Below are 57,671 nucleotides of genomic sequence, written 5' to 3' on the forward strand. Positions count from 1 at the left end.
TTTTAGAGCGATCAGCTGCAGAAATACCAGTAGTGACTCCGTTTCCTTTTAAGTCAACAGAAACGGTAAATGCAGTTTCCATGTGATCGGTGTTATTGGTAACCATTGCGCGTAGATCTAATTCTTTACATCTGCTTTCTGTAAGTGGTGTACAGATTAAACCGCGTCCGTGCGTTGCCATGAAATTGATCATTTCTGGTGTCACTTTTTCAGCGGCAGCTAAAAAATCACCTTCGTTTTCACGATCTTCATCATCGACTACAATGATTACTTTACCTTGACGAATATCTTCTATAGCTTCTTCAATGGTATTCAGTTGTATTTTTGTTGTTGACATAATTATTCTTGCTTTTGAGCTGGAAAAAACCGCTCGGAAATTTTCTGAAATAGTTGTGAAATCGGAGTTGTAATCGCATCGAAATTAATCAATCCGTTATCATTTGTAGCACGGTAAGTTAAAAGAATGGCCAGTGGCGATAGGATAAATGATGACATCCATGATCCTAAAAATGGAGACATACCGCCTTCCTGTGATAATCTTTTTCCGAAAGTATTGATAAAATGAAAAGTAATAAAGATTAAAACGGCAAATACAATTGGAAGCCCAAGTCCTCCTTTTCTGATAATAGCACCAAGTGGCGCTCCAATAAAGAACATTAAGAAACAAGCAAAAGCAATAACGAATTTCTCGTATAATGCACTCAAATGTTTATTGATTTCTCTTTGTTTGTCTTTTAAGTCTTTTTGGGTCGTTTCTATGGTGTAAATGTTGCTTGTAATATTACTTCCTGCCATTTTTAAAATATCTACCTGATCTTTGTTGGAATACAATGACATAAGATTATTGGGCAGTTGTTTTTTCTTTATATCTTTTCTTACAGGCTGTGGTACTGCTTTTCTAATTCCGACTCTTTGATTAATGTTTTCAGAAAAAGAGACGATTTCATTATCCAAATTTTTGTTTAATGAATCTAAAGTATAACGTAATTCGTTAACATTCAACATTGCATTTGTACCAGCAATGCTTTCCTTGCTGTCGTCAACTTTGTTTAATTCTGATAAGTCGATATTGATGATCTGTTTTTTAAATTTTCCTTTTATAAAAGGCAATTTAGCGCGATCTTCATATTTTTTGGGTGTAACATCTTGATAATAATAACCGTCATTTAAAACTAGTTGAAGAATGCTCGATTTTTCACTACTAATTAATTCACCGGTTTTGGATTTAATAACAGTCTTATTTTCACCCATGGTGCTTGGCTTTTCATGAATGGTTACGCCTGTAAGATGATTTCCGTTTTCTCCTGTTTTTTTGTTGACTTTGATATTGTAAAATCCAACATCATTAAATTGGCCTTCGGCAATTGCCATTGCTGGTTTAGCTTGTGCTATATTTTTTCTAAAGTTTACAAATTTATATTCTGCGTAAGGAATAACATTATTTGCAAACCAAAAAGCGACAATACTTAAAACAAAAATGAAGATAATCAGAACTCTCATAGCCCTTTGCAGAGAAATTCCAGAAGATTTCATTGCAGCAAATTCATAATTTTCGGCAAGATTTCCGAAAGTCATAATAGAAGCCAGTAAAACCGATAAAGGTAAAACCAATGGTATAATACGAGGCATAGAAAAAAGCAGGAATTTCACGACCAATATTAAGTCGAGATCTTTACCTGCTAGTTCTGAAATAAATAGCCATACTGTTTGGAGTATGAATATGAAAAATAAGATTACAAATACCGTAGCAAATGTAAATAAGAATGTTTTTAATAAGTATTTGTCTAGAATTTTCAACCTTCTGATTAATCTAATTTATTAATGTAGTATTTCGGGTATTTACTCGCTACAAATGTAAATTGATTTTTTGACAATGGCTGATTGGTTTTAAAAGAATTAACGGTTAAAGTTGTTTTTGTTCCGTTTTTTCCAGTTTCAATCAGGTTGTAAATATGTTTAGTCTGAACGTCGATACCTAAAAGGATTTCTTTTCTTTGGTCTTTTCCGCTTGTCGGAACTAATTTGATGTATTGAATTTTTCTGCCTTTAACATTCTGTACAATGTCCATATTGTATTTGTAACCAGAATTAAAGAATGTTAACATTTTTGAAGGTGTTATTGCATTATCGTCTTTTTCATTTACTTTAGAAACAGTAACTTCTTCATCTTCTGGAACAATTGTGTATGTTTTTTGTCCATCAAAAATTTTAGTTACGCCCATGAAATTCAAAACGTATTGATTTCCTTTCATAGTAACATTTCCTTTACTGTCCTGGTTGATGTTCTCTTTTGTGTTGTTTAGAGAATATTTAAAATCAATTACAATATTGTTGTAGCTTTTTATTTTAGAAGTTACTTCGTTCAATAGATCTTTCGCTTTTTTATCCTGAGCTTGAATAGAAGTGAAGCTCAATAGCAAAATAACTGCCATTTGAAAACACTTTTTAGTCATGTTTGTGATAGAATTGTTGTTGATTTCTTGAATTTTTGCTTTCATGATTGAGTTAATTTTGTTCATTATTAAAAAATTGATCAAGAGCACTTAAGTCTAAAATATTTACGCTTCTGGCCTTACTGCCTTCAAATGGACCAACGATTCCTGCTGCTTCCAATTGATCAATTAGACGACCAGCTCTGTTGTATCCTAATTTTAATTTTCGTTGCAATAAAGAAGCAGAACCCTGTTGTGCATTGACAATTATCTCCGCAGCTTCTCTAAATAAAGTGTCTCTTTCGGAAATATCTATATCAAGATTAATGCCATTTTCTTCTCCAACAAACTCTGGAAGCAAATAAGCTGTAGCATATGCTTTTTGGGCACCAATAAAATCTGTAATTTTTTCAACTTCCGGAGTATCAATGAAAGCACACTGAACACGAATAACATCATTGCCGTTGGTATATAATAAATCTCCTCGACCAATTAGCTGATCAGCTCCTTGTGTGTCCAGAATAGTTCTAGAATCAATTTTAGAAGTTACTCTAAATGCAATTCTGGCAGGGAAATTGGCTTTAATTAAACCTGTAATAACGTTTACAGATGGTCTTTGTGTTGCAATAATCAAGTGAATACCAATTGCACGTGCCAATTGAGCCAAACGCGCAATAGGAACTTCAACTTCTTTTCCGGCAGTCATAATCAAATCGGCAAACTCATCGACAACCAAAACGATGTAAGGTAAAAATCGGTGTCCCGCTTCTGGATTTAATTTTCTCGACTTGAATTTCTCGTTGTATTCTTTAATGTTACGAACCATCGCATCTTTTAATAGAGAATAACGATTATCCATTTCTACGCAAAGCGAATTTAGAGTATTGACAACTTTGGCGTTATCTGTAATAATTGCATCTTCTGTGTCAGGAAGTTTGGCTAGATAATGTCTTTCAATTTTATTGAAAAGTGTAAGCTCTACTTTTTTCGGGTCAACCAAAACAAACTTTACTTCTGCAGGATGTTTTTTGTATAAAAGTGAAGTTAAAACCGCATTTAAACCAACAGATTTACCTTGTCCAGTTGCACCCGCCATCAATAAGTGAGGCATTTTAGCCAAATCGACAACAAAGGTTTCATTAGAGATGGTTTTTCCTAAAGCAATTGGTAGTTCCATTTCAGCTTCTTGAAACTTAGCTGCTCCAATAACGCTTTTCATAGAAACCATAGTTGGGTTTTTGTTCGGAACCTCAATACCGATAGTACCTTTTCCTGGAATTGGCGCAATAATACGAATTCCTAGTGCTGATAATGATAAAGCGATATCATCTTCTAAACTCTTAATTTTAGAAATTCTGATTCCCGCTTCCGGCACAATTTCGTATAAAGTAACAGATGGTCCAACGGTTGCTTTAATTTGTGCAATTTCAATTTTGTAGTTACGAAGCGTGTCTACAATTTTGTTTTTATTTTCTTCTAATTCTTCCTGATTAATTGTAATTCCACCAGTCGAATATTCTTTTAATAAATCGATGGTTGGAAATTTGTAATTGGATAAATCCAAGGTTGGATCAAATAATCCAAAATCGGCAACTAGGCGAGAAGCTAAATTTTCTTCTATAATATCTTCTTCTTCCGCTTTTTCAATTACGAAAGCTTCATCAGGAGTAGCCACGATTTGAGGTTTTGGCGGAGTGATTGGTTTTAAAATCGGATTCAGCTCAATTTCAGAAGCATGATTAATAGTTGGTTTTAATGCTTCTTTATTAATTTCGAATTGAGAATCTACTGTTTTGATATGGATATCATCTAATTCAGGATCACTTTCGGGTTCTTTAACTTCAAATTCTTCTAAGTTATAAGCACTTTCAGGCTGTTGAACAGCAGGTTTTAAGGTTTCTAATTCTGATTTGAATTCCTTTTTAGTTGAGTCAAAATAAGACTGAATTTTTTCGGGTGATAATTTGATTTTGAAAATCAGATACACAATCAATCCGAAAAGGAGTGTAAGTAAAGTACCTGTTTTTCCAATATAATCTTGCAGGAATAAATTTAATTCATACCCAATTGTACCTCCTAATTCAGGTGCAGAAGTAGCAAAGAAACCGAATAAAACGGAAACTACGATAATAGCGAAAATATCCCAGAACCAAGTGTTTTTAAGTTTTTGAGTAGAAAGTTCTAATGCTAAAAACATTCCAGTAAGGAAAAACAATCGTACAAATAAAAAAGATGCAAGTCCGAAACCTCTGTAGATTACCAAATCGGCAAGATAAGCCCCGAATTTTCCGAGCCAGTTTTCGGCAACTTCAGTACGATCTCCGAGTTGGTTTACAACACTTTGATCGTTTTGCCATTGTCCGTTAACATAAAAAGAAATAAATGCTACTAATAAAGCAACAGAAAAAAGAACTAAAAGACACCCTAAAACAAATTTTTGTTGTTTAGATATCTTAAAAGATCTTTTAGTTCCTTCTTGTTTATTGTTTTTTTTATCTACAGTTTCTTTTTTACTTTTTGCCATTCTTGCGTTTTCCTTTGCCTAAATAAATTTTGGAATATAAATAATCAAACCTATTGCTATTGCGGTCAATGCGGCAAAAAATACCGCTCCTGCAGCAATATCTTTGATAAATCCGATTCGTTTGCTGTAATCAGGATGGATGAAATCGGCAATTTTTTCAACTGCCGTATTCAATCCTTCAATGCTTAAAACCAAACCGATGGCAAATGTTTGACATAGCCATTCGGTTTGTGATATGTGAAAATAGAACCCTAAAATCGTCATGATGATTCCTAAAGAGAATTGAACCATAACACTGTGTTCTGTTTTAATCAATTTTACAGCTCCTTTAAAAGCATAAGTAACGCTTTTTAAACGACCTGTAACAAAAGTATTGTCTTTTTGAAACTCCATTAGAGCGTGTGTATTATAGCGCTGCTAAAGCAGCTTCGTAATTTGGTTCGTTTGCAATTTCTGCAACTTGTTCTGTATGTAACACTTTTCCGTCTGCATCAACAACAATGATTGCTCTTGAGTGTAAACCTGCTAAAGGTCCGTCAACGATTTCTAATCCGTTTGCTTTACCAAAAGCTCCAGTTTGGAAATCTGATAAGTTTACTACATTTTCTAAACCTTCAGCACCACAAAAACGTTTTTGAGCAAAAGGTAAATCTCTAGAAATACATAAAACAGTTGTGTTTTCTAATCCGCTTGCACTTGCATTGAAGGTTCTAACAGATGTAGCACAAGTTCCTGTATCTACACTTGGGAAGATGTTTAAGACTAATTTTTTACCAGCAAAAGTGCTCAATGAAGCAACTGATAAATCGTTTTGAACTAATTTGAAGTCAGCTAATTGTGATCCAACTGCTGGTAATTCGCCTGATGTATGAACTGGATTTCCTCCTAATGTGATAGATGCCATGTTTTTTGTTTAAAATTAATGAGGTTCAAAAGTAAGGATTAATATTTGAATCTAAAAGTATTTGTTATGGGTTTAAGGAGAGATTAAGGATGGTTTTTGGATGGCCTCAAATTCACGAATTTGTAAATTATTCTAGCAAATTATTCTTAGTGATAACTGAAATTTTGAGAGAATATTGTTAAGGTTGTTTTTCTCGCAGATTTTGATGATTATGCAGATTTAACTCATTTTCTGTCAGGCTGAGCGGAGTCGAAGCCCGCATAAGTTGCTCCATAATTGAGATACATAATCTTTGTCGATTTGCTTTGCGTGGGCTTCGACTCCGCTCAGCCTGACAAAGATTGCGTAAAGACTGAGACTGAAAACTGAGACTAAAAAAAAGCGCCCCTAAAATAGAAACGCTTTTTGAACCTTGTTTTTTTATTTATTCTTGGGAAGGAGGGCGATTTATTTATCGATAGAACCTAAAACACGTTTCATGAACGTATTTAAAGCTTCTTTTTTATCTGTTCCCTGAGCTACCAATTTTTGAACTTCAAGGGCACCGTACATATTTGAAATCAATTCGCCGATTAAGTCCAATTCTTCATCTTTAAGAGAAGGAATTTCGGTCATTGCTTCTAGAACTTCGATCGTTTCGATGATGTAATCTTGATCGTTTTCTTCGATGAATTGCGTTAAATGCTTAATTACTGGTAATTTCATGTTATGGAGTTTTAATTTATGAATTACGCAATTGCGTTTACTAAGTCAATTAAAACTTCTTGTTTGTTGGTTTGCGTTTCACCAACTAATTGTCCGTTTACGAAAGTAGCGAAAGTAGGCAAGTTGCTTACATTAGCTAATTTTCTTGATTCTGGAGAATTTTCTGCATCAACCAAAACAAAAGTGATAGCTTCATTTTCTGTTGCTAATTTTTTGAATTTTGGTTTCATAATACGGCAATTTCCACACCATGAAGCTGAATATTGTACTACTACTTTTTCGTTTTTAGCAACTAAATCTGCTAACGTATCTTCGTTTAAGTCGATTAACATAATTTTATTTTTAAGACACTAAGTTGCTAAGGTTCTAAGATGCTAAGTTTGCCCTCGAACCGAATAACTTTGTGTGGATTTTTTTGATAGATTTTTTAAGTCGTTGAGATTCTAAGATCTAAGTGTGATCTTAGAATCTCTTGACTTTTATTGTAGAATTGTATCTAAGATTTAAAAGTTAAGTTTAAAAAACTTAAAAACTTAGAACCTTAGTATCTTAGCAGCTTAGTTAGCGCTTAAGTATTCAGCAGTACTAACTCTGTCAGCAGACATTGCTTCTTTACCAGCTTCCCAGTTTGCAGGACAAACTTCACCTTTAGTTTGGATGTGCGTGTAAGCGTCAACCATTCTTAAGTATTCGTTTACGTTACGTCCTAATGGCATATCGTTTACACTTTCGTGGAAAATTTTTCCAGTTTCGTCGATTAGGTAAGTAGCTCTGTAAGTTACGTTTGAACCTTCGATGATAACAGAATCTGTATCTTCGCTGTAGCTTGTAGATTCGATATCAAGAATACCTAAAATGTTAGCTAAGTTACGGTTTGTATCAGCTAAGATTGGGTAAGTAACACCTTCGATTCCACCATTGTTTTTTGGAGTATTTAACCAAGCAAAGTGAACTTCGTTAGTATCGCAAGAAGCACCAATTACGATAGTATTTCTTTTTTCGAATTCTGGTAATGCAGCTTGAAAGGCGTGTAATTCAGTTGGACATACAAAAGTAAAATCTTTTGGATACCAGAATAAAAGTACTTTTTTATTGTTGTTTACTGCTTCTTCAAAAATGTTGATTTTTAAATTGTCACCCATTTCTGAGATAGCATCTACTGCAATACTTGGGAATTTTTTTCCTACTAAAGACATAATTTTCGTTTTACGTTAAATATTTATTTCTGGTGCAAAAGTAGTCTATAAGTAAGAGTGTTTACAATAAGATGTGATTATAAAAATTTATAAGTTGATAAATTTTGACTATTTAATGTTTTAACTTATTGAATGTCAATATTTACGGGTAAAACACCGTTGGAACTATTTTTTTCGAAAAATTGAATTCCTGCTGTTTTTTGAAATTCTTCAAAATCTTGATACGACTGAATTAATCCAGAAGCCTTTTTCAGATTCGGAATTAGCGGCAAAACGTACGGATTTCCAAAAACGTAAACAATGCATTTTTTAGTTTGTAATAAATCTGAAAGCAGTTTGAAAACTTCATCATTTACTTCGAAATTATTCAAAGGTTTTGCTTTTGGAACAAATAGCGAAATAATAATCGTTTCGAATTTTTCCAATTCATTTGTGATTGTCGAAATGTCCGACGTTTCTAAACTTTCAAAAGCAAATTCAGGTGAAGGTAATTTTGCATTTAAAGTTTTGAAGAATGTGTTTTCGGTATTTTTATATAAGCTCACTTTGGCTAATTTGTTGTTTTTTTGAGCTTCAAGCGCTAAATCTGAAATTCCGTTATCGATGATTTTTGTAATTGCATTTTGCGCAATTTCAAGATTTAATTTGGATGTTTTTTCGAAGTTTAGTTCGCCTGAAACAACGGTATTTCCAGAAAGAATTCCAGCTTTTTCTTTGGCTCTCCTAATTCTGTTATAGCTTTCAAAAATACGGTTTGGCGAAGCATTTTTATAAATAGCTTCAATTCCTTCCGGAACATTTTCGGCGAAACATAAAACATCATTTCCAGCATTGAAAGCTTCCCATTCTAATTGTCCTTTTGTTTCATACAATTTAGAAACGCTGTGCATGTTCAAAGCATCAGAAATTACTAAGCCGTCGTAACCCAATTTGTTACGCAAAAGATCCTGAATAACTGCTTTTGATAAAGTTGCCGAAGTGTCTTTTCCATCGTTTAAACTCGGAACTGCTAAATGTCCAATCATAATCGAATCGACATTATTTTCTATTCCTTTAATGAAAGGATATAATTCGTTTTCTAATAATTCTTCTAAAGTTTCTTTTAAAACAGGTAATCCTAAATGCGAATCTACATTGGTATTTCCGTGTCCGGGAAAGTGTTTCAAGCATCCTAAAACACCAACTTCCGACATTCCTTTTAAATATTCTACAGCAAAATCGGCTACTTTTTCTTTGTTTTCACCAAAAGAACGATAGCCAATAACAGGATTGTTCGGATTGTTATTAATATCTGCCAAAGGCGATAAATTATATTGAATTCCAGCTGCTTTTAAATCTAAACCAATTTGTTTTCCAACCTCATAAACTAAGTTGGATTTGTTCTCTGGTAAAGCGCCAAGTGTAATAGCATACGGATATTGAGGTGTTTTTTCGATGCGCATTGCCAAACCCCATTCTGCATCAATACTGATTAAAAGTGGAGTGGAAGCGGCTTTTTGATAACGAGCAATTAATGCTTTTATTTTTTCGTAGCTATCATCATTGAAAACAACTTTTTTCTTGCTTTCGTAATTCGTTGCAGCGCTCACACGACTATGAAAAAACGTTAATCCTCCAATATTGTACTCTCTTATTAAACGTTCGGTTTCCTGAATATTTTCTTCAGTATCGTTGATGAATACTGCTGGAAAGAAAAATTGTCCTATTTTTTGTCGTAATGCTTCGGCTGTAATTGTCATTATTATAAAGTCTTTTTCATGCAAACACTATTATCCATTTCCTCGTAAGGCGGATAATTCGGAATGATGGTATATTGTAATTTTTGATATAAGTTGATGGCTTCTGGCTGGTTTTTTCCGGTTTCAAGAATGGTATAAGTATACCCCACTTCTTTTGCCCAGATTTCTAATTCGGCTAAAACTTTAGAAGCAATACCTTTTTTTCGATGATCAGGATGAACATACATTCTTTTGATTTCTGTCGTACCTGGTTCTTTTTCGCGAAAAGCGCCACAGCCAACAGGAATTCCGTTTTCGTAAAAAACAATCGTGTGTTTTATTTTATCGGTTTTATTAAACTGATTGTAAAACGCATGGTCTTCTCCATCTCTAATCGCTAAATCCTGATCTAATAAAACAACTAGATTAATAAAATCAATATCGTCTGAATTAGTGCGCTTTAAAGTAACCATGTCATTAAAAATTTAGTTATCTTTTTTTACCATTAAGGTATTAAGTAATTTAAGCCAAGCTTTATGAACTTAATGGCTTAATGGTAAAAAGAAAATTAAGCTTAATTTAATTTTAGTTATTTCAGCTTTGCTTTCTTTTGTTTGGCCAATTGTTTTTTTGTTTCGATTGCTTTTTCTAATCGGTTTTTGAAACGAAAAAGTTTTGGTAGTCCTTCCAATCGGTCTTCAATTGTAATTTCTTCGTAAACTACAATTGCTTTTTCTAAAACGCGAATTTCATTATCCAGATCATTTTCGTTTTTATAGATCGTTGCTAATCGATCATAAGGATGATTTCCTTTAAAGCCTTCCGTTACATTTTCCTCATACAATTCAATAGCTTTTTCAAGATTTCCGGTTTTTTCGAACTCAGCTCCTTTTAAGTTGCGTTCGGCCTGCAAATTTTCATTGATTTCCATAGGTAAAGTTTGATTTGGGGTTTAAACTTCTTCTGATTTTTTCCCAAAATCTTTTGGGAAAACTAAAAAACGTGATAAAATTAGACCTGGAATTGTGGCTATAAAAACCCAAATAAAGAAGTTTCCGTAACCTAAATATTTTTGTATAAATCCGCTTAACATTCCTGGAAGCATCATTCCTAATGCCATAAAACCAGTTGCAAGTGCATAATGCGCTGTTTTTGATTCTCCTTCTGCAACATGAATTAAATACATCATAAAAGCAGTAAACCCAAAACCATATCCAAATTGTTCTAAAATTACAACGATATAAATGTAATAAATTGATGCTGGGTGAAAAAATGCTAATAAAATAAAACCAATAATTGGTAAATGCATAGCCAAAAACATTGGGAACATCCATTTCGTAAGGCCATGTTTAGAAATCGCAATTCCTCCCAATATTCCTCCTAATGTTAAAGCAGCAACACCGAAAGTTCCATATATAATTCCAACAGCTTCGGTATCCAATCCCATTCCGCCTATTTCTTTTCCATCCAATAAAAATGGACTTAACATTTTAAGTAATTGTGATTCTCCTAATCTGAAAAGTAGAACAAAAGCCAGAATTAATCCGATTTGTTTTTTCTTGAAGAAGCTGATAAAGATAGTTCCAAAGCTTTGATGAGAAGTTTCTTTTTTGTTTTCTACAACATTGATTTCGTTCTTTGGAGTAAAAATGAAATTGTAAGCTGTAATAAATGTCATTAATAAACCAACACAAATCATCGTATATGACCAAGCTTTTGTATTATCACCATATTTATGTTCTAAATATCCTGCAAATAGTACCACTAATCCGTTTCCTGCAAGCATAGAAAGTCTGTAAAAAGTACTTCTGATTCCGATAAAAAAGGATTGTTTGTCTTCTGGTAAAACCAATAAATAAAATCCGTCAGTAGCTATGTCATTTGAAGCCGAAGCAAACGCGGCTACCCAAAATATAGCCAATGACATCATAAAAAATCCGTTTGTTGGAATTGTTAATCCAACCAATAAAAAAGCAATTGATATTATTAATTGCATCCATAAAAACCACTTTCTTTTAGTTCCTATTAATTCAATTAGCGGACTCCAAAGTGGTTTTACAACCCAAGGAAGATATAATAAACTGGTATAAAGACCGATGTCTTCATTGCTTATTCCGAGATTTTTGTACATTAAAACCGAAACTGAAATAATTATGGCATACGGAAGGCCAGAGGCAAAATTAAGAAGCGGAATCCAGAACCAAGGTTTATTATCTATTTTCATTAGGTTGATTTGGTATATAGTTTTTTAATGGCTTTTTTAAATCTATTGCTATTGGTGTACTTTCGTTGGCATAATAATCGATAAAAGTTACAGCTGCAGCTTTATAAAGATTCAGTTTTCCAGCAGCGATTGCGAACGTAATCTTTCCGTCAACTTCTTTTATTGTCACTTTTTCAACGATTTTTGTGGCATCGTTGATATCGATTTTCGAAACATGTTCGCCTCCATAAACTACCATATAGCGAACCTTTGTATTCAGCGGACTTTTGAATGTAAAGTTATATTTAATACTGTCTTTATTGTATTCCAATATTTTTGGCGTATCGATAATGACATGTCTCAAATTAGGAACTGCAGCAGGAAGTGCAGGGTATTTATATTGATTTTCTTCTAAGTGACGAACCACATCAAAGTTTTTTCCCATGAACCATTTTGAACTGAAATAGGCACTTCCAGAAACATTTTTGAAAGTTCTTAAGAAATCAACTTGGGTCGGTATTTCAGTCATGTAATTCCAGTTTTTGTCACCATCTCCTCTAATTTTGTAAGAGGCATGACCAATATAAATAGCGGTATTGTTTGAGTTTTCAGACCACCATTTTACCAATTTAGAATAAGAAGCCCTCGGATTATTCATGCTCCAATACAATTGAGGCAAAATGTAATCAATCCATTTTTGGTCCATCCATAACATCGGGTCGGCGTATAAATCATCATAATTTGAGGTCGATTGTGTTTCAGAACCTCTTGGATCCTGAGATTTATTTCTCCAAACGCCAAACGGACTAATTCCGAATTGAACCCACGGTTTACTGTCTTTGATTGTTGTTGAAATCGTGTGTACAAAATTGCTCACATTTGCACGACGCCAATCGGCACGACTTAAACCTGCGCCATATTTTAGGTAAGAAGCATTATCATTAAATGTTTTTCCAGGAACAGCATAAGGATAAAAATAATCATCAAAATGAATCGCATCGATATCATATTTATCAACGACTTCTTTAACCACTTTGGTTAAATGAGCCTGAACTTCTGGCAAAGCAGGATCGTAATAATATTTTCCACCATATTCGATCATCCATTCCGGATGTTTAAAAAGATCGTGATTTGGACTTAAAAGGTTTTTATTCAAATCGAAAGTAGCGCGATACGGATTCAACCACGCATGAAATTCAAAACCTCTATTATGTGCCTGTTCAATCATCCACTCCAGTGCATCGTAATACGGATTTGGAGCCAAGCCTTCTTTTCCTGTCAAAAATCTTGACCAAGGTGCAAAATCTGAAGGATAAATCGCATCTCCAACACTTCGAACCTGAACAATGACAGCATTATAATTTAGTTTTTTGTAAGCTTCTAAAATTTCAAGATAATCAGCTTTTTCTTTTTCAACATTATCGATACTTGTTTTTGGCCAGTCAATGTTTACGACGGTTGCAATCCAGACACCTCTGAACTCGTTTTTAGGATGCATGTTTTTTTCCTGCGCAGAAATCGAAGTAAAGAAAAATGTAAATAAAAGAAATAATATTAAGTGCTGATTTTTATGCATTTCAAATGTTTATTTTAACAAGAATCAAAAATAGTTTTTTTCCGCCACGAATTCACGAATTATTTTTTTTAATGATCGCGCGTTTTTTCGCCACGAATTCACGAATTTTTATTTTCTCAAAGTATAGGAAAAAATTAATTCGTGAATTACTTCGTCTGTCCCTTCGGTCGAGTCGTGGCTATCTTTTTTAATCTGGAAACGAAATTTTTCCCATTGTTACTGATGGAATTCCTTTGCTGTTTCCGAAATTATAATCGCCTCCAGAAACGGTTTCATTTGCCAAAAGCGCAAATAAAACGGCTTCTTTCGCATCGCTTAAAATGCCCAAATCGTCGCTGGTATGAAACTGGCAAGGCAATAATTCCTTTAGCCATTTTACTAACAACGGATTATTTGTTCCGCCTCCAGACATATAAATATGAAACTCTTCTGCTGGAATTAGAGTGTTTTCTATTGTGAAATAAATCGCTTGTGCAATTGTTTCGGCGCTTAAACGAGTTAAAGTTGCCAGCAAATCTGATGCCGAAATGTTTTCTAATTTTAATTTTACTAAAGCCGACTGCACAAAATCGAAATTAAATAATTCTTGTCCAATTGATTTTGGGAAGCTTTTCTGGAAGAAATCATCTTTTTTAAGTTGGTTTAAAAGCTCTTGATTTACAATTCCTTGTTGCGCGATTTGGGCATCTTTATCGTAACTTTTTTCAGGGAAATAATGTTTGGTAAAAATGTCGATTAAGGTATTTGCCGTTCCAGTATCGGTTACAAAAACTTCCTCGGCGTTTAGCGAAGCTGGTAGATATGTATAATTCCCGATTCCGCCCATGTTGAGCATGATTCTGTTTTCGCCTTTTTTTCCAAACAACAAATAATCGCCATAAACCGCCAAAGGTGCACCTTCGCCACCAGCCGCAACGTGTTTTTGTCTAAAATCTGAAAGTGTAATAATTCCCGTTTTTACCGCAATATGATCGCCGTCTCCAATTTGTAAAGTCGCATTTGGAAATTTTTCCTGCTGATGCAAAAACTTCGGAGCGTGTAAAACCGTTTGTCCGTGCGAAGCAATTAAATCTACTTCGCTTGACGAAATATTCCATTTTTTCAAACAATCGTTAATCATGTCGCTGTGCAATATTCCAATCCACTCATTTAATAAAGCCAAATGCTGAAAATCGATTGTTCTTTGAGCAAATACTTTTCTGATTTCATTTTTAAGGTTTTCAGAATAAGAAATCGTTTCAAATTCTAGGATTTTTACATCGGTATTTTCGCCAGAACCAGAAACATCGCATAAAGCAATATCAAGTCCGTCGAGTGAAGTTCCAGACATTAAACCCAATATTTTTCGGGTTTCTTTTTGAGCTATATTATAAAGTGCGGTTATATTTTTATTCATTTAAAATGAGGTTTTATAGAAGTCAGTTTATTGATAACGCTAAAATGGGATTATTTTGGATATAAAGTTATAGATTTAAGACAATTTTTATTTTTGACCATCATTTAAGTAAATAAAGATTTGTGATATAAATCTTAAAAATTAAAATCCAAACTTACTGCCTTTTCTATATATTTGCTCATAACCAATTCAAAAAATTAAAACCATGTTTGTTATTATAGGACTTTTTGTTTTCCTTTTTATTATCGGAATCGTAATCTACAATTCACTTATCGGAAAAAGAAATCAGGTTACCAATGCTTTCTCTGCGATTGATGTGATGCTGAAAAAACGTTTCGATTTGATTCCGAATCTTGTGGAAGTTGTAAAACAATACACGAATTACGAACAAAGCACTTTAACTAAAATCGTTGAACTTCGCGCCAAAGCAACTTCAGGTAATTTAACCGACGAAGAGAAAGCGAGTTTAGATACTGAATTAAGTTCTGCTGTAAAAGGTTTGATGGTAACAGTTGAAAATTATCCTGATTTGAAAGCCAATACCAATTTCTTAAATTTACAGACGACTTGGACAGAAAGTGAAGAACAAATTGCCGCTGCGAGAAGAACTTACAATTCTGTAGTGACAGATTATAACAATGCCATTATGATGTTTCCTGGCAATATGTTTGCAGGAATGTTGGGTTACACTAAAATTGATGTGCTGTCAACTCCAGAAGAAGAGCGTAAAAATATTAGTGCAAAAGAACTATTCAATAATTAATGGATTCAGAAGTAAATTCGAAAGCCAATCTGCAGGAAATACTGAATACCTTAGAAGTTGATCGAAAAAAAATAGCCGAAACGTATCAAACCTGTTACATTTTAATTGGCCTTGCGGTATTGATTTTAGTTATTGGATTCATCATCCGATTTGTTCCGTTGGGAATTATTGGTTGCTTAGTTCCTATAATTATTGCGATTGTAATCTATTTGCGAATAGAAAAAGATGCTGTAAAATACAAAGATGCTTATAAGATAAATGTTGTTGGAGCAGCGTTAAAAGATATTAACGAAACGTTGACTATTACTCCATATAATGGACTTCCGCAATATGAGTTTATAAGTTCAGAACTTTTTACAACAAGACCTGATCGTTATAAAACTCAGGATTTAATAAGCGGAACAGCCGATAAAACATCATTTTGGTTTGCCGAAGTTCATGCCGAATACAAAACGGAAACTCGCGACAAAAATGGAACAAAAACAACTTGGCATACCATTTTTAAGGGAATTATTTTTGTAGCTGATTTCAATAAAAACTTTAATGTTTCGACTATTGTGCGTCCAAAAGGTATTGCAGATGCCATTGGTTCGTGGTTTTCGAAAAACGTTTTCAGTTTTGGCAACTCCGAGTTAGTACATTTAGAAAACACAGTTTTTGACGAAATATTTGTTACCTATTCCAAAAATCAAATTGAGGCGCGCTATATTCTAACACCAGCTATGATGGAAAGAATTTTAGATTTAAACAAAAAATCTGATGATACAATTTCGGTATCGTTTATAAATTCTAAAATGTATATTGCTTTCCCGTTGTCTCATAATTACTTCGAACCACCAATTCATTCTTCACTTTTAGCTCCAGATTTGCTTACCGATGATCTTTCGATAGTGAAATTTATGCATGATATTGTTCATGAACTGGATTTGAATACTAGGATTTGGGGGAAGGAGTAAAGAAGTTACAAGTTTTCAAATCTTTTAAATATGTTTCATTTTATAATGCAAAGGATATTTATTCTGTTATTATTGTTCGCTTTCTCAAAAGTAAAATCACAGGATTTTGCAGATAAAATTGTTATATCAAGGATTGTTTATGTAAATCAGTTTGGTGATGATGAAACTGAGAAAGTGTATAAAATAGAGAAGAAGGAAATAAATTCGCAAAAATCTATTTCAAAGTTGTTGTCAGAATTGAATAAATCTGATGATAGTACTCAACTATTGCAAAAATTTAAAATAGACATTAATTACATAAAGAATAGCCCTGAAAAATTATTGAGTTTATATAAAAACGAAAATAAAATTGCATGGAATTCACAACAAAAAGAATATGCTTATAAAGTCTTAAAAGATTTGAATCTATACAATTCATTATTAAATTCTTATTTAAATAACGGATGTTGCTATACAATGCATAATTTTTATAGAGCTCAATTTTTGATTGAAGTTTTTAAAGATGATGCATTGATAAAGACTTTTAAATCAAGAAAAGCGGTTTGGGGTTTTATTATGCCTTATCAAGATGTTTTAGGTAGCATGAATTACAATTTTGAGATTGATAAACAAATTGAAAAATTATTTAAAATCAAGTCAAAAACCAAAGCGCCTCTTGAAGGAGCGGAGTTGTTGCGATATTTGGTTAATAAAATAATTGATAATAATATGCAGGAGCTTTATAAATTATCTGCATATGATTATTTGACAGAAATTAATGAATTAAAAACAGATTTTGAAGTTTTGTCTTTTGAAGAAATGTATGGGAGGGGAAGATATATTTGGAATGAGGCAAAAACATTTAAGATAAGATTAAAAAACAAGGACATGTTTCCCAATGTGTATATTAATTTTTTGGCTTCAAAAACAGGCCAATCTATTTATTCAAGAGACTCTATAAAATCAGATTATAAAGAAATTGTAAAAAGAGTTCAGTCTGTAAAATTTATTAAAGATTATTTGAACTCAAATCCAACAACAATTCTTGATATTTACTATTTCAACAATAGCGGCATTAATGCTTATAATATTGATGGAGTGAATAAAAACCCTGTAGAATGGAAAAAGCAAGATGATTATATTAAAAGCTTAGAATGGGAGAAAGAACATGGTATCAACTTAACTTTTGATGTTAATAAAGCGGTAAAAACAGCGGAAAGAAATAATTGTGGTTGTAACTATAGGTTTAGTCAGGACTTTATAGAAAAAGCAATTTTCTTTGAATTAACTGATGAATCTAAAAATGAAAATTCGATCTGGTTTTTATTGCCAGATGATACTGTTTTGTTGTATATAATGTCAGGACAAAAAGTACTTTATCATAGCTATTCGGAATTTGGGGAATATACAGGAATACAATATCCTTGTGTGTTATTTGATACTGATGGAAAGAGTATTAATAAAAAATGATTTATTGCAATAAATCACTGCAAAATAATTATAAAACGTTATTTTGAGAAAAGATAAACGAAGGTAAATTTCCAGCTAGTTTGTCATTTCGAGGAACGAGAAATCACACTAGAAATTCGACAAAGATTGGTGATTCTCTTTACGGAATCCCGCGTGTGATTTCTCCTTACGTCGAAATGAGAAGATTGGGGAGATTTGTTGTGGGAATATTAGGTTTCATAAGACTTCGACTACGCTCAGGGTGACAATTGGGAAACCTCAGAACCTTAGTGCCTTAGTATCTTAGAACCTTTTATTTAAGCACAAATTCATTCTCTTTCAACTTCTTCAAAACCGCCGCAATAATCTTAGAACGACATTCTGAATTTTCGTTATAAGGCCCTGTTTTAACCCAATATCTGATATTTAAATGGACAATACCACCACCAGCGACATCAGTAATTACGGCAGCATTTTCATGATCTTTTTCTGTAACCTCTTCACTATTTCCTAAAACTTCTTTTACGAGTTCGATGGCTCGTGTATAATCAGAACCATATTCGAGTCCGACGGTGAAAGTTTGGAGTAGAAAACCTTCGCTGTTATAGTTAATAAGGGTGTTTTTTATAAGAAGCGCGTTTGGAATATAAATGATTTTAGAATCGCTTTTGACTTCGGTATCGCGAAGATTAAGGTTGATGACTTCGCCTTTTACGCCGTTGCTTTCAATAATATCACCAATAGAAAATGGTCTTTTAAAAGCTAGTAGAATTCCGGCAAGGAAATTTTCGCCAATATCTTTAAGTGCAAAACCAATTACAAAAGCTGAAATTCCCGCACCTGCAAGCATGCTTTGTGCCACGCCTTCGAGACCAATAATTCGGAACATAAACAAGATTCCGATAATGATCAAAACCGATTTAATTAAACGGGCAATAAAAGTTGCCAAAAGACGATCGTGCATTCTGGCTTTGAGTCGGTTTCCGGCAAAAATACCGATACGGCTTGCAATAAACCAAGAAACGAGAACGACCAAAATGGCCAGAATAAATTTTGGCGTAAGATCGACAATGCTATTGTAATAACCTTCGAGGTGGTTGATGACGTCCTGAAAGAAATTTTCCATAATTGTAAAAGGCATAAAATGTTTAAAATTGTTGAGTGATTCTTTTTTTTTAAACACATAGAAACATAGTTTTTCTTTGCGAGTAGAGGCATTTCATTTACTTAAATTCACATAGTTTAACGTAAAGTGCTATGTGTTAAAATCTAAATTTTTTCAACTGTTCTCAGAATTTAAAGAAATAAATCTATGTTTCTATGTGTTTAAAAATTTTTACCCAACTTGGCAAAACTTTAAAATTAGTTTTTTAGTGAGATTCAGCCTTTACAGGATTCTCTCAGAATTTTATAAAATATGACGAAGTTGTTATATAAATTCCCAAAATAGAATCGTTTTGCCTTGCGATATTTTTATCTTTGTGTTCTGAGTTTTTTCAGGAAATATTTTTATAAAAAGCACATTACATGTTGACCCAATCTCATTTAGAGCAATTAGCCGCTAGTCTCGAAGGCACACTTTTATTCGATGAGCTTCATAAAACGCTTTATTCTACAGATGCTTCGGTGTACCGAATTAAACCCAATGCGGTGGCGATTCCTAAAACGACTGAAGATATTGCCAAACTAATCAAGTTTGCGACAGAACATAATATGTCGGTTACGCCAAGAACTGCAGGAACTTCACTGGCTGGACAAGCGGTAGGAGACGGATTGGTGATTGATGTGTCGAAGCATTTTACAAAAATCATTTCATATAATGCCGAAAAGAAAACCGTTACGGTTCAGCCCGGTGTAATTCGCGATGAGCTGAATTTATTCTTAAAACCGCATGGCGTATTTTTTGCTCCCATTACATCAACATCGAACCGTGCCATGATTGGCGGAATGGTAGGAAATAACTCTTCTGGAACAACTTCTATTCGATATGGTGTTACTCGTGATAAAATTGCTGAGGTAAAAGCAATTTTAAGCGACGGTTCTGAAGTGGTTTTTAAAGACCTGACTTCGGCTGAATTTATCGAAAAAACAAAAGGTGATTCTTTAGAAAATAAAATATACAAAACGATTTACGAGGAGCTTTCGATAAAAGAAGCTCAGGAAGAAATCGTAAAAGAGTTTCCGAAACCAGAAATTCACAGAAGAAATACAGGTTATGCCGTTGATATTCTGCTTAAATCAGAATTATTTGGAGGAAATGAACCAACCATAAATCTTGGGAAACTGCTTTGTGGAAGCGAAGGAACTTTGGCTTTTACAACTGAAGTTACGCTGAAAGTTGACGATTTGCCTCCGCCTCATAGTATTATGGTGGTTGGACATTATCATACGATTCAGGAATCTTTAGAATCGGTTGTCGTGGCAATGAAACATCATTTGTACACTTGTGAAATGATCGACGATACGATTTTGGATTGTACGAAAACAAATCGCGAACACATTAAAAACCGTTTCTTTTTGGTTGGAGAACCCAAAGCGATTATGTTGTTTGAAGTCGCTTCGCATACTTTGGAAGATGCCGAAAAACAAGCCGACGCTTTGATCGCCGATTTGGATCAAAATAATTTTGCTTACGCTAAAGTAAAAATCTACGGAAATGATATTGACAAAGCCAACGAACTGAGAAAAGCAGGTCTTGGACTTTTAGGAAGTATTGTGGGCGACGATAAAGCAGCCGATTCTATTGAAGATACAGCAGTTGAATTGAGCGATTTACCAAATTATATTGCCGAGTTTTCGGCAATGATGTTGCGTCACGGACAAGAAGCGATTTATTACGCGCATGCGGGTGCGGGAGAATTGCACCTTCGTCCAGTTTTGAATTTGAAGAAAACATCCGATTTAAAATTATTCAGAACCATTGCGACGGAAGTAGCGCATTTGGTAAAAAAATACAGAGGTTCGCTAAGTGGAGAGCACGGCGACGGAATTGTGCGCGGAGAATTTATTCCGTTTATGATTGGCGACAAAAATTACGAATTGCTGAAAAGAATCAAACTAGCATTCGATCCAAATTCGGTTTTGAATATTGGGAAGATTGTAAATGCCTTGAAAATGGACGAGAATCATCGTGTAATTTCAGGTAGAGTAGAACCAGATATTAAAACCTTTCAGGATTTCTCAGACAGTTTAGGAATTTTACGTGCAGCCGAAAAATGTAACGGTTCTGGCGATTGCCGAAAATTGCCGTCAGGCGGAGGAGCGATGTGCCCGAGTTATCGCGCGACGAGAAATGAGAAAGAAACTACGCGTGCGAGAGCGAACGCTTTGAGAGAATATTTAACGTATTCTGAAAAAGAAAATAAATTCGACCAAAAAGAATTATACGAAGTTTTTGAGTTGTGCGTAAGCTGTAAAGCCTGTGCAAGCGAATGTCCGAGTAATGTGGACGTAGCAACTTTAAAAGCGGAGTTTTTATATCAATATCAAAAAGCAAACGGATTTACAACCCGAAATAAGATTTTTGCCAACAACGCCAAATTGAACAAAATGGGAAGTAAATTCCCAGCGATTACGAATTTTATTTCAAATCAGTCTTTGGTGAAAAAAACAATGGGAATTGCGCCGGAAAGGCAAGTTCCGTTATTGGCGAAAAAGACTTTTAGAAAATGGTATTCTAATAATAAACCGACAACTACTAATTTTCCAAACGGAAGATTGTATTTGTTTGTAGATGAATTCACGAATTATTATGATGTCAATATCGGAATCGATGCATTCGAATTATTGACTAAATTAGGCTATCAGGTTTTGGTTGTCGATCATGAAGAAAGCGGAAGAACGTATCTTTCGAAAGGATTCCTAGAAGAAGCGAAGAAAATCGCCAATCATAACGTAAATGTTTTTAAAGATCTAGTTTTAGGAAATGCTCCTTTAATCGGAATTGAACCTTCAGCGATTTTGACTTTTAGAGATGAATATCTCCGTCTAGCAGATGATAAAGAAGCTGCAGAAAAACTATCCAGAAATGCCTTTACAATAGAAGAATTCTTCAAAAAAGAAATCATAGACGGTAAAATCACAGCCGATTCTTTCTCGGAAGAAAGTAAAGAAATTAAAATTCACGGACATTGCCACCAGAAATCATTAAGTTCTGTTGAAGCGACTTTTGCGATGCTGAATCTTCCAAAAAATAATACGGTTACGATTTACAATTCGGGTTGTTGTGGAATGGCGGGTTCTTTTGGTTATGAAAAAGAACATTATCAAGTCAGCATGCAAATGGGCGAGGATACGTTATTTCCAAAAGTAAGAAACACTGCAGAAAACGTAAAAATCGCTGCTGCAGGAACAAGCTGTCGTCATCAAATTTATGATGGGACAAGTCGTGAGGCTCTGCATCCTGTTAGTATTTTACGAAGCTGTTTAAAAAGTTAGCCACAAATTACACGAATTACACAAATTATACTTTGCGCTGATTTCACAAATTAAAAAATTTGAGTAATTCGTCATTAAAAAATATTTTACGCAAAAAAAATAATTCGTGAATTGCTTCGCCTGTTCGCTATCGCTCGGGTCGTGGCGAAAAAACTATTTCAAACTAACTTTCTTTCCTGTTTCTGCGGCTTTATAAATAGCATTGATAATTCTAACATCTTTAATTCCTTCTTCTCCTGTAATATGATTTGGGAGTTTTTGGTTTGCTAAAATCACTTTACAAATCTCATCCATTTGAGTTTGCTGTTGGTTTATCACCGGAAAATTAAATAGTTTTCCATCAGATCTTTTGCCTACAAAAGGTCCGTAACTTACTGCAGGACTCATTTCGAAGAAACCTTCATCGGCAGCAGCGTGAAATCTATCGATTCCAAAACCATACGAACTGCTGCAATTCGCAACGGCACCACTTGGAAATTCCATTTGCCAGGTAATGTTTTCTTCTACTTGCGCGAATCTGTTTTTGTTATTTATGGTTCCAAATTGAGCAGTAACCGCAATTGGTTCTTCGCCTAAAACATAACGCGAAACCTGTATGCAATAAACTCCTAAATTGATTAGCGCTCCGCCGCCTGCGAACTTTTTAGTAAGTCTCCATTCGTTACGAGCGTTTAAATCGACAGGTTTATTTACGTCATGAATATCATAAGTGCTGTAACCAAGACCAGTTTCGATATAGCGAACCTGACCCAAAACTTTTTGCTGTCCCAATCGTTTTATTTCTAAATGATTTGGTTCATAATGCAAACGATAACCCATTGCTAGTTGTACATTATTATCATTACAAGTTTTTATCATTTCTTCGCAATCTTCAGCAGTAATGGCCATTGGTTTTTCGACAATAACATGTTTTCCTGCCTTTGCAGCACGAACAGTAAATTCTTTATGAAGCGAGTTTGGAGTTACAACATACACCAAATCAATATCTTTATTTTTTACGATTGAATCGAAATTTTCGTAGTTGTAAATGTTCTTCTCTTGAATATTATATTTGTTCTTCCACGTTTCAGCTTTAGAAGGCGTTCCTGTAACAATTCCCGCAAGTTGGCAATATTCAGAAACCTGAAGACCTTCAGCTAATAATGAAGCATAGTTTCCTAAACCGCATAAAGCGATATTTAATTTTTTTCCCTTGTAAGGTATAGACGATTTTTCTGTTTCGGTTATAAATGAAGGAAGTGTGGTCATTACAACGGAAGCGCTAACGCCAAGTCCAAATTTATTTACAAAAGAACGTCTCGTAATTTTTTCCATAAAATGATTCTTTAAAATTAAATACTACTTATCAGTATGCTCATTTTGAGAAATGTTACATTTGTGGTTTCTATTTAACCGCAAAGAGCGCGAAGATTTTTGTTTCACGCAGATTTTGCAGATCTGAGCAGATTTTTATTTGAAAAATTGGAATAAATTAAATCTGCGATATCTGCTTAAATCTTTTTAAATCTGCGTGAAACAAAAAAAATAATTAGAGTTATCAATTGGAAAAAAGAAAATTCGAGAAATTAGTGCAATTCGTGGCAAGAAAAAAAATCACAAAAAAACAAAATGGTTTTATATATTTGATTTCAAGATAATTTTTGCATTATTTGCAAAATAAAACCAGAAGGACTGAATTAAATCAATTAATAATAGCAAAAACACATATGGCATTTTCAAGTTTATTCCGAAAGAAAACAGTGCAGGATATTCTGAAACAGGTTGCAAAGAACGAGGCAGATGGACATGAGGCATTAGGAAAACACCTTACAACCAAAGATTTAACTGCTTTCGGAATTGCTGCAATTGTTGGAGCTGGAATTTTCAGCACCATCGGAAAAGCGAGTGCAGATGGAGGACCAGCTGTAATATTTTTGTTCCTTTTTACCGCTCTTGCCTGTAGTTTTGCAGCTTTTGCTTACGCCGAATTTGCATCAATGGTTCCCGTTTCAGGAAGTGCTTATACGTACTCATATGTAGCTTTTGGAGAAATTATCGCCTGGATTATAGGTTGGGCGTTAATCATGGAATATGCCGTTGGAAACATAACCGTCGCCATATCGTGGAGTGATTATTTTACGGGACTTCTCCAGAGCGGTGGCATTCATTTACCGCAGTGGATTCAAATGGATTACCTAACCGCTTCAAACGGTTTTAATGATGCCGAAGCTTTAATGCGAGGCGGAAAATCATTCGAAAATTTAAGTACAGCTTTACAACAAGCTCACACAGCTTGGACGACAGCCCCAACAATTGGTTCATTTCATTTTGTAACCGATATTCCGGCTTTATTCATTATTATCTTAATTACTGCCTTGGTTTACAGGGGAATGAAGGAATCTCGTAATGCAAGTAACTTAATGGTTGTTGTAAAACTTTGCGTGGTACTTTTAGTAATTGCGGTTGGAATTTTTTATGTAGATACAGCCAATTGGGATCCGTTTGCGCCAAATGGGGTTAGCGGTGTTTTAAAGGGAGTATCGGCCGTTTTCTTTGCTTATATTGGTTTTGATGCGATTTCGACAACAGCGGAAGAATGTAAAAACCCACAAAGAGATTTACCACGCGGAATGATGTGGGCCATTATCATTTGTACGATTTTATATATTGCCATTGCTTTGGTTTTGACTGGAATGGTAAAATATCACGAACTAAATGTTGGAGATCCTCTTGCATTCGTGTTCGATAAATTAGACTTAAAATGGATGTCGGGAATCATCGCTGTAAGTGCGGTGGTGGCAATGGCGAGCGTTTTATTGGTTTTCCAAATGGGACAGCCTCGTATCTGGATGAGTATGAGCCGTGATGGTTTGTTACCAAAGAAATTCTCAACGGTTCACCCAAGATTCAAAACGCCATCTTTTGCAACAATCGTTACAGGATTTGTGGTTGCAGTTCCAGCATTATTTTTAAACCTGACAATGGTAACCGATTTATGCAGTATCGGAACTTTATTTGCCTTTGTATTGGTTTGTGCAGGAGTTTTAGTTCTTCAAAATAAACCTGAAATTCCGAGAGGAAAATTCAAAACGCCTTACATCAACTCAAAATATATTTTACCAGTTTTAATTATTGCTGGTTTGTACTATGCTTTTGCTTTCAATAATAAAGCGACAATGGCTTTTATTAATAACGATGCCCAGACTTTTGATGCAACATCAATTGTAACATCATTAAATAAAGAAGAATCTACAAAAGTTTTCAATTATTTAGAAAGCATCGAAGTAAATAATAAAACCACCGAAACATCAGATTTAGAACATTTATTAGGACAATATCAAGATGACGAGGTTAAATATGCAGAAGTAGTAAATGGATTGCCGATTAGCGATTCTTTAAAATATGAATCAGGATTTAGTTTATTCAAACACAAAATTCCAATGTGGATTTTTCTTTTCGTTTTAGTTGGATTAACCGTTTGGGCAATCAGAAGAAATCTTTCTTTGATTCCGCTTTTAGGATTAATTTGTTGTTTGTATATGATGGCCGAATTAAGCGTTTGGAACTGGATTTATTTTACCGTTTGGTTAATAATCGGATTGCTGATTTACTTTGGCTACAGCCGAAAAAATAGTAAGTTGAACACTATTTAGGAGCTTTTTTTTAAGACTTAGACATTTTTTCTACACTTAATATTAAAATCATTTGAAAAATATCTCAAATAAAAAACTATTCTCAATATTTGCGGTTCTTTTAATATTAGATATAATTGGATTGATTTTCCAAACACAAAAAACTGGAGCTTATAATTTAAATGGTAGTTATAGTGAAGCTAATAGTGTTGGATTAATTGTAAGTGTTTTGTTCGGAATTGTAATTTCTTTTCCTTTACTTTTTGCTTTTATAGCTGCTGTAATTGCACTTTTTATCAATAAAGTGCTTCCATACAAAAAAAGATTTATTAGAATATTCTTGTTTATTTTAGTTATTTTCTATGCAATCTTTTTGGTTCGAATTTTGTTAAATTTTATTTGAGAAAAGTTGAAAATTATATATAAAAGCCGTTTTGAATATCTCAGAACGGCTTTTTTAATTTTCGTTATTTTTATAGCAATATTCTTATGTTTTAAAATGGCTTTTCCTTAAGTTTGTTTTCAGTAAAATTTCAAATTATAATTATAAATACATGGGTTTTCTTGATAAAATATTGGGCAAAAAAGAAGCTCCAATACAATCTAATGCTGATTTCTGGAATTGGTTTTTAAAACACGAAAGAGAGTTTTTCAAAGTCGTAAAAAACAGACAAAATATCCACCAAGATTTTCTTGATAAACTTGGACCAAAACTTGATGAAATCCATAATGGAATTTACTTTTTGACAGGAATGTTTGATGACAATACCGTCGAATTAATCCTGACGCCTGATGGTGCAATAAGAAATATTTATGCAATTGAAGATTTGGTAAATGCTGCGCCTTCAATAGATGGTTGGAAAATTACAGCTTTAAAACCTTCTTCAGATATTCAGAATATTGGTGTTAATTATGAAGGATTTAAATTCAATAAAGATAATATAAAGTTTTACCCAAACATTCATAATGGTTATCCTGACGAAATTGATTTGACTGTCGTTTATGATGATTTTGAAGAAGAAAAAAGGTCAATCCTGACAAATGGAATTTATATTTTCTTAGATAATTATTTAGGAGAATTACATTCGGTTACTTTAATTGATAATATGAAGATTGTTGGACCAAATGGTATTTCGGAAGAATTAATTCCGATCGAAAAATTAAAAGATTATTTAATTTGGAGAGAAAAAGAATTTGTAGAAAAATACGAAGGCACGAGACATAATACAGAAAACGATAATTATTCAAGTTTTGAAGCCACTACAAAAGATGGAGGAGCTGTCATTGCAATTATAAATAGCGATATTCTACAGTGGGATAAAAAAGCGTCTCATCCGTGGGTATTTATTGTTACGATTCCGTTTGATGGAAGTAATAATAACGGAATGCCAGATAAAGAAACGTATCAAGTATTAAACGAAATTGAAGATGAAATAGTGCCATTTCTAAAAGATGTAGACGGCTATTTAAATATCGGAAGAGAAACATCAACCAATAAAAGAGAAATCTTTTTTACTTGTAAAGATTTCCGAAAACCAAGTAAAGTGGCAGATGAATTAATTAAAAAGTACAATGGCGCTTTCGATATAAGTTACGAAATCTACAAAGACAAATATTGGCGAACGTTTAGAGCTTACGAGCCAAGATAATTTTTTATAGCCACGAATTCGCGAATTTATAAAACAATTAATTCGTGAATTCGTGGCAAATAAATTCAGCGTATCTCTGCGGAATAATCCTTATAAAACGCCAAGTTCCACCATACAAGCTTTCATCATTTCGTAAGTACGTTGAATATCATTATCCAAACCAATAGAAAAACGAATTAAACCATCCGTTAATCCCATTTCTTTTTGTTCGTCTAACGGAATCTCACTTGAAGTTGAAGTTCCAGGCGCACTGAATAATGTTTTGTAAAATCCTAAACTTACCGCTAGATAACCTAGATTTCTTTCCTGCATCAATTCCATCAATTCATTGGCTTTTGACAAAGAGCCAACATCAATGGTCAGCATTCCGCCAAAACCATATTCTGGATTAATCATAGTCTTATACAATTCATGACTCGGATGACTTTTTAATCCCGGATAAACCGTTTTTAAGCCATCTTTCTCAAATTGATCAGCCAAAAAATGTGCGTTGTGACTATGCTGTTTAATTCGAATATGAAGTGTTCTCAGGTTTTTCATCACGCTTGCAGAACGCAAACTATCCATTGTAGGACCTAAAAGCATACTTGCTCCAGAGTTTACATTTTTCAATGAATTGATAAATTCTTTTGAAGCACAAGTCACACCGCCAACTGTATCACTGCTTCCGTTAATGTATTTCGTCAAACTATGAATTACGATGTCAGCGCCCAATTTTGCAGGAGAAACCGATAATGGCGAAAACGTATTATCTACAACCAGTTTCAGATTGTGTTTTTTAGCAATTGAAGCCAAACCACGAATATCAGCAACTTCCAATAACGGATTACTTACCGTTTCGCAATATAAAACTTTCGTTTTAGAAGTAATTGCAGCTTCAACAACGTCCAATTTAGTGATATCAACAAAAGTCGTTTCAATTCCAAATCTTGGAGTAAAGTTTTTCAGGAAAGCATAAGTTCCACCATAAATCGTTCGGCTTGAAACAATGTGATCGCCTGCACCGCACAATTGCAATAGAGTTGGCGTAATAGCACCCATTCCTGAAGCCGAAACATTTGCGGTTTCTGTCCCTTCCATCGCCGCCAAAGCCTGATCCAGATATAAATTACTAGGCGAAGAATGTCGCGAATACAAATAACAGCCTTCCATATTGCCTTCAAAAGTATCGAACATCGTTTTTGCCGACAAAAAAGTATAAGTCGAAGAATCAGAAATCGACGGATTCACTCCACCAAATTCACCAAAATATTGTAAATCCTGAATTTTGTCTGCTGGTTTAAAGTCTTTCATTTATAGTTAGTTTTTTGTTTGTTTCAAGTTTAATGTTTCAAGTTGTTTAAAAAGAAATCTCATCAAAGAAAGGTTTAATTAGAAAAAATGTCAATAAGTATTTATTTTTATAGTTTTTAAAACTATAAAAGTTTTTTTTAATTGATTTTTAATCTAAATTTGATTTGTAAAATGTAATTCTGTAGATTTTTTTTCATAATAATTAATGATAGGGATGAGATTGCTTCGTTCCTCGCAATGACACAATAAAATGACTTTAGACGAAATAGATAAAAAACTCCTTGTTTTACTCCAAACGGACAGCAAAAAGACCAATAAAGAATTGTCTCTAAAACTGAACCTTTCCGTAACAGCAGTTTACGAGCGAATCAAAAAACTGGAGCGTGAAGGAATTATAAAAAACTACGCTGCTTTACTAGATAAATCCAAAATCGAAAAGGGATTTGTGGTGTTTTGCCATTTAAAACTCATTCAGCATACCAAAGAGTTTCTAACGAAATTCGAAAGTGAAGTCATCAAACTAAACGAAGTTTTAGAATGCCATCACGTGAGTGGCGATTACGATTATATCTTGAAAGTTCTAGTAGAAGATATGGAAGCTTATCGCGAATTCTTAGTAACTAAACTGACTTCGTTGCAACACATCGGAAGCACACAAAGTATGTTTATGATCAGCGAAGTGAAGAATTCTACGGTGATTTCTTTTTGAGATTCTAAGGTTCTAAGATGCTGAGACTCTAAGTTTTTTTAGCTCGCAAAGACGCAGAGTCGCAAAGTTTTTTTATAATTTTTAAGATTAATTGCGTCCAACTTTAGCTTGATGTAAAGTGTTGTTCAAGTAAGAGGCTTTAGCCAAAATTCTCAAAGTTTGGCTAAAGCCTGATATGTTATCAATTTGAAACCTCCAGCTAAAGTAGGAGGCAATTTAAAAAACTTTGCGTCTTAGCGACTTTGCGAGCAAAATTCCACCCCTATAAAATAAAACTTAGCGAACTTAGCGTAAATCTTAGCGCCCTTTGCGGTTAAACTTCTAAGCAAAATTTCACACAAAAAACATTGAAATTTAAACTTCAAACAAAACTTTATTCCTTAAATTTGTGACGCTTAAAATAAAAAAGACAAAACTATGAGTTCATTTGACGTAGTCATTATAGGTTCAGGTCCTGGCGGATATGTATCAGCAATTCGTTGCGCACAATTAGGTTTCAAAACTGCTATTGTAGAAAAATATAATTCATTAGGCGGAACTTGCCTTAACGTAGGTTGTATTCCTTCAAAAGCATTATTATCATCTTCTCACCATTATGCAGAAATTGCTCATTTTGCAGACCACGGAATTGAAGTTTCTGGTGATGTAAAAATCAATTTAGAGAAAATGATCGCGCGTAAACAAGCCGTTGTAGATCAAACCGTAGGTGGAATCAACTACTTAATGGATAAAAATAAAATTACTGTTTTCAATGGTTTAGGTTCTTTCGTAGATGCAACTCACATTGCTGTTGCAAAAGCTGACGGAACTTCAGAAACTATCGAAGCAAAATATACTGTAATTGCTACAGGATCAAAACCATCTTCTTTACCATTCATCAAAATTGATAAAGAAAGAATCATCACTTCTACTGAAGCTTTGGCTTTAAAAGAAGTTCCAAAACACTTAGTTATTATTGGTGGAGGAGTTATCGGAATCGAGCTTGGACAAGTTTACCTTCGTTTAGGAGCTCAGGTTTCTGTGGTTGAATTCATGGACAGAATCATTCCAGGAATGGACGGTTCTCTTTCTAAAGAATTAACTAAAGTGTTGAAAAAACAAGGAATGAAATTCTACGTTTCTCACAAAGTAAAATCAGTTGAAAGAAACGGTGATGCTGTTACAGTTCAGGCTGAAAACGCAAAAGGAGAAACAATCACTCTAGAAGGAGATTATTCATTAGTTTCTGTTGGTCGTCGTCCTTACACAGACGGATTAAATGCTGACAAAGCTGGAGTTAAAATTTCAGAAAGAGGACAAGTTGAAGTAAACGATCATTTACAAACAAGTGTTCCAAATATCTACGCAATTGGTGACGTTGTTCGTGGAGCGATGTTAGCACACAAAGCGGAAGAAGAAGGAGTAATGGTTGCTGAAATCTTAGCTGGTCAAAAACCGCATATCGATTACAACTTAATTCCTGGAGTAGTGTACACTTGGCCAGAAGTTGCTGCAGTTGGACAAACTGAGGAGCAATTGAAAGCTGCTGGAGTAGCTTACAAATCTGGAAGTTTCCCATTCAAAGCGTTAGGACGTGCAAGAGCAAGTGCTGACTTAGACGGATTCGTAAAAATCCTTGCTGATGAGAAAACAGATGAGGTTTTAGGAGTTCACATGATTGGTGCTCGTACAGCAGATTTAATTGCTGAAGCGGTTACTGCAATGGAATTCAAAGCTTCTGCTGAAGATATTTCTAGAATGAGCCACGCGCACCCAACTTTCGCGGAAGCGGTAAAAGAAGCAGCATTGGCAGCTACAGAAAATAGAGCTTTACACGTATAATTTACGTTCAAAGATATTTTAAAACCGTCCCGTCAGTTTTGACGGGACGGTTTTTTTATGCACAATTTTTAAGCTTTATATAATATAATAATCAAAAATAATTTTGTAAATTAGATGTAGATTTCAGGTGGTATCTTTATGATAATTAAAAAGATACGATTATGAAAACTAAATATATTGTTCCAGTTTTGATTGGAGCGGGAATTGCTGTCACATTGTATTCTTGCGGTGGCGGAATTCCTAAAAATGCACAAGCTGTTACCAACTTTGACAGCAGTAAATATCTCGGAAAATGGTATGAAATTGCCAGATTAGATTACAAATGGGAAAGAGATTTAAACAATGTAACTGCCGAGTATTCTTTAAATGAAGATAAAACTATAAAGGTCGATAATAAGGGCTATAATGTCAAAAAAGACAAGTGGGAACAAAGTGTCGGGAAAGCTAGATTTGTCAAAAAAGACAATATTGGTATGCTGAAAGTCTCATTTTTTGGTCCTTTTTATTCCGGTTATAATGTCGTGGCAATCGATCCCGATTATAAATACGCATTGGTGGCTGGAGAGAGCTTAAAATATATGTGGATACTTTCTAGGGAAAAAACAATTCCAGAAAGTATAAAAGCTGATTTTTTGATTAAAGCACAAGAGATTGGTTATAATGTGACCAATTTGGTTTGGGTAAAACATGACAAAGTAAACTAAATAAGAAACCCGACAGTTATTGCTGTCGGGTTTTGTTTTTAAGTTGAAGAAGTATTACGGAGTAAAAATACTTTTGTAATTATTCCAGTATCTGTAAATCAAGAATAAATTGGCCAGAAATAATAAAATTGCAATCGGCAGTCCTTCCGGGGCAAGAAAATAATTGATAAACAAAATATTTACCGTAATCGGTAAGATCAAAATGTTGGCTAAAGTTACATAACGGCCAGTTACAAATGCAATTCCGCAAAGCAATTCAATTGATTTAGCTAAGGGCATTAAATAAGTTGAAGCCATCAAACCGACATTAAAAGCTTTAAAGTTTCCTGTGGTTTCAGGTTCAGGCATTAGATGAAAAAAGTAACTGATAGAAGCAAAAAGTAATAAAAGACCAACTAGAACGCGAACAATAATTGTAGCAATTTTCATAATACTTAGGATTTTTTAAGGTTAAAAAATATAATTAAGCTATTGGAGTAGGGCAATATAACTTCCTAAAGTAAAATCAAAAATTAATTTATTTGATTTTATTTTGAGAAATTTTCAATCAAATTAGGTTGATTTTGGTATTAATATAATGCTATATCAAATATAACGAATTTTTTCTTATGAAATTCATATGTTTTTAACAGTTTTGTGTTGCTTGTTTTATTTTGGCAATATTTTTTCCTGTTCTAGTTATGCAAGAATTTTGTCGTAATTTTGAAGTTTAAAAAATTACCATTTTTGAGAGTTTCCATTCATAAAAATATTGCCAATCCAAAACTGTTTAGAGAACAGCTTTTAAGTTGGGCGCAACAGTTTCGAGAAGTCATTTTTTTAGACAGTAATTCTTATCCGCAACAGTATTCCAGTTTTGATTGTGTATTGGCTGTCGATGCGTTTACGTCTTTAAAAACAGATTATTACAATGCTTTTGAAGATTTAAAACAATATCAGCAAAATACAAAGGACTGGCTTTTTGGGTATCTTTCTTATGATCTAAAAAATGATATTGAAAAACTTCAATCCAATAATTTTGACGGATTACAATTTCCTGATTTGTTCTTCTTTCAGCCTAAAAAGATTTTTATCCTGAAAGAAAATCAACTTGAAATTCAGTATTTATTGCTTTGCGATGATGAGGTTGAGGAGGATTTTAATGAAATAGTCGAAGGTCAAAAGTCGAAAGTCGAAAGTCATGAAAAAGTAATTGTGCAACAACGTATTTCTAAAGATTTATATGTTCAAAAAGTAAATAAAATGCTGGAACATATTCATATTGGTGATATGTATGAAGCTAACTTCTGTATGGAATTTTACGCTGAGAATGTTGTTATAAATCCGTTAGAGAAATTCCAGAAACTAAACGAAATTTCGCAGGCACCATTTGCTGTTTTCTTCAAAAATCATAAACAATATTTACTTTCTGCATCACCAGAACGTTATTTGACGAAAGTAGGGGAAAAGATTATTTCGCAACCTATAAAAGGAACTTCAAAGCGTTTTCCGGATCCGATTAAAGATGAAGAATCAAAAAATATTTTGGCTTCAGATGCAAAAGAACGTGCCGAAAACATCATGATAACCGATTTGGTTCGAAATGATTTATCGCACACAGCGCAAAAAGGTTCTGTTGTTGTGGAGGAGCTTTGTGGTATTTATTCGTTTCTGCAGGTTCATCAGATGATTTCTACAGTAACTTCAAAATTAGATCCGCAATATTCGGCTGTTGATGTTTTAAAGACAACATTTCCGATGGGAAGTATGACAGGTGCTCCAAAAATTTCTGTAATGGAAATCATAGAAAATCTGGAAGAAACCAAAAGAGGATTATATAGCGGGGCAATTGGTTATTTTACACCCGAAGGCGATTTTGATTTTAATGTCGTAATTAGAAGTATTTTATACAATCAAGAAAACAAATATGTGTCTTTTTCTGTTGGAAGTGCCATCACATCGTTATCAATTCCAGAAAAAGAATATGAAGAATGCTTGCTGAAAGCAAAAGCAATGCATGAAGTTTTACAGTAATTTTTTTTCGCCACGAATTACACAAATTTCCACGAATTCTATTCTTCAGCTAAATGGTCATAGCCTAAAGGATTAAAAGGATTAAAATCTGTTAATCTGTGACAAAAAAAAATAGTGTAAATTAGTGTAATTTGTGGCTAAAAAATATGCTTAACATTTCATTTAAAAATAGATCGAATTTAATTTTTTAATTTTATCAAATGTTTTCAAAATTTCAAAATCATATCATTTCGAGGTTTCCTTTTTTAGCAGAAAAAAAACTTTTTCTAGCGGTAAGCGGTGGGTTAGACAGTATGGTTTTGTTGCATTTAATGAATCAATTGCCCTATGAAATCGCTGTTTTGCATTGCAATTTTCAACTTCGCGGATTAGAAAGTTTTGGTGATCAGGAATTTATTCAAAACTATTGCAATCAAAATAACATCCCGATTTTTTCTACTCATTTTGATACAGAAGCTTTTGCCAAAGATTATAAATTATCTACACAAGTTGCCGCAAGAGAGCTTCGTTATAGCTGGTTTTATGAGCTTTTAGAAGAAAAAAACTTCGATTATATTCTTACGGCTCATCATGCTGATGATAATCTGGAAACTTTCATCATCAACTTAACTCGCGGAACAGGATTAGAAGGTTTAACTGGAATTCCGGAAGAAAACGATAAAATTATTCGTCCGCTTTTGCCTTTTTCAAGGGAAGAAATTTCGAAATATGCAGAAGAAAATAAAATCGAATGGCGAGAAGACAGCAGTAATGCTTCGACAAAATATTTAAGAAATAAAATTCGTCACAATTTGGTTCCGGTTTTGAAAGAAATCAATCCGAATTTTCTGGATGCTTTTCAGAAAACGCAGTCCTTTCTTCAAGAATCAAAAGAAATGGTTGAAGATGCTTCGATTATGATTTATCAGCAAGTTGCGAAAGAAGCTGGCGACGATATTCATTTTGATCTCAATCAATTAAAAAAACTTCCAAATTACAAGTCGTATTTGTACCAATGGTTGAATGAATTTGGATTTTCGGCTTGGAATGATATTTATGATTTAGTTGAAGGGCAATCTGGGAAACAAGTATTTGCAGAAGAATTCCGATTGTTGAAAAACAGAGAAACATTGATATTAAGTCCGTTTACTGAAACATCACAAAAAGAAGAATATGAAATAAATGAAAACGATACAGACGTTAATTTTCCCTTAAAAATAAGTCTTTGTAACGTAGGTCACATAAGTTATGATTCAAATAGAGTTATATTTGTCGACGCTGATAAAATCCGTTTTCCATTGTTATTGCGTAAATGGAAAAAAGGAGATGTTTTTCAACCTTTTGGAATGCATGGGAAGTCTAAAAAAGTGAGCAAGCTTTTTAAAGATGAAAAACTATCCTTAATCGAAAAAGAAAAAACATGGATTTTGTGTTCTGAAGATCAAATAGTTTGGGTTGCAGGAATTAGACAAGACGAACGTTTTAAAATAGAAAAAGCCACAAATAAAATATATAAAATAGAATTACAATAATGAACTTTACTCAAAATCCACAGACTAATTTGTCAAGAAATATTTGGACTAAAATGCTCTTACTTTTTGTGTTTTTCTTTGCTTTTGCAAATGGAAATGCACAGATTTTAGAACCAGTAAAATGGACTTCAAAAATTGAAAAAAAAGGAAATAACGCCATTTTGATTTTTGATGGAACAATTGAAAAAGACTGGCATATGTATTCGCAGTTTACCCCAGACGGTGGACCTTTAGCATTAGAAATTACTTTTAAAAACCAAAAAGGAAACTACGAATTAGTCGGAAAAGCGAAAGAAGGTAAAACCAGAACCGCTTTTAATGATGTTTTTGGCGTAGATGAAAAGTTCTTTGAAGGAAAAGCACATATTGAACAAGAGATAAAAATCATTAATCCAAACTTGAAAACGGTTGATGTAGAATTTGATTTTCAGGTTTGTAAAGAAGTTTGCATCAATTCTAATAAAAAATTCTCAATAGCTGTGCCTTCAACTTTTAAAGCAGAAGAATTGCCAGTTGTTGCAGAAGCGAAAGTTGATGAAACAAAAGTAGAGGCAATTGCTGTTGATACAGTTAAAAAAGAAGAAGTAGTTCAAGAGAAAGTCGAAAAAACTGCAGAAGTGGCGAAAGAAGAAGTTCCTGCTCCAGCGCCTGTAAGAAGTTTATGGTCAGTGTTTTTTGTTGCTTTCTTATTTGGATTTACTGCATTGTTGACTCCATGTGTGTTTCCAATGATCCCGATGACGGTAAGTTTCTTTACAAAACAAAGTAAAACGAGAGCAGCTGGAATTAGAAATGCAATTATTTATGGTGTTTCTATAATCGTAATTTACGTTGGACTTGGTTTGATTGTTACTAAGATATTTGGTGCAGATGCATTAAATGCTTTATCTACTGATGTTTGGTTTAATCTTATTTTCTTTGTAATTCTGGTTGTTTTTGCTACTTCATTTTTAGGAGCTTTTGAAATTATGCTTCCAAATTCATGGGCAAATAAAGCCGATCAGCAAGCAGACAAAGGAGGAATAGTTGGAATATTGTTTATGGCTTTGGCTTTGGCAATTGTATCTTTTTCATGTACAGGTCCAATTGTAGGAACAATTTTAGTTGAAGCGGCGACAAATGGAGGAATTGCTCCAGCTGTAGGAATGTTAGGGTTTTCATCTGCATTGGCACTTCCGTTTATGTTATTTGCAATGTTTCCTGGTTGGTTAAATTCATTGCCAAAATCAGGAGGCTGGTTAAATACGGTAAAAGTGGTTTTAGGATTTTTAGAACTTGCTTTTGCGTTTAAATTTTTATCAAATGCGGATTTAGTATTGCAACTTCACTTTTTAGAGAGAGAAGTATTTATTGCAATTTGGATTGCGATTTTTGCTGCAATGACTTTGTATTTATTTGGAAAAATTACATTGCCTCATGATAGCCCAACAAATCATATTTCGGTTGGAAGGTTATATTTAGGATTATTAACTCTAGTATTTACTATGTATTTGATTCCTGGTTTATGGGGAGCGCCTTTAAAATTAATCAGCGCATTTCCGCCGCCTCCAACCTATAGCGAAAGTCCGTTTGGAGTAGGTGGGTCAGGAAATGGTGCAGTTTCAACAGAAACAGGAAAAGGTCTTCCAAAAGGAGCAGAGTTAGGCCCACACGGAATTATGGTTTTCCATGATTATGAAGACGGTTTGGCTTATGCAAAAGAAATCAAAAAGCCAATTATGCTTGATTTTACGGGCTATGCTTGTGTGAATTGCAGAAAAATGGAAAATAATGTTTGGTCTGAACCAACGATTTTGCCAATTCTGAAAAATGATGTTGTTTTGATTTCGCTTTATGTTGACGATAAACGTGAACTTCCAAAAGAAGAGCAATTTACAACTGCTGCAGGAGACAAAATTATCACTACAGGAGATAAATGGACAGATTTTATGATTTCTAAATATAAAACTAATACACAGCCTTTGTATGTGATTACAGATTTAGAAGGGAATAATTTAAATACTACTAAGCCGACAATCAGTTATGTAAGCGCTGATGAATATTTAAAATGGCTGAAAGAAGGAATTGCTAATTTTAAGTAAAGAAAATTAGAAAATTAGAAAATTAGAAAATTTGCAATCTAAAATCTAAAATCTGCGATCTAAAATATAAAAGGTTAATTCAAACAAAAAGCACTCTAAGTCAAATTTAGAGTGCTTTTTTATTTATCAAGTAATGTAAAGAAAGGGAATTTATTCTTATAAGAATTCTCCGTGTTGAGAGATGTCTAATCCTAGTTCTTCTTTCTCTTCAGTAACTCTTAGAGGAGTAATTTTGTTTACGATAAAGAATAAAGCATAAGACGCAACGAAAGCGAAGATTGAAACAGCAACTAAAGCTGTTAACTGGTTGATGAACAATGTTGGAGTTCCGAAGATTAAACCTTGGTTATCTCCAACTGCAGGGTTGATTGCTTTTGAAGCAAAAACACCAGTTAATAACATACCTACCATACCACCAACACCGTGACAAGCAAATACATCTAGAGCATCGTCAATTTTTCCTTTAGGGAATTTGCTTACCACAATATTACTTACAATTGCAGAGAACAAACCAATGAAGATTGCGTGAGAAATACTTACGAAACCTGCAGCTGGTGTAATAGCAACAAGACCAACAACAGCTCCGATACAAGCTCCTAGGGCAGATAATTTGTGTCCTAAAATTTTGTCAAGGAAAACCCAAGCCATTGCAGCAGCAGCAGCAGCAACAGTAGTTGTTCCTAAAGCTTGAGCAGCAAGACCATTTGCACCTAAAGCAGATCCAGCATTAAAACCAAACCATCCGAACCAAAGTAAACCAGTTCCTAATAATACATAAGTAATTCTAGCAGGATTTGATTTTTGAACTTTTCTTTTTCCTAAAAACATAGCTCCAGCTAATGCAGCCCATCCAGCACTCATGTGTACTACAGTTCCTCCAGCGAAGTCTAAAACTCCCATTTTGAAGAAAACACCATCAGGATGCCATGTCATGTGAGCAAGTGGTGTATAAATTAACAATATGAATAAAACCATGAATAACAAATAAGCCCAGAAACGAATACGTTCTGCAAAAGCACCTGTGATTAATGCAGGAGTAATGATGGCAAATTTTGCCTGAAATAATGCGAATAATATAAATGGAATTGTTGGTGCAAGGCTCCAAGCGGTATTGGTTCCAACTCCTTCAAAGAATAAATTATAAGATGGATTTCCGATAATTCCTCCAATTGTTGGTCCAAAAGCCAATCCAAAAGCAACAACGGTCCATAGAATAGTAACAATTACCATTGCCATAAAACTTTGAAGCATAGTACTAATTACGTTTTTCTTACCTACCATACCTCCGTAGAAAAATCCTAATCCAGGTGTCATTAACAATACAAATGCAGTTGCAACGATCATCCAGGCAGTATCTCCTGTATCAAACTTTACAGCTTCAGCTGGAATTGGGTTATCTGCAATGATAAAGTTTGAAATAAAGGTTAGTACCAAAATCGTGATAAGAATCACACTTAAAATAATTTTTCGCATAGTTATTTAGTTTTAAAATTTTTGATAAAAGTATAAAATCATTTAATACCCCCTAAAAAAATAGGGTTCAATGTTTAATTTTTGTTAAATTTAAAATTTAACCCCTATGATTTTGCGTGAATATCTTAAAACAAACTTAAAATTTACAATTTAGCAACATTCTTTTTCCTCTTATTGACTATTTTGATAATTTTTGGGGTAATTCATTGCTATTTTTTTGTAGGATAATGGATATTTGTTGTTTAAAAAACGTCTTGTTATTGTTATAGAGGATATTTTTTAATGTTTTTAACAAATTTGATGAGTAAAATTTAAAGAATGGAAACGAGAAGAATTAAATGGGGAATAATCGGACTTGGAAATATTGCAAGTCAATTTGCAGCAGATTTATTATTAATAGAAAATGCTGAACTGACGGCAGTTGCATCTAGAGATTTCTCTAAAGCAGAACAATTCGGCGGAAAATTTAATGCTTTGAGAATGTATAATTCTTATGATTTGCTTTTTGAAGATCCTGAAGTTGAAATTGTATATATCGCAACACCTCATAATTCTCACGCAGACTTAACTATAAAAGCGCTTGAAAAAGGCAAACATGTTTTGTGCGAAAAGCCAATGGCTTTATCTTATAAAGATGCACAAAGAATGGTTGAGGCTTCTAAAAAACACAATAGATTTTTTATGGAAGCATTTTGGACGCGATTTATTCCGTCTGTTCAAGATCTTTTGCAGAAAATCAATAATGGAGCAATTGGAAATGTAAATTACATAAAAGCCGATTTTGCCTTTCACGGAAGTGAAACAGAAAACAAAAGACTTTTTGATAAAGAACTTGGTGGAGGAGCATTATTTGATATCGGAGTTTATCCTTTATTTCTCTCTTATATACTATTAGGATATCCGAAAGAGATTTTAGCGAAAGCCATCAAACATAAAAATGATATTGATTTACAGACTTCCATGATTTTGCAATACGAGTCGGGGCAATCTGTTTTGCATGCTTCCATAGTTTCAGAATCTGATATGAAAGCTGTTATTTCTGGAACAAAAGGGAGAATAGAATTAAATGCGCCTTGGTTTGTTGCTGATGGTTATTCTTTGTTTAAAAATGATGAAAAAGACGCAGTTGTTACTTTGCCTACTTTAGGAAAAGGATATTCTCATGAAATTATCGAATGCCAAAATTGTATTTTGAACAATGAAATTGAAAGCAAACTTTGGTCTCATCAGAATTGCTTGGATTTGAGTAGGATAGTGGAGGAGATCAAAACTCAAATAAAACTCTCGTTTTAATTTTTTATTTATTTGTAATAAAATATTTACAATTAATTATTTTTCATTAGTTTTAAAAACTATTAATGAAAGATAATTATGCTAGTAAAAGTTTACGGAAGTGCCGTTTTTGGAGTTGAGGCCACAACTATTACAGTTGAGGTACATATGGACAAAGGAATTGGTTATCATTTAGTTGGGCTTCCAGATAATGCCATAAAAGAAAGCAGTTATAGAATTGCTGCTGCCCTAAAAAATAACGGATTGAGTTTTCCGGGAAAGAAAATTACAGTCAATATGGCGCCCGCCGATCTTAGAAAAGAAGGCTCGTCTTACGATCTGACTTTGGCAATGGGAATTTTAGTTGGTTCAGATCAAATAAAAGCGCCTGATATTGAACAGTATATCATTATGGGCGAACTTTCTTTAGATGGAAGTCTACAACCTATTCGAGGTGCATTACCTATTGCCATTAAAGCAAAAGAAGAAGGTTATAAAGGATTTTTCCTCCCGATTCAAAATGTAAAAGAAGCGGCAATAGTTTCAGATTTAGAGGTTTATGGAGTTTCAAATCTAAAAGAAATCATCGATTTTTTTGCAGGAAAAGGAACGCTGCAGCCAACAGTTATCGATACAAGAGCAGAGTTCTACAAAACATTAGATTTTCCAGAACATGATTTTTCCGATGTGCGTGGACAAGAAAGCATCAAGCGTTGTATGGAAATTGCGGCAGCTGGTGGGCATAATATTATTTTAATCGGTCCGCCTGGAGCAGGAAAAACCATGTTGGCCAAACGTGTTCCGAGTATTTTACCGCCAATGACTTTGCGAGAAGCTTTGGAAACTACTAAAATTCATAGCGTTGCCGGAAAACTGAAAGAAGTCGGATTAATGAATCAAAGGCCTTTTAGGAGTCCGCATCATACGATTTCGAATGTGGCACTTGTCGGTGGAGGAAGCTATCCACAACCGGGAGAAATTTCGATGGCACATAATGGTGTTTTATTTTTGGACGAATTACCAGAATTTAAAAGAGATGTCCTTGAAGTAATGCGACAGCCTTTAGAATCGTGAAGTAACAATTTCGCGAGCTAAGTTTACCATTACGTACCCTTCATCTTTTATGTTGGTGGCAAGTATGAATCCGAGTCCAAGCGGATTCTTTAATGATCCAAGTATGCCAAATACTTCTTCGCCACACGAAATGCAGCGTTACATGAGTAAAATTTCAGGACCGTTATTGGATCGAATTGATATACATATTGAAGTTACTCCCGTTCCGTTTGAGAAATTGGCAGATGAAAGAAAAGCTGAAAGTAGTGTAGAAATTCGTAAGCGAGTAACTGCTGCGAGAGAAATTCAAACCAAACGATTTGAAACTGTAGAAAATGTGCATTATAATGCGCAAATGAGCAGTAAACTGATTCGTGAGTTTTGTGTATTAGACGAAGCTTCAAAAGAATTATTAAAAAATGCAATGGAAAGATTAAATCTCTCCGCTCGTGCTTACGATAGAATTTTGAAGGTTTCAAGAACAATAGCCGATTTAGATGATTCAGAAAATATTGTTTCATCACATATCGCCGAAGCAATTCAATATCGTAGTTTGGATAGAGAAGGTTGGTTGGGATAGAAATTATGTGAAATGTAAATGATAGTATTTACATTTCACATCTTTTATATTATTTCCATTTCCAATCATTTTCAATATTGTATTTTACATTTAAACCGTTAGCAAGTTCTTTTAGAAATGGTATAACGTCATCAAGATTCTGAATTTTATCTTTTGGCAAGATGAGTGAATTACCAAGTTTTAGTTTTATAAGAATTACGGAGCTTATTTCATTTATTTCTTCAATTTCACTTGTAGCCATTTTAACTTCCCCTCCGCTAATGTCTTTTGATAAAAGAAAATCGTGATCAAATTCAATAACAATATCTTTGTAAAATCGATTTTGATAATTTTCTTTTATAAAGCTTTCATAATGTTTTGTGTAATGTCTTCTTTCCCAATAGGGATACAGTAAAAACCACAAAACTCCTATTGCTGAAAAAATAATAGCTCCTTGCGTATCCTCTTTATAAAGATCAAATAATACAAAAGCAGCATAAATTAAGGGAATTATAATTTTATTTCGAGTTCTTTTCTTTTTAATTCTCTCCGATTTTGAAGCTGTATAAAGCTGATATTGTAGAAAATCATTTGCGTTAAGTTGATAACGGATAACCATTTTATTTTGTTTGGGGATTAATAGTAATTTATTTCTCTTCTTGTATTTTAGGGTAAAAGAATTTAAAAGCGTTCGCAACGGCAGTATGCAAAATAGATCCGTGGTTTTCTTCTGGAAAATAATCGAAATAAATTTTTATGTTTTTGCTTTTTGAAAACTGTATTTTTTCAGCCAATAAGTTTGCGTCAACTTCCATAACACGCGGAATAGCAGTCGGCGTTAAACCTTCTTTTCCAACAGCGATGTAAATTTCTGTTTTTGGGTTGAAATTTTCCTTTAAAATTGGTGAATCTAAATTAAGAATCGAGCCATTATCCCACCAGATACTTGGGCTCACAATAACATATTTATTAAAAAGAGAAGGCTTTTTAAGTAAAATTTCCGTTTCTAATAATCCGCCTAAAGATTGACCGATGATGGTTTTAGAATCATTTGTTTTGTATTTTTTCTCGATAAAAGGCTGTAATTCTTTTTCGATAAAAGTGATAAACTGATCGGAATGACCTGTTGTAGGGAAACGAGTTTTGTCATTTTCTATCGTTGTCGGAAAAGTAAAATCTCTTCTTCTGTCAACAGTTGCAATACCTACTACAATGGATTTTGGAACCTGATTGATCCATTCAAAACTATTAAACTGAACCAATCCTGTTATATGAATAAAATCTTCATCGGCAGAACCGTCTAGTAAATAAATGACAGGATATTTTGCAGCTTCAGTAGGATTATATCCTTCCGGAAGATAAATGTTTAGGATTCTTTTTTCATTTAATTCTTTCGATTGGATTTCGTCAATAACGCCCAATACAAAAGGTTTTGAGGTTTCTGTGGTTTTAGTTTTGTTTTTTTGGCTGAATATTAAACTAGTAGAAAAAAGTAAAAAAGCCAAGGTAAAAAATTTGTTCATTATGTATTCTTGAGGGATTTGTTTAAAAGCCTGTTTTTACTTCTTGTTCAGGTTTGTGGTAACTATTTCGGTTTGTAGTAATAATCAAAACGCCGGCTTCTCCGTAATTTCCATAAATATTAATACCGGTCTGTTTTTCAAGAGCAATAATTTTAGCGATTTCAATTTTAGAAAGAGCAAGCTTTTCTTTTTCTAAATCTTGATAACGATGCGGAATTCCGTCAACTACAACTATCGGGCGGTCTGTAATTTTTCCTGATTTAGCTAGAGTTGCAATAGAATCGGATAAATACAATTTGTCTTTTCCTTCATCTGAAAGCTCATATCTGTTTTGAGAAAAAACGGTAATTGAAATGAATAAAAATAAAAGTGTTAAATATTTCATCATTTTGTTTTGTGTTTAAGATTTAAAAACCGAAAAATACAAAAAAATCCTGCAATTATGCAGGATTTAAACATTTAGTATTGTATTCTTAATTTATTTCTTTTCTCCAGCAAAAACAGCATCTAGGCCTTCCATTGCAATGGTGAAACCTTCCTTGAATCCCATTTCAATTATCATTTCCAGATCTGATAATTTTTCATGTTTGATCACCACATCCACAAAAGTAGATCCCTCTTTTTCAGAGAAGCTAACATCCCAATCAGAACGAGGGAATTCGTCATTTAAATTTCCTTGGCTATCGCAAAAAGCATCGAGCCATTTTACATTTGTCTTCGGATGTATCGAAGTATAATCGGCAAGAGCCCAATGTTCTTCGCCTTCTGGTCCAACCATGGTGTACAATCTGCGTCCGCCTTCCTTAAAGTCCATGCTTTTAGTTCTTGATTTCCAAGGCGCTGGTGCCCACCATTTATCCAGAATTTCCGCTTCAGTCCAAGCGGACCAAACGTTTGCCAGTGATGCGTTAAATTCACGTTTTACATTTACAGTATTATTTTCTTTATCTACAGTAAAATTCATTAAAAGATTTGATTTCATTTTCTTTAGATTTTAATTCGTTAATAACTCGTTGTGTGAAATTTGAAACACATAGAAACATAGATTTGTTTCGTAAAAAAGGAAATAAAAGAAACTAGTCTCCGCACATAGCATATCTATGTGTATTTAGATTAGTGAAACGCCTTTTCTAGATATTTAAACGGCTATGTTTCTGTGCGTTTAAAAATTAAATGGATTTTATTTTTCTGCGAAGATTTTGTCCAAACTTTCCATCGCGGCTGTAAATCCTTCTTTGAAACCCATTTCAATTATTTTTTGTAATTCTTCAAAACTATCACGTGTAATGTTGATGTCGACAAATGTAGCATCACCATTTTCAGAAAAAGTGATATCCCAATACGAACTTCCAAATTCTGAATTTGGCTTTCCTTCGGCATCACAAAAAGTAGCAGAATGTTTAAAGTTTGTTTTAGGAGAAATCGAAGAATATTCAAAGTAACTCCAGCGTTCTGTACCATCAGGACCAACCATAGCATACAATCTTTTTCCGCCTTCTTTAAATTCCATAATGGTAGTCTTAGACTTAAACGGAGCAGGCGCCCACCATTTATCTAAGATTTCAGCTTCAGTCCAAGCCGACCAAACGTGAGATAAAGGTGCGTTGAATTGGCGTTTTACATTGACACTTTTGTTTTCCTTGTCTACAGAAAAGTTCATTAATAAATCAGTTTTCATTTTCTTTAGATTTTAAATTAAATAATACTTGATCCAATTGATCGAAACGCTGTTCCCAAATTGCTTTAAATTGCTCCAGCCATTGATCAATCTCTTTCATTTTATCAATTTTGAGCTGATAGTAAATTTCTCGGCCCATTTTTTTTTCTTCCAGTAAATCACATTCATTCAGTATTTTAATGTGTTTGGAAACAGCCTGTCTCGTGGTTTGAAACTGCTCTGCAATGGCATTTGGCGTCAATGCAGTCGAAGAAACCAGAACTAAAATCGCTCTTCGTGTCGGATCGGCAATCGCCTGAAAAATATCTCGTTTCATTTTCTCAAAATTAAATTAAGCAACTAATCAGTTGCAAATATATGCAACTTTTCGGTTGCGCAATATTGAAAATGAATTTTTTTTAAAATGAAAAGAACGTAAACAAAAAAAGCACATCAAAGATGCGCCTTTTTTTAACTTGTTATGTTACATAATTACCGTCTAATTTTATTCCTCACGATAATATCTTTTAGTTTTGCTTTCAGGTCTTCTCCTGTATCGTAAACCATCTGCTCATTGTTTGGGAATGGTACAGCACGTTTTCCGAAATATTGTATGTAATTATCCTCACAAGCATTTCTGTCTCCTTTGTATTTGGAATAAATATTCTCAAAAATATATTCGCTGCTTATCGGAAATGTTTGTACCAACTGATTTGATTTTAGATCTACATAATCGACTTTTGCAGTTACTAAACAAGATTTAAACTGTCTGAATTCGTAGACTGTAGCGCGAAGAATTTTATAATTTTCCACTTTAATTTCTTTTCCTAAACTGTCTTTTACAGGTCTTCCGCGACCGTCCAAAAGCGTTTTTACTCCGTCTTTAACTTGTCTTTCCTTAATAAATTCCTTCTCCTTTATTTGTTCCGGAGAAATAGCAATTTGTCTAAAGTTAAGAATCAGACTATAATCATAAGTTACATTTTTTTGTCTTGCGCTGTGGTAAACCGTCCATTTATCATTCAATCCGAAGGTTTTAAAATCCAATAAATCATCTTGAAGCATTTTCGGAATCACCATATTGGTTTCGTTTTTAGCATAAACATCAACAAAATCAGTTCCTTTAAAAAGCGCATCATCCATCAATTTTTTGGTGTTTTTATAACCAGGATTAATACTTTCCAAATAGGCAAAATCATCATAAGCTTTTCTAAAATCCATTTTGTTGTTCGATTTTAAAAGAGAAGAAGCATTTTCATATAAATATTTCGAAAGCGCATTTTTGCTGCTTACCAGTTCATTAGAATAATTATCAAACGGAAAATAAGCATTTTTTCCTTGCTTCAATAAAGGCAGAGGTAAAATAGGTCTGATTTTTTCCTGACGATTATTTAGCTGTAAATAAGTATTGTAGATTCGTTCAGCATTCGCAGGATTTCCTTCTTTATTCAACATTTCCAGATTGCGCAAATCACGGTCTTTGGCTTTAGCAAACGCTTCTTCAAGCAGATAAACATAGTCTTGTTTGCCTTTTGAATCTTTTTTAGTACGAAGCGCTTCAACCGCACGGTCAATCGCACCGTCATAATTTCCATCGCTCAACATGGATTGTGTTGTCTTAACGCCACAAGAAGAAAGGGCTAAAAACAGTATAGAAACTAGAAAAGTAATTTTTTGCATAGTATGTCTTTTGAAGGTGTAAATATATCTTTTTTACCATTCAACAACTATGCCTTTTATCATTTATTTCAGGAGCAGAAAGAGTTGTTTTTATAAGACGAGTTGTCCCGCTTTCGCCTTTATCTCTCCATTTCATTTCGAGGATACCGGCTCTATCGGGGCTAGATTAGAAGTTTTATTTTTCAGAAAAATAAAAGCAAAAAAAAGACTAAAGATTTTTCCACAAAAGACTTGTATAATTTAAAAATTTAATTGTTTTTTGATCAATACGATTTGTCCTAAATGATAATAACTGTGTTCAATCATGGCTTCTATATTTCTTTTATAAGTTCCATATTTAACCTCTACAAAAACTTCTTCCAATTTTTCATCCGGCATTTGTTCTGTCAGAGAAGCAAACTCTTTGCTGTCATTCCAAAATGTACTTAAAAAAGCTTCCCATTGATCTTGCGAATGAATAGCAGGAAAGTCAAAACTAAATTGGTCTTTTATGTCTAAAGTTCCTCCTTTAAAAACTTGATTGATTCCCTTAATGTAATAATGAACATGCTGTGCCAGAGCCGCAATTGTGTTTAAATTCTGAATTGGAGTAACAGCAGTTTTCCAGTCCAAATTTTCAAGTTGATCTTTAAAATTGGTGTTTGCAATCCAGGTTCCGTTTAGAATGACTTCTCTAAAACGACTTGCAATTTCTACCGTATTTTTCATATTCAAAATAATTTAAAAATTAATTTCATTCCTGCTGAATCCAATTGTATTTGCGATTTTTTAAATATATTTTAACCACCAATACTGTTTTTCAGTTTTATATTTTCCAAACCATTTTGAAGGTTTATACAGTGAAACTACAACAGAAATCCAAATTAAGTAAATTGCCCAAAGAGGAAAACCGCTTTCCAAGCCTTTCGGTCTTCCAAACGTTCCGCCAGCAAATTCGAATTGCGACCAATTAAAACCTTGCGCAAAAAGCATTAAAAGCGTTAGAATATGTATCACATAAAAATGAACCACAAAATAAAATAAAGGGACTTTTCCATAAATCAAAGTCACTTTTTTAATGCCGTTTGAAAATTGTTCTGCAAAAGCAAGAAGCATAAACATAATGCCTAAAGTTGCAAGACAAAATAGGAGTGAAGGCGGATATTTGGTCACATTCATAAAAGACAAAAACGTAAAAACAACATCTTTTTGCGAAGTCCATAAAGCAGGATCGCCATAAATATTAACGAATCGAAGTATGATGAAGAAAACCAAACAACTCCAACCAATTTTGATAAAGAGCTTTTTTCTTTTTTCGGTCTCCAATTCAAAGAATTTTCCTGTTGCAAAACCAACCAACATAATGCCCAACCACGGAATTGGCGGATACCCCATGACAAAAGCTCTTCCAGAAAACGGAATCACAGTTGGACTAAAAAATGGGGTTAAAACCGTTTTTAAAACTGAATTTTCAGCAAATGGAACAAGTGGTAAAAGATTGTGACACAGAATGATGGTCAATCCAATAATTCCCAATGTTTTGGAATTGAGTTTAAGCAATAATCCTAAAATAATGAATCCAAAACCTATTGCAGCTATCACTTCAAATAAAAGGGTGTGAAAACCTATATCGAAGAACAATCCGAAATTGACAATTGTAAATTCGACGAAGATTAACCAAAACCCTCTTTTGATTAAATGAGTTCTTTTTTCGGAAATATTATTTTGGTTTTGAAGGGAAAGATAAACCGAAGTTCCTGCCAAAAAAACAAAAATCGGCGCACACAAATGCGTAATCCAACGCGTACAAAACAACAAAGGAGAAGTAGTTGCCAGATCAGTCGGACTTTGGGTAATCGAGTCCACGTGCATCAAATCGCGAACATGATCGAGCGCCATAATAATCATTACAATTCCGCGAACAATGTCGATAGATGGCTGGCGTTTCATGGGTTTGATTTTTAAATACTTAACAGTAAATCTAAGGAAATATTTTTTAAGTATTTGGAATCAATATTCTGACATTAAAAAAATTATTAAAGTGATAAAATGAATTGCGTCCAGCTTTAGCTGGAGGTCAGAATAATATAAAAAGAAAAAGGCTTTAGCCAAAATTTATTCATTTGGCTAAAGCCCATTCTAGACTTATTATATAAACCTCCAGCTAAAGCTGGAGGCAATTGATTTTTTTATTGTTTTCTAATTTTCACCTGATACACAATTTCCCAAAAAATAATAGAGAAAATAGCATTAGCAAAAATCGCAGTTTTTACTTGATATGGATCGTAATCGATAAATAGATGCAAATTGGTAAACTGTAAAGCCAGAAATAGAGACAAAGCGGCAATTCCGACAGCAAAAAGTATATTTAAAATTGGTTTCCATTTTAAAGCAAAAAAAGCATAAATCAAGTTGAAAATTGCAAAGCCACAACCTAATGTAATGTAGGGATCTGTCTTTAGCATTTGTCCCAATGAAAGGAAAAACTGAGTTGCAGTTAAGTATAAAAAGAAAAGGATAGAATATAGAAGGATTCGTACTTGTGGTTTCATTTTTGAATATTTTTAAGACAACAAAATTACTGATTTAAAATGAAGTTGTGATTAGGAGTTTATTGCAAAAGAGCCTCTATTTTAGCTTCCGATTTTTCCTTTAACGGACTTTCTGCTTTCAAACTCCAAATAACCAAAAATTTTCCTTTTGCCAAATATTCTTCCGGATGCTCTACTGTTGGTTCGCCTGCTTTTCCCCAAAGTAAACCTTGCAGAAATCGGTCGCCTTTAAAAACGTGATCAAATTCAAAGTACATGATAGAACCTCGATCTGTTTTGCTTTTAAAACTCTGAATGGCTTTACTTTTTACCGTTCCTACAATGTTGCTATAGGTTTCAATATCATTATAAAAGCTACAAGCTTGTGGCGTAATGCAGATATTTCCGTCGCTTGGAATATAGTTTTTAGGAACTTCTTTTGGTTTTAGTTTTAAATCAGCAATGGTTTGGCTGAAAGAGTTTATTGTAAATAGTAGGAGTAAAGTTGATAAGGGAATTGTGATTTTCATTTATTTTGCGGATTGATTTGGGATCATAAAAATAAGGTTTTAATTTAAAAAAGATTCAAGAGGGATATCCATTAATTATTTCATGGGCAATTTCATAAACTTCTTCTTCAATTTCTGCTTTAGTTGGATTCTTAGTAATTCTTTTTATCTCATCTAAAACTAGTTTGTTTTTTATTGTTTTTCCAAAAAATTGAAGAATCCAGTATTTCCAAATTTCATCTTTGCCTTGTAAAATTTTTATTATTTCAGATGATATTTTTTCTGTAAAAGGAATTAAAAGTTCTTTAACTGAAGTACTAATAGGCCAATTGATATCCTGTAACCATTCTAATAAATCTGGAATAATAGGTTCAATTTCATCAAATGTATAGCTTTTAAGTTTTTCAACCGTTTCAAAGTCAAATTTATCTTTAGGAATTAATTCTTTAATATTCATATTATTAAAATATTAGTTTACAAAAAAAGCACAAAATCGTATTTTGGTCTATTGCTCCTCCATGTGATTTCGCATTATTGTATCCAAAACCTGAAATATCAAAATCTGAGAATTGGAATTGCACTCCATTAACAGTAAATCTTTCACTATCGTGTCCACACAGGCGGGACGCTCATATAGCCAAATAAAATTATAAGGTTTTACAATTAAACTATCCCTTCTTTACTTGCATTTGCTATATAGGATAATTTTAATTTATCAGTGTTTTTTTCTAAACTTATTGTTTTGTTAGCTTTAATACTTACCATTGATGCTAATCCTGATATTATCGAAATGAAAGGGAAATTAATTCCATGTGTGTAGGAATCGATAATAAAACCTGCGGTTGAACTCGTTAAAATATCTTTAACATTTAAATTAAGTTCTGTAGTAAAATTGTATTTACCAGTCTTTAAAAATTTTTCTAATGAAACTTTTTCTAAATCTTCAATGGCTTTCTTTAATTCCGACTTGGCTATTTTTTGTTGTAGATTTGAGTCCGGAGATTTTAAAATTTCTAAATATAAAGCATCAATACTGCTATGTAGTTTTTCTAATTCATCTTTCCTTTTAGCTTTAAATTCCAAAAGTACATCTGGATTTACATTCTCTAGAGGTACTGGAAGGCAGTTAAAAAGTTCAACTTTTAAAGAATTATAGTTTTTTTGAAATTCTTTTGCGATAATAACTTCTTCACCAATTTGATGAATATTCCAATCAGTGTCACTTTTATTAGCTATTAATTTATTAGCTACAATTGCCTGAGCTGTTAAAAAGATATCGTACGAAGAATCTATTTGAGAAGACCAACTCGAAAATTGAACAATTGGTCTTTCAAGAACTCCTGATTTTATAAGTTGTTCTTCATTAGGTATTGCTTGATGAATAATATTATTTGTTGGAACAACAATTTTATCCCAATATAATATATAGTAGTTGAAATCGGTTTGAGAATAGTTACCTATTAAGGAAACATGATTAGAATCGATTCGTTTAGTTTTTCCAATATTTGCTATAATACCTCGTTTCATATGATTATTATATAATTACATATTTTTTAGTACTAAAATAGTAAATATAATATTTGTAGATGTTAAAACGCGGTTTATATAATTTGATGTGAATAATCTAAATTTTAGATATAAAATAGCTTGGCTTTTGTAAAATTGGAAAAGGCAAAATTTAAGCTTCATAACATAACAAATTTAATAGTTATTTTGAGTGAGCTTTTCCCGGAGCTTCGACTTCGCTCAGCCTGACAAAAAAATGAATGATAAATCTGCTCAATCTGTCAAATCTGCGAGAAAAAAACAAAAAAAATCCCGCCTCAATTAAGAAACGGGACTTCGTAGATATTCTCTTTTTTTTTATTTTTAAACAGTTGCAGCAATTTCTTCTGGCAACGGAATTTGATTTTTAAGTAGATCCTCGAAAGTTTCGTGAGCACGAATCAAGATTCCTTTTCCGTCTTTCCAAAGAACTTCGGCTGGTTTGTATCTTGAGTTGTAGTTCGAAGACATTGAGAAGCAGTATGCTCCAGCGTTTCTGAAAGCTAAAATATCTCCTTCAGTAATTTCTGGAATTCTACGGTTGTTTGCAAAAGTATCGGTTTCGCAAATGTATCCTACAACAGAATAAAAACGCTCTTTTCCTTTTGGGTTAGAGATGTTTTCAATATGGTGTGAAGATCCGTATAACATCGGTCGAATCAAGTGGTTGAAACCACTGTCAACTCCAGCAAAAACTGTCGATGTTGTTTGTTTTACTACGTTTACTTTTACTAAGAAATGACCTGCTTCGCTCACCAAGAATTTTCCTGGTTCAAAAATTAGCGTTAAATCTCTTCCGTATTCTGTACAGAAAGCATTGAATCTTTTAGATAATTTTTTACCTAATTCTTCGATGTCTGTTTCGATATCGTCTTTTTTGTAAGGTACTTTGAATCCGCTTCCGAAATCTAAGAATTGTAAATCTTTGAAATGTTTCGCTGTATCAAACAGAATTTCAGCTGCATACAAGAATACTTCGATATCTAAAATATCAGATCCTGTGTGCATGTGAATACCTACAATGCTCATTTTTGTGTTCTCTACAATTCGCAAGATATGCGGAATTTGGTGAACAGAGATTCCGAATTTACTATCGATATGTCCAACAGAAATATTAGCATTTCCACCCGCCATTACGTGCGGATTGATACGAATACATACTGGAATATGAGGATGTTTTGTTCCGAATTGCTCTAGAATTGATAAATTGTCGATATTGATTTGTACACCCATTGCGGCAACTTCTTCAATTTCTTCTAAAGAAACTCCGTTTGGTGTAAAGAAAATTTTGTCAGGATCATAGCCAGCGTGAAGTCCTAACTGAACTTCCTGAATTGATACAGTATCTAAGCCAGACCCCATGTTCTTTAATAACTGTAGAATCGCAACGTTAGACAATGCCTTCATGGCATAATTAACTCTTAAGTTCTCCACCTTAGAGAAAGCTTTAGTTAATCTGTTGTACTGAGATTGGATTTTTTCAGCATCGTAAACATACAATGGACTTCCAAATTGGTCTGCTAACTGCAGTAAATCTTTTGCTTGCATTTTTAAACTTATTTTGGACAAAGTTATTACTCTTTTGAGTAACTGCAAATTAATTGCAGAAAAATAACAAATTATAACAAATTGTTTTATTTTAAACAAAAAGTTCTTGTTTTTGCGATTTTGTAACTCTTTTTGAGGTGCTAAGGTTCTGAGTTGCTAAGATACTAAGTTTTTTTGCTGCGAATTGATTTTTTTCCGCCACGAATTCACGAATTTTTCTAATTCAAAAATGTTGCTGAAATTATTTTTGCCACAGATTACACAGATTAAATGGATTATTTTTTTTCCGCCCTACCCGAGCGATAGCTAATTGGCGAAGCAATTCACGAATTTTCCTGATTGTAATACTGTGTAAATTATTTTTTGCTTTAATTCCACGAATTGCATTAATTTATATTGGAACGTATCAATAATTTTAGACAATTTTTTCGCCATCATTGTAAAACATAGCCCACGGTTTCAGCCGTGGGAAACGTATTATTGCGTATCGTTGGGGATTTGCATTGCGTTCCCACGGTTGAAACCGTGGGCTATGTTTTAGATAGGATGAGAAAAATAAAAATTAGTGAAAATTTGTGTAATTCGTGGCAAACAAAAAAACAAAACCCCTGAATAGAAATTCAAGGGTTTGTCAAGTAGTATGTGTTGATGTTTTTGTAGTTTTAATTTTTAGCTCTAAAGATCAAGTATATAAGAAAACCTTAGTCCCTTAAATCTTAGCATCTAAGAACCTTAAAAATTACAAGCTCGGAAGATCTCCTTTTCCTTTAGTAGGCAAGTTTGTAGATCCCATAAGGAATAAATCTACTTCTCTTGCTGCTTCGCGACCTTCTGAAATAGCCCATACAATTAATGATTGTCCTCTTCTCATATCACCTGCAGTGAAAATGTGAGGAACGTTTGTCTGATAGTTGTGCGCTTTATAGTTGCTTCTCATATCAGTTTCGATGCCTAACTGCTCGCTTAAAGTTTTCTCTGGACCTGTAAATCCAAGAGCTAACAATGCTAAGTCGCAAGGCCAGATTTTCTCAGAACCTTCTTTTTCGATTAATTCCGGTCTTTGACCTGGAGTCATTTTCCATTGAACTTCAACCGTTTTCAATCCAGTTAATTCACCTTTTTCGTTAGAGATGAATTCTTTTGTATTGATTAACCAGTTTCTGTCACAACCTTCTTCGTGAGAAGAAGATGTTTTCAACTGTAACGGCCAGAAAGGCCAAGGAGTTGTTTCACTTCTTCCAACTGGAGGTTTTGGTAAAATCTCAAAGTTAGTAACCGATTTCGCTCCGTGTCTGTTAGAAGTTCCAATACAGTCAGAACCTGTATCTCCACCACCAATAACGATTACATCTTTACCGGTAGCTTTAACTTGGTCTGGAATTGATTCTCCAAATAAAACTTTAGTTTGTTGTGTTAAGAAATCCATTGCTTGAACAACACCTTTGCTTTCGATTCCTTTAGTTGGCAAGCTTCTTCTTTCAGTTGCCCCTCCGCATAAAACGATAGAATCGAATTGGTTTAATTCTTCAACGCTGAAGTTAACTCCAACATTTACATTTGTTTTGAAAGTGATTCCTTCTGCTTCAAGAACTACTACACGACGGTCGATAATTCCTTTTTCTAATTTGAAGTTTGGAATTCCGTAACGTAGTAAACCTCCAATTGCATTGTCTCTTTCAAAAACAGTAACGGTGTGACCCGCTCTGTTTAATTGTTGAGCCGCAGCAAGACCTGCAGGTCCTGAACCAATAACAGCAACTGTTTTTCCTGTTCTAGTTTTTGGTGGCTGTGGTTTGATCCATCCTTCAGCAAAACCTCTTTCGATGATGCTTTTTTCAATGTTTTCGATAGAAACCGGATCTTTGATGATTCCTAATACACATGATTTCTCACATGGAGCAGGGCATAAACGACCTGTGAATTCTGGGAAGTTGTTTGTAGATTGCAAAATCTCTAATGCACTCTGCCATTCTTCCTGATGCACCATGTCGTTGAAGTCAGGAATTAAATTTCCTAACGGACATCCACTGTGGCAAAAAGGAATACCACAGTCCATACATCTTGATCCTTGTTCTTTTAATTTATCTTTTGGTACCGGAATAGTAAATTCGTTGTAGTTGGAAACACGTTCTGCAACTGCTAAATTACTTTCGTCGGCTCTATTATATTCTTTAAATCCGCCTATTTTACCCATGACATTTTTAATAAATTTAGTTGTGAGTTGTGAAAATGTGAGAGGTGAGTTAAAAACTTAGCACCTCTGCACCTTTGTATCTCAGAACCTTTAATTAAGCTATTAATTCTTCTATTTGTTTTTCTTCTGCAATTCGTTTTAATGCTTTTTTGTAATCAGTTGGCATTACTTTTACGAAGTGCTGTTGTTCATTTTCCCAGTCTGCTAAAATTCTCTTAGCTAATGGACTGCTGGTGTACAATGAATGGTTTTTGATCAGTTTTCTTAGTTTCGTAACGTCCTCTTCTTCCATTGGATCGAATGCAACCATTTCCATGTTACATACTGTCGAATCGAATTTTTTGTTCGGATCGTAAATGTAAGCTACACCACCGCTCATACCAGCAGCGAAGTTTCTTCCAGTTTTTCCTAAAACTACAACTGTACCACCTGTCATGTACTCGCATCCGTGATCTCCAATTCCTTCTACAACTGCTGTTGCTCCAGAGTTTCTCACACAGAAACGCTCTCCTGCGATACCATTAATATAAGCCTCCCCGGTAATAGCTCCGTAAAGGGCAACGTTTCCAATAATGATGTTGTCTTCAGGTTTGAAAGTCGCAGTAGGAGGTACTTTTACAATTAGTTTTCCTCCAGAAAGACCTTTTCCTAAGTAATCATTACAGTTTCCGTGAATTTTAAATGACAATCCGTTTGTTGCAAATGCACCAAAACTTTGTCCGGCAGAACCTTCAAAATCAACTAAAATAGTGTCATCTGGTAATCCTTGTGCGCCATAAATTTTTGAGATTTCGTTACTCAAAATCGCACCTACAGAACGGTCTGTATTTTTGATTTTGAAAGTAACTCTCGTTTTCTCTTTTCTATAAATAGATGGAATTGCTTCTTTGATGATGTCGAAATCCAATACGTTTTCAAGAGCGTGATCTTGAGTAGTTGTATTATGATTTGGAACTGTTTTCGCTTTTTCCGGTTTGTATAGAATAGTTGATAAATCTAAACCATTAGCTTTATAATGTTTGATCGCTTTGTCTACGTTTAATTTTTGAGACTGACCTACCATTTCTTTTAAAGTTCTGAAACCTAACTGAGCCATGATTTCTCTTAACTCTTCAGCAATAAAATACATGAAGTTGATTACGTGCTCTGGAGTTCCTTTGAAATTTTTTCTCAATTCTGGATCCTGAGTTGCAATACCAACTGGGCAAGTATTTAAGTGACAAGCTCTCATCATGATACATCCAGAAGCTACAAGCGGAGCAGTAGCAAATCCGAATTCTTCAGCACCTAATAAAGCGGCGATCGCAACGTCACGTCCTGTTTTCAATTGTCCGTCACATTCTAAAACTACACGGCTTCTTAAGTCGTTCAAGATTAAAGTTTGTTGTGCTTCAGCTAAACCAAGTTCCCATGGAATACCTGTGTGTTGTAATGAAGTTAATGGTGCAGCACCTGTTCCTCCATCATAACCAGAGATTAAAATAACGTCAGCTTTTGCTTTTGCAACACCGGCAGCGATTGTTCCAACTCCAACTTCAGAAACTAGTTTTACATTGATACGAGCTTCACGGTTTGCATTTTTTAAATCATAAATCAACTGAGATAAATCCTCAATAGAGTAGATATCGTGGTGAGGCGGAGGTGAAATCAAACCTACATAAGGCGTAGAGTTTCTAGTTTCAGCAATCCAAGGCACTACTTTTTCTCCAGGTAACTGTCCACCTTCTCCAGGTTTTGCTCCCTGAGCCATTTTGATTTGGATTTCTTTAGCGTTTGTCAAATAATTGATTGAAACACCAAAGCGTCCTGAAGCAACTTGTTTGATTGCAGAGTTTCTAGAATCTCCGTTAATTTCTTTCTGGAAACGTTTTGGATCTTCTCCACCTTCTCCAGAGTTACTTTTTCCTCCAATTCTGTTCATTGCAATAGCTAAGTTCTCATGCGCTTCTCTAGAGATAGACCCATAAGACATTGCTCCAGTTTTGAATTTCTTAACGATTTCTGTCCAAGGCTCTACTTCATCAATAGAAATAGGATCTAAATTGTTGAATTCAAATAAACCTCTAATTGTCATTAAGTTTGAGCTTTGCTCGTTTACAGCATTAGCATATTCTTTATAGCTTTCTGGGCTGTTTAAACGAACTGCTTGTTGTAATTTAGAAATTGTAGTTGGGTTAAACATGTGTTTTTCACCACCACGTCTCCATCTGTAAATACCTCCAATTTCAAGAGAAAGCAAGTTTGCAATTTTTGAATTTGGGAAAGCTTTTTGGAAACGTTTTTTAACCTCTTTCTCAACTTCCATTAAACCAATTCCTTCAATTCTAGAAGGTGTGTAAGGGAAATATTTAGATGTAAATGTTTTGTTTAATCCTAAAATCTCGAAAATTTGAGCAGCTCTGTACGAATGTAAAGTAGAGATACCAATTTTGTTCATGATTTTTACGATTCCTTTTGCGATTGCTTTGTTGTAGTTTACAACAGCATAATCAGCTTTTACTTTTGTAATGAAACCTTT

Annotated in this window: 50 protein-coding genes and 1 pseudogene (2 of these 51 cut by a window edge); 15 read left to right on the forward strand and 36 right to left on the reverse strand. The window is 33.8% G+C overall.

Translation table 11 applies throughout. The annotated features are described in order from the left end of the window. From ribB to K6T82_RS06070, 15 genes are all read right to left on the reverse strand, one after another. Positions 1-337: the 5' end (the start) of a 3,4-dihydroxy-2-butanone-4-phosphate synthase gene (ribB, locus tag K6T82_RS06000; protein WP_223705032.1), read on the reverse strand. It extends 797 nt beyond the left edge of the window; only the first 337 of its 1,134 coding nucleotides appear in the window; it begins with the start codon at positions 335-337; the stop codon falls past the left edge of the window. A 2-nt stretch (positions 338-339) separates the two neighbouring features. Further along, complete coding sequence (locus K6T82_RS06005; RefSeq protein WP_223705033.1) at positions 340-1,797, reverse strand: LptF/LptG family permease; 1,458 nt, start codon at positions 1,795-1,797, stop codon at positions 340-342. An 8-nt stretch (positions 1,798-1,805) separates the two neighbouring features. Beyond that, on the reverse strand, positions 1,806-2,432 hold the full coding sequence (lolA1, locus tag K6T82_RS06010) for an outer membrane lipoprotein periplasmic chaperone LolA1 (protein ID WP_476702581.1): 627 nt from the start codon (positions 2,430-2,432) through the stop codon (positions 1,806-1,808). A gap of 73 nt (positions 2,433-2,505) precedes the next feature. Further along, complete coding sequence (locus K6T82_RS06015; protein ID WP_223705035.1) at positions 2,506-4,956, reverse strand: DNA translocase FtsK; 2,451 nt, start codon at positions 4,954-4,956, stop codon at positions 2,506-2,508. A gap of 18 nt (positions 4,957-4,974) precedes the next feature. Next, positions 4,975-5,349, reverse strand: a complete 375-nt coding sequence (locus tag K6T82_RS06020; RefSeq protein ID WP_223705036.1) for a diacylglycerol kinase — start codon at positions 5,347-5,349, stop codon at positions 4,975-4,977. A gap of 13 nt (positions 5,350-5,362) precedes the next feature. Beyond that, positions 5,363-5,860, reverse strand: coding sequence for a thiol peroxidase (gene tpx / locus K6T82_RS06025; RefSeq protein ID WP_144214976.1), 498 nt, complete (start codon positions 5,858-5,860; stop codon positions 5,363-5,365). A gap of 447 nt (positions 5,861-6,307) precedes the next feature. Next, positions 6,308-6,565, reverse strand: a complete 258-nt coding sequence (locus K6T82_RS06030) for a DUF6952 family protein (RefSeq protein WP_223705037.1) — start codon at positions 6,563-6,565, stop codon at positions 6,308-6,310. Between the two features lie 23 nt (positions 6,566-6,588). Continuing rightward, the gene (locus K6T82_RS06035) at positions 6,589-6,897 is read right to left on the reverse strand and encodes a thioredoxin family protein (protein WP_007805605.1); all 309 of its coding nucleotides are present in this window, start codon (positions 6,895-6,897) and stop codon (positions 6,589-6,591) included. A 225-nt stretch (positions 6,898-7,122) separates the two neighbouring features. Continuing rightward, a complete protein-coding gene (locus K6T82_RS06040) occupies positions 7,123-7,761 on the reverse strand; it encodes a peroxiredoxin (protein ID WP_053471125.1) in 639 nt (212 codons plus the stop codon). A 125-nt stretch (positions 7,762-7,886) separates the two neighbouring features. Continuing rightward, a complete protein-coding gene (locus K6T82_RS06045; protein WP_223705038.1) occupies positions 7,887-9,500 on the reverse strand; it encodes a glycoside hydrolase family 3 protein in 1,614 nt (537 codons plus the stop codon). A gap of 2 nt (positions 9,501-9,502) precedes the next feature. Continuing rightward, entirely contained in the window at positions 9,503-9,952 is a 450-nt protein-coding gene (locus K6T82_RS06050) for a GNAT family N-acetyltransferase (RefSeq protein ID WP_223705039.1), read from the reverse strand. Positions 9,953-10,068: 116 nt separating this feature from the next. Next, the gene (locus tag K6T82_RS06055; RefSeq protein WP_223705040.1) at positions 10,069-10,410 is read right to left on the reverse strand and encodes a tetratricopeptide repeat protein; all 342 of its coding nucleotides are present in this window, start codon (positions 10,408-10,410) and stop codon (positions 10,069-10,071) included. 21 nt (positions 10,411-10,431) lie between these two features. Further along, entirely contained in the window at positions 10,432-11,703 is a 1,272-nt protein-coding gene (locus K6T82_RS06060; protein ID WP_223705041.1) for an MFS transporter, read from the reverse strand. Further along, positions 11,690-13,258 (reverse strand): glycoside hydrolase family 10-like protein, encoded by a 1,569-nt coding sequence (locus K6T82_RS06065; RefSeq protein ID WP_223705042.1) that lies wholly within the window; start codon positions 13,256-13,258, stop codon positions 11,690-11,692. Before K6T82_RS06065 ends, K6T82_RS06060 begins: the two co-directional genes overlap by 14 nt. Before the next feature lie 187 nt (positions 13,259-13,445). Then, on the reverse strand, positions 13,446-14,654 hold the full coding sequence (locus K6T82_RS06070; RefSeq protein ID WP_223705043.1) for an anhydro-N-acetylmuramic acid kinase: 1,209 nt from the start codon (positions 14,652-14,654) through the stop codon (positions 13,446-13,448). Positions 14,655-14,859: 205 nt separating this feature from the next. Between K6T82_RS06070 and K6T82_RS06075 the strand changes: the two genes are divergently transcribed. The 3 genes from K6T82_RS06075 to K6T82_RS06085 are packed head-to-tail and all read left to right on the forward strand — an operon-like array spanning position 14,860 to position 17,822. Then, positions 14,860-15,417 carry a LemA family protein gene (locus tag K6T82_RS06075; protein ID WP_223705044.1) on the forward strand — a complete coding sequence of 186 codons (558 nt, stop codon included), beginning with the start codon at positions 14,860-14,862 and terminating at the stop codon, positions 15,415-15,417. Further along, a complete protein-coding gene (locus tag K6T82_RS06080) occupies positions 15,417-16,373 on the forward strand; it encodes a DUF3137 domain-containing protein (protein ID WP_223705045.1) in 957 nt (318 codons plus the stop codon). Before K6T82_RS06075 ends, K6T82_RS06080 begins: the two co-directional genes overlap by 1 nt. A gap of 30 nt (positions 16,374-16,403) precedes the next feature. Further along, positions 16,404-17,822, forward strand: a complete 1,419-nt coding sequence (locus K6T82_RS06085) for a hypothetical protein (RefSeq protein WP_223705046.1) — start codon at positions 16,404-16,406, stop codon at positions 17,820-17,822. 292 nt (positions 17,823-18,114) lie between these two features. Here the strand turns inward: K6T82_RS06085 and K6T82_RS06090 are convergent, their stop codons facing one another. After that, entirely contained in the window at positions 18,115-18,942 is an 828-nt protein-coding gene (locus K6T82_RS06090) for a mechanosensitive ion channel family protein (protein WP_223705047.1), read from the reverse strand. 386 nt (positions 18,943-19,328) lie between these two features. Between K6T82_RS06090 and K6T82_RS06095 the strand changes: the two genes are divergently transcribed. Further along, entirely contained in the window at positions 19,329-22,238 is a 2,910-nt protein-coding gene (locus K6T82_RS06095; RefSeq protein ID WP_223705048.1) for an FAD-binding and (Fe-S)-binding domain-containing protein, read from the forward strand. Positions 22,239-22,391: 153 nt separating this feature from the next. Here K6T82_RS06095 and K6T82_RS06100 read toward each other — a convergent pair whose 3' ends face one another. After that, positions 22,392-23,552, reverse strand: a complete 1,161-nt coding sequence (locus K6T82_RS06100; RefSeq protein ID WP_223705049.1) for a Gfo/Idh/MocA family protein — start codon at positions 23,550-23,552, stop codon at positions 22,392-22,394. A gap of 392 nt (positions 23,553-23,944) precedes the next feature. Here K6T82_RS06100 and K6T82_RS06105 point away from each other — a divergent pair, with 392 nt between their 5' ends. The 3 genes from K6T82_RS06105 (at position 23,945) to K6T82_RS06115 (ending at position 27,498) form a co-directional block, all read left to right on the forward strand. Then, positions 23,945-25,870, forward strand: a complete 1,926-nt coding sequence (locus K6T82_RS06105) for an amino acid permease (protein ID WP_223705050.1) — start codon at positions 23,945-23,947, stop codon at positions 25,868-25,870. A 52-nt stretch (positions 25,871-25,922) separates the two neighbouring features. Then, positions 25,923-26,252 carry a hypothetical protein gene (locus K6T82_RS06110; RefSeq protein WP_223705051.1) on the forward strand — a complete coding sequence of 110 codons (330 nt, stop codon included), beginning with the start codon at positions 25,923-25,925 and terminating at the stop codon, positions 26,250-26,252. Between the two features lie 151 nt (positions 26,253-26,403). Beyond that, positions 26,404-27,498 carry a DUF695 domain-containing protein gene (locus tag K6T82_RS06115; RefSeq protein ID WP_223705052.1) on the forward strand — a complete coding sequence of 365 codons (1,095 nt, stop codon included), beginning with the start codon at positions 26,404-26,406 and terminating at the stop codon, positions 27,496-27,498. A gap of 90 nt (positions 27,499-27,588) precedes the next feature. On the opposite strand, the gene K6T82_RS06120 is transcribed toward K6T82_RS06115, so the two are convergent. Next, entirely contained in the window at positions 27,589-28,791 is a 1,203-nt protein-coding gene (locus K6T82_RS06120) for an aminotransferase class I/II-fold pyridoxal phosphate-dependent enzyme (RefSeq protein WP_223705053.1), read from the reverse strand. 250 nt (positions 28,792-29,041) lie between these two features. On the opposite strand from K6T82_RS06120, the gene K6T82_RS06125 reads away from it, so the two are divergent. The 3 genes from K6T82_RS06125 (at position 29,042) to K6T82_RS06135 (ending at position 32,025) form a co-directional block, all read left to right on the forward strand. Further along, positions 29,042-29,500, forward strand: a complete 459-nt coding sequence (locus tag K6T82_RS06125) for an Lrp/AsnC family transcriptional regulator (RefSeq protein WP_223705054.1) — start codon at positions 29,042-29,044, stop codon at positions 29,498-29,500. A gap of 417 nt (positions 29,501-29,917) precedes the next feature. Beyond that, complete coding sequence (lpdA, locus tag K6T82_RS06130) at positions 29,918-31,321, forward strand: dihydrolipoyl dehydrogenase (RefSeq protein ID WP_223705055.1); 1,404 nt, start codon at positions 29,918-29,920, stop codon at positions 31,319-31,321. Positions 31,322-31,482: 161 nt separating this feature from the next. Continuing rightward, a complete protein-coding gene (locus K6T82_RS06135) occupies positions 31,483-32,025 on the forward strand; it encodes a lipocalin family protein (protein ID WP_223705056.1) in 543 nt (180 codons plus the stop codon). Between the two features lie 54 nt (positions 32,026-32,079). On the opposite strand, the gene K6T82_RS06140 is transcribed toward K6T82_RS06135, so the two are convergent. After that, the gene (locus tag K6T82_RS06140) at positions 32,080-32,454 is read right to left on the reverse strand and encodes a DoxX family membrane protein (protein ID WP_223705057.1); all 375 of its coding nucleotides are present in this window, start codon (positions 32,452-32,454) and stop codon (positions 32,080-32,082) included. A gap of 297 nt (positions 32,455-32,751) precedes the next feature. Between K6T82_RS06140 and K6T82_RS06145 the strand changes: the two genes are divergently transcribed. The 3 genes from K6T82_RS06145 to K6T82_RS06155 all read left to right on the forward strand — a co-directional run bounded on the left by K6T82_RS06145 (position 32,752) and on the right by K6T82_RS06155 (position 37,630). After that, complete coding sequence (locus K6T82_RS06145; RefSeq protein WP_223705058.1) at positions 32,752-34,038, forward strand: anthranilate synthase component I family protein; 1,287 nt, start codon at positions 32,752-32,754, stop codon at positions 34,036-34,038. A gap of 200 nt (positions 34,039-34,238) precedes the next feature. Further along, positions 34,239-35,549: a tRNA lysidine(34) synthetase TilS gene (tilS, locus tag K6T82_RS06150; protein WP_223705059.1), complete on the forward strand. Its 1,311-nt coding sequence runs from the start codon at positions 34,239-34,241 to the stop codon at positions 35,547-35,549. Then, the gene (locus K6T82_RS06155) at positions 35,549-37,630 is read left to right on the forward strand and encodes a protein-disulfide reductase DsbD family protein (protein ID WP_223705060.1); all 2,082 of its coding nucleotides are present in this window, start codon (positions 35,549-35,551) and stop codon (positions 37,628-37,630) included. Before tilS ends, K6T82_RS06155 begins: the two co-directional genes overlap by 1 nt. 156 nt (positions 37,631-37,786) lie before the next feature. On the opposite strand, the gene K6T82_RS06160 is transcribed toward K6T82_RS06155, so the two are convergent. Further along, the gene (locus K6T82_RS06160) at positions 37,787-39,103 is read right to left on the reverse strand and encodes an ammonium transporter (RefSeq protein ID WP_223705061.1); all 1,317 of its coding nucleotides are present in this window, start codon (positions 39,101-39,103) and stop codon (positions 37,787-37,789) included. A 318-nt stretch (positions 39,104-39,421) separates the two neighbouring features. On the opposite strand from K6T82_RS06160, the gene K6T82_RS06165 reads away from it, so the two are divergent. Continuing rightward, positions 39,422-40,396, forward strand: a complete 975-nt coding sequence (locus K6T82_RS06165; protein WP_223705062.1) for a Gfo/Idh/MocA family protein — start codon at positions 39,422-39,424, stop codon at positions 40,394-40,396. A gap of 78 nt (positions 40,397-40,474) precedes the next feature. After that, positions 40,475-42,008, forward strand: a pseudogene (locus tag K6T82_RS06170) (YifB family Mg chelatase-like AAA ATPase). A 49-nt stretch (positions 42,009-42,057) separates the two neighbouring features. Here the strand turns inward: K6T82_RS06170 and K6T82_RS06175 are convergent. The 16 genes from K6T82_RS06175 to gltB all read right to left on the reverse strand — a co-directional run. Continuing rightward, a complete protein-coding gene (locus K6T82_RS06175; protein WP_223705063.1) occupies positions 42,058-42,606 on the reverse strand; it encodes a hypothetical protein in 549 nt (182 codons plus the stop codon). Between the two features lie 28 nt (positions 42,607-42,634). Then, on the reverse strand, positions 42,635-43,510 hold the full coding sequence (locus tag K6T82_RS06180) for an alpha/beta hydrolase (RefSeq protein WP_223705064.1): 876 nt from the start codon (positions 43,508-43,510) through the stop codon (positions 42,635-42,637). 22 nt (positions 43,511-43,532) lie between these two features. Next, positions 43,533-43,898: a hypothetical protein gene (locus K6T82_RS06185; protein WP_223705065.1), complete on the reverse strand. Its 366-nt coding sequence runs from the start codon at positions 43,896-43,898 to the stop codon at positions 43,533-43,535. A 90-nt stretch (positions 43,899-43,988) separates the two neighbouring features. Next, positions 43,989-44,492: an SRPBCC family protein gene (locus tag K6T82_RS06190; protein WP_223705066.1), complete on the reverse strand. Its 504-nt coding sequence runs from the start codon at positions 44,490-44,492 to the stop codon at positions 43,989-43,991. A gap of 198 nt (positions 44,493-44,690) precedes the next feature. Beyond that, positions 44,691-45,188, reverse strand: coding sequence for an SRPBCC family protein (locus tag K6T82_RS06195; RefSeq protein ID WP_223705067.1), 498 nt, complete (start codon positions 45,186-45,188; stop codon positions 44,691-44,693). Further along, complete coding sequence (locus K6T82_RS06200) at positions 45,178-45,504, reverse strand: ArsR/SmtB family transcription factor (RefSeq protein ID WP_223705068.1); 327 nt, start codon at positions 45,502-45,504, stop codon at positions 45,178-45,180. The genes K6T82_RS06195 and K6T82_RS06200 overlap by 11 nt, the downstream gene beginning before the upstream one ends. A gap of 155 nt (positions 45,505-45,659) precedes the next feature. Continuing rightward, entirely contained in the window at positions 45,660-46,847 is a 1,188-nt protein-coding gene (locus tag K6T82_RS06205) for a hypothetical protein (protein ID WP_223705069.1), read from the reverse strand. Between the two features lie 240 nt (positions 46,848-47,087). Next, positions 47,088-47,555: a DUF1572 domain-containing protein gene (locus tag K6T82_RS06210; RefSeq protein ID WP_223705070.1), complete on the reverse strand. Its 468-nt coding sequence runs from the start codon at positions 47,553-47,555 to the stop codon at positions 47,088-47,090. Positions 47,556-47,615: 60 nt separating this feature from the next. Further along, the gene (locus K6T82_RS06215) at positions 47,616-48,776 is read right to left on the reverse strand and encodes an acetyltransferase domain-containing protein (RefSeq protein ID WP_223705071.1); all 1,161 of its coding nucleotides are present in this window, start codon (positions 48,774-48,776) and stop codon (positions 47,616-47,618) included. A gap of 239 nt (positions 48,777-49,015) precedes the next feature. Continuing rightward, positions 49,016-49,378 carry a hypothetical protein gene (locus K6T82_RS06220; protein WP_223705072.1) on the reverse strand — a complete coding sequence of 121 codons (363 nt, stop codon included), beginning with the start codon at positions 49,376-49,378 and terminating at the stop codon, positions 49,016-49,018. A gap of 59 nt (positions 49,379-49,437) precedes the next feature. After that, positions 49,438-49,887: a hypothetical protein gene (locus K6T82_RS06225; RefSeq protein ID WP_223705073.1), complete on the reverse strand. Its 450-nt coding sequence runs from the start codon at positions 49,885-49,887 to the stop codon at positions 49,438-49,440. Positions 49,888-49,942: 55 nt separating this feature from the next. Continuing rightward, positions 49,943-50,323 (reverse strand): DUF5071 domain-containing protein, encoded by a 381-nt coding sequence (locus tag K6T82_RS06230; protein WP_223705074.1) that lies wholly within the window; start codon positions 50,321-50,323, stop codon positions 49,943-49,945. 206 nt (positions 50,324-50,529) lie between these two features. Beyond that, positions 50,530-51,393, reverse strand: a complete 864-nt coding sequence (locus K6T82_RS06235) for a DUF6236 family protein (protein ID WP_223705075.1) — start codon at positions 51,391-51,393, stop codon at positions 50,530-50,532. Positions 51,394-51,735: 342 nt separating this feature from the next. Beyond that, complete coding sequence (lysA, locus tag K6T82_RS06240) at positions 51,736-52,971, reverse strand: diaminopimelate decarboxylase (RefSeq protein ID WP_331136569.1); 1,236 nt, start codon at positions 52,969-52,971, stop codon at positions 51,736-51,738. A 727-nt stretch (positions 52,972-53,698) separates the two neighbouring features. After that, the gene (locus K6T82_RS06245) at positions 53,699-55,153 is read right to left on the reverse strand and encodes a glutamate synthase subunit beta (protein ID WP_144214915.1); all 1,455 of its coding nucleotides are present in this window, start codon (positions 55,151-55,153) and stop codon (positions 53,699-53,701) included. Positions 55,154-55,247: 94 nt separating this feature from the next. Beyond that, positions 55,248-57,671, reverse strand: partial view of a glutamate synthase large subunit gene (gltB, locus tag K6T82_RS06250; protein ID WP_223705076.1) — the 3' portion only. It continues 2,091 nt past the right edge of the window; only the last 2,424 of its 4,515 coding nucleotides appear in the window; its start codon lies beyond the right edge, outside the window; it ends in the stop codon at positions 55,248-55,250.

This window comes from Flavobacterium potami (genome assembly GCF_020026915.1).
Classification (GTDB): Bacteria; Bacteroidota; Bacteroidia; order Flavobacteriales; family Flavobacteriaceae; genus Flavobacterium; species Flavobacterium potami.

Coding starts and splice junctions, on each gene's coding strand:
- lolA1 (WP_476702581.1), bottom strand. CDS start 2,432: ATGGCAGTTATTTTGCTATTGAGCTTCACTTCTATTCAAGCTCAGGAT.
- K6T82_RS06015 (WP_223705035.1), bottom strand. CDS start 4,956: ATGGCAAAAAGTAAAAAAGAAACTGTAGATAAAAAAAACAATAAACAA.
- K6T82_RS06020 (WP_223705036.1), bottom strand. CDS start 5,349: ATGGAGTTTCAAAAAGACAATACTTTTGTTACAGGTCGTTTAAAAAGC.
- tpx (WP_144214976.1), bottom strand. CDS start 5,860: ATGGCATCTATCACATTAGGAGGAAATCCAGTTCATACATCAGGCGAA.
- K6T82_RS06030 (WP_223705037.1), bottom strand. CDS start 6,565: ATGAAATTACCAGTAATTAAGCATTTAACGCAATTCATCGAAGAAAAC.
- K6T82_RS06035 (WP_007805605.1), bottom strand. CDS start 6,897: ATGTTAATCGACTTAAACGAAGATACGTTAGCAGATTTAGTTGCTAAA.
- K6T82_RS06040 (WP_053471125.1), bottom strand. CDS start 7,761: ATGTCTTTAGTAGGAAAAAAATTCCCAAGTATTGCAGTAGATGCTATC.
- K6T82_RS06045 (WP_223705038.1), bottom strand. CDS start 9,500: ATGACAATTACAGCCGAAGCATTACGACAAAAAATAGGACAATTTTTC.
- K6T82_RS06050 (WP_223705039.1), bottom strand. CDS start 9,952: ATGGTTACTTTAAAGCGCACTAATTCAGACGATATTGATTTTATTAAT.
- K6T82_RS06055 (WP_223705040.1), bottom strand. CDS start 10,410: ATGGAAATCAATGAAAATTTGCAGGCCGAACGCAACTTAAAAGGAGCT.
- K6T82_RS06060 (WP_223705041.1), bottom strand. CDS start 11,703: ATGAAAATAGATAATAAACCTTGGTTCTGGATTCCGCTTCTTAATTTT.
- K6T82_RS06065 (WP_223705042.1), bottom strand. CDS start 13,258: ATGCATAAAAATCAGCACTTAATATTATTTCTTTTATTTACATTTTTC.
- K6T82_RS06070 (WP_223705043.1), bottom strand. CDS start 14,654: ATGAATAAAAATATAACCGCACTTTATAATATAGCTCAAAAAGAAACC.
- K6T82_RS06075 (WP_223705044.1), top strand. CDS start 14,860: ATGTTTGTTATTATAGGACTTTTTGTTTTCCTTTTTATTATCGGAATC.
- K6T82_RS06080 (WP_223705045.1), top strand. CDS start 15,417: ATGGATTCAGAAGTAAATTCGAAAGCCAATCTGCAGGAAATACTGAAT.
- K6T82_RS06085 (WP_223705046.1), top strand. CDS start 16,404: ATGTTTCATTTTATAATGCAAAGGATATTTATTCTGTTATTATTGTTC.
- K6T82_RS06090 (WP_223705047.1), bottom strand. CDS start 18,942: ATGCCTTTTACAATTATGGAAAATTTCTTTCAGGACGTCATCAACCAC.
- K6T82_RS06095 (WP_223705048.1), top strand. CDS start 19,329: ATGTTGACCCAATCTCATTTAGAGCAATTAGCCGCTAGTCTCGAAGGC.
- K6T82_RS06100 (WP_223705049.1), bottom strand. CDS start 23,552: ATGGAAAAAATTACGAGACGTTCTTTTGTAAATAAATTTGGACTTGGC.
- K6T82_RS06105 (WP_223705050.1), top strand. CDS start 23,945: ATGGCATTTTCAAGTTTATTCCGAAAGAAAACAGTGCAGGATATTCTG.
- K6T82_RS06115 (WP_223705052.1), top strand. CDS start 26,404: ATGGGTTTTCTTGATAAAATATTGGGCAAAAAAGAAGCTCCAATACAA.
- K6T82_RS06120 (WP_223705053.1), bottom strand. CDS start 28,791: ATGAAAGACTTTAAACCAGCAGACAAAATTCAGGATTTACAATATTTT.
- K6T82_RS06125 (WP_223705054.1), top strand. CDS start 29,042: ATGACTTTAGACGAAATAGATAAAAAACTCCTTGTTTTACTCCAAACG.
- lpdA (WP_223705055.1), top strand. CDS start 29,918: ATGAGTTCATTTGACGTAGTCATTATAGGTTCAGGTCCTGGCGGATAT.
- K6T82_RS06135 (WP_223705056.1), top strand. CDS start 31,483: ATGAAAACTAAATATATTGTTCCAGTTTTGATTGGAGCGGGAATTGCT.
- K6T82_RS06140 (WP_223705057.1), bottom strand. CDS start 32,454: ATGAAAATTGCTACAATTATTGTTCGCGTTCTAGTTGGTCTTTTATTA.
- tilS (WP_223705059.1), top strand. CDS start 34,239: ATGTTTTCAAAATTTCAAAATCATATCATTTCGAGGTTTCCTTTTTTA.
- K6T82_RS06155 (WP_223705060.1), top strand. CDS start 35,549: ATGAACTTTACTCAAAATCCACAGACTAATTTGTCAAGAAATATTTGG.
- K6T82_RS06160 (WP_223705061.1), bottom strand. CDS start 39,103: ATGCGAAAAATTATTTTAAGTGTGATTCTTATCACGATTTTGGTACTA.
- K6T82_RS06165 (WP_223705062.1), top strand. CDS start 39,422: ATGGAAACGAGAAGAATTAAATGGGGAATAATCGGACTTGGAAATATT.
- K6T82_RS06175 (WP_223705063.1), bottom strand. CDS start 42,606: ATGGTTATCCGTTATCAACTTAACGCAAATGATTTTCTACAATATCAG.
- K6T82_RS06180 (WP_223705064.1), bottom strand. CDS start 43,510: ATGAACAAATTTTTTACCTTGGCTTTTTTACTTTTTTCTACTAGTTTA.
- K6T82_RS06185 (WP_223705065.1), bottom strand. CDS start 43,898: ATGATGAAATATTTAACACTTTTATTTTTATTCATTTCAATTACCGTT.
- K6T82_RS06190 (WP_223705066.1), bottom strand. CDS start 44,492: ATGAAATCAAATCTTTTAATGAATTTTACTGTAGATAAAGAAAATAAT.
- K6T82_RS06195 (WP_223705067.1), bottom strand. CDS start 45,188: ATGAAAACTGATTTATTAATGAACTTTTCTGTAGACAAGGAAAACAAA.
- K6T82_RS06200 (WP_223705068.1), bottom strand. CDS start 45,504: ATGAAACGAGATATTTTTCAGGCGATTGCCGATCCGACACGAAGAGCG.
- K6T82_RS06205 (WP_223705069.1), bottom strand. CDS start 46,847: ATGCAAAAAATTACTTTTCTAGTTTCTATACTGTTTTTAGCCCTTTCT.
- K6T82_RS06210 (WP_223705070.1), bottom strand. CDS start 47,555: ATGAAAAATACGGTAGAAATTGCAAGTCGTTTTAGAGAAGTCATTCTA.
- K6T82_RS06215 (WP_223705071.1), bottom strand. CDS start 48,776: ATGAAACGCCAGCCATCTATCGACATTGTTCGCGGAATTGTAATGATT.
- K6T82_RS06220 (WP_223705072.1), bottom strand. CDS start 49,378: ATGAAACCACAAGTACGAATCCTTCTATATTCTATCCTTTTCTTTTTA.
- K6T82_RS06225 (WP_223705073.1), bottom strand. CDS start 49,887: ATGAAAATCACAATTCCCTTATCAACTTTACTCCTACTATTTACAATA.
- K6T82_RS06230 (WP_223705074.1), bottom strand. CDS start 50,323: ATGAATATTAAAGAATTAATTCCTAAAGATAAATTTGACTTTGAAACG.
- K6T82_RS06235 (WP_223705075.1), bottom strand. CDS start 51,393: ATGAAACGAGGTATTATAGCAAATATTGGAAAAACTAAACGAATCGAT.
- K6T82_RS06245 (WP_144214915.1), bottom strand. CDS start 55,153: ATGGGTAAAATAGGCGGATTTAAAGAATATAATAGAGCCGACGAAAGT.